Consider the following 55,495-nt stretch of genomic DNA (forward strand, 5'->3'; position numbering starts at 1 on the left):
GCTACAATCAATCCAACAACATCAAAACCACCTGTTGAAGAAGCAAATCGAAATATGATTCCGGAAGCTGCTCCGCAGATTACACCGCCGAATACAGAAGATAGTAAAATATCGTCTGAAACTTGGTGTACAGGGATAATGTTCATCGCTAACGATGATACAGCTACAAAGTACGCTGTTAAAAAGGTTGTCTTCTTGCCTAAGTAAAAGTGACTTAAAATAAGAAGAGGAATGTTTAGTAAAAAGATAAGTGCACCGATATTGTAATGCATTAAATAACCGATAATCATCCCTACACCAGCGAATCCACCGCTAATCATGTTATGCGGGATAAAGAACATATTCATAGAAATTGCATACAAAATAGAGGCTACGAAAATAACAACCAACTGTATGATAAATTCTAAGTGAAATGTTTTAGCTGCTGGGAAGGATAAAAAGGCGGTGTCGGGAACGTAATCGGCGTCTCCTAGTTGACCCATAGTATGTTTCATCTCCATATTCATTTTTGATTACAAGAAGAGAATAAAGGTTTTTTCAAAAACTGGCAATAGTTTTATTATAATGCAAAAATTTTATAAATTTCTAATAAATCAAGCCTATTCATTGATGTGTGTGAATATACTAAAGAAAGCGAATACAATGTTTCTTAATTATTGTTTTCTTGAGAAAATATGCAAAATACTTTTTTTGAAAATAAAAGGAAATAGAGAATGTTTGTTGAATGTGCTAAAATGATCTTATTAAGGATGTGAAGCGATGGAATTTTTATTGCAGGATGCAATTCTATATATATCGTTTGTAACGACGGCGCTTTGTTTGTTAGAAGTTTTCTTCCTTGCTAACGTTTCTCGTTTTGTGCGTCAGCAAGCATCAAGCGGTAGACAAAGAGCTTTTAAACTAGTTAATACGTGTGAAGAGGGTACTGGTAATGTACCGCTTTTCTCTATTTTTTATAAATATGGAATGATTCGATCTGTGCGCAGACAAGAATCAAGTGAAGAGAATGACGAGGTAGGTCCGTATACACCAATGTTTCGCTAAATAATTACGAAACATTGGAGGAATGAACATGTTAAAATCATACCGAGCTGTGCTCGTTAGTTTATCATTATTACTTGTTTTTGTTTTATCTGGTTGCAGTAATGCAGCCCCAATTGATGCACATAGTGCGGGAATTTGGGATCATTATTTCGTGTATCCAATCTCGTTTATGATTCAATTTGTTGCTCATCATATACCAGGAGCTAGCTTCGGGATTGCTATCATTATTATGACGCTCGTTATTCGTTCAGCAATGATTCCATTAGCTATTTCGCAATATCGTAGCCAAGCGAAAATGAAAAAAATGCAACCTGAATTGCAGAAGCTCAAGAAAAAATACGGTGATGTAGGCAAAGATCTTGAAAAACAAAAGCAGTATCAAAAAGAAATGTCAGAACTAATGAAATCAGGGGGTTGGAATCCACTTGCTGGTTGCTGGCCACTATTAATACAAATGCCGATTTTCTCTGCTTTGTATTATGCGATTAGCCGAACAGAAGAGATTCGCACATCTTCATTTTTATGGGTGAACTTAGGACATGCAGATCCGTATCACATATTACCAATTCTTGCAGCGCTAACGACATTTATTCAGATGAAAGTTTTCCAATCTAATATTACACCTGGAGAACAAGTACAGATGCTGAAAATGCAGCAAATTATGATGCCGGCAATGATTCTATTTATGGGATTTGCGGCGCCATCAGGACTTGTGTTGTACTGGATAACGGGTAATTTATTTACAATGACACAAACAATTGTATTAAGAAGAATAATGGAACGTGAAGAATTACAATTACAAAAAGCTTAGAAAAACGCCGCTCGGGATGAGCGGCGTTTTTTTTTGTTAAGTCGTTAAGGAAATGTTAAGAAACCAACATTACTATAGGCATTGTATACGAAAGTGTACATGCTTTAGAACTATGAAGGAGGAAATTTCCTATGAAGAAGAAAACAGTTGGGTATTTAGCGATTGCAGGTGCTTTATCATTCGGAATTATTGGAGGAGTCGGTATTCCGGCATTTGCGGCAACGAATACTCCAGCAGCTGAGCAGTCTACAAAAACGGCGAAAAAAGATTTAGATGACGCCACAAAACAAAAAGTAAAAACGATTATGGACGATACAAAGAAACAGTTAGAGGAACTAGGTGTAAAGCTTCCGGAGAAAGAGAAACGTAAAGACATGTTCGCAGGATTAGATGAGCAAACGAAAGAAAAAGCGAAGTCAATTTTAGAGCAAGAGAAATCTGGTAAATTAACACGTGAACAAGCAAAAGAAGAATTAACGAAGTTAGGCGTGAAAATGCCAGAGAAGGGTAAGCATGGTGATATGTTTGCTAACTTGGATGAGGCAACAAAAGAAAAAGCGAAATCAATTTTAGAGCAAGAGAAATCTGGGAAACTAACACGTGAACAAGCAAAAGAAGAATTAACAAAACTAGGTGTGAAATTCCCTGAGAAAGGTAAGCGTAAAGACATGCTTGCTGACTTAGATGAAACAACAAAAGAAAAGGCAAAGTCTATTTTTGAACAAGAAAAATCCGGGAAATTAACTCGTGAACAAGCAAAAGAAGAATTAGCAAAGCTAGGTGTGAAATTCCCTGAGAAAGGTAAGCGTAAAGACATGCTTGCTGACTTAGATGAAGCAACAAAAGAAAAAGCAAAGTCTATTTTTGAACAAGAAAAATCCGGGAAATTAACTCATGAGCAAGCAAAAGAAGAATTAACGAAGCTAGGTGTGAAACTTCCAGAGAAAGAGAAACATGAAGACATTTTTGCGGGATTAGATGAGGAAACGAAAGAAAAAGCGAAATCAATTTTAGAGAATGAAAAGAAACAATTAGAGGCATTGAATGTGGATCTTCCGCATCATAAAGTGAAACTTTAATCAGTGATGCATTTCCACTGATTATTAGCCCTCACCAATCGGGCTTTTACGGGCAGTTAATATTCCAACTTCATCCTTGTATTCGCTGGATTTTAAGGTGGAAGTTTTACTGCCCGTTAATGAGGGGTAAATTTTTTATGAAAAATGAAGATAAATAATTGAACTATGTCGTATCTTTCGTGTGGGCAACCGAAAGGTACGTGCGAGGACCGATTTCTGTCAGCAGAAATCGGTCCCTTTTAATGATTCGTTGAAATTTTTTTCATTGTTAGTATGTATCCAAAGACACAGTAGAAGATTGCAAAACCGATAAACACCTCTGTGTATTGATACTTACCTAACACGTAGAAGGAAACAGCTGGTATAATAGCTACCGTTAAAATGCTATAACTAGGATACTTGTGCCTGTACATGATAGCGAATAGAACAGAAAGAAATGTAGCGATGATACAAAAAACAGCAATCATTATTCGTGCACCTCCTAGATGGATCATACCATTTTTAGGGAATTAGAGAAGTGTCGTATCTTCTGTTATAATATAAGAAGAGAAATATTTCTTATGTTATATAAAAAAATATATTGATTTTTTCTAACAATTCAATATAATGAACAATAACTACAAAATTCGACATCAAGAAGTGATGATGAGGACACGATCGATTTTTTACGATTCTCAGAGAGGGAAGCCCTTGGCTGTGAGCTTCCTAATACGGAAAAATGGATTACCACCTCTGAACTGCAGCAGTGAACGGATACCTAGTAATTGCTTGCCGGCAAAAACCGTTATTTAGACTTGAGAAATTGGTGAAGTGTGTTACTTTACGAATTGAAACAAGGGTGGAACCACGAATACAACACTCGTCCCTTTTTTAGGGAGGAGTGTTTTTTTATTTCATTTTTGCATCACACTAGAATTGGAAGGAGGATACGCAGCATGCATCATGATGAGAAGAATAAAATTGGTTTAACAGTAGCACTTTCTATCGTAGTAGGAACGATTATAGGATCTGGTGTGTTTATGAAACCAGGGAGCGTATTAGATTACTCGGGGAGTTCTAATATGGCTATTCTTGCTTGGGTAATTGGTGGTCTGTTGACGCTAGCGAGTGGTTTAACAGTAGCTGAAATTGGAGCGCAAATCCCGAAAAATGGTGGGTTGTATACGTATTTAGAGGAGATCTACGGAAGTTTTTGGGGATATTTATCAGGCTGGATGCAAACGATTGTTTATGGACCAGCTATTATTGGAACATTAGGCTTGTACTTTAGTTCTTTAATGATTAATTTTTTCTATTTAGATAAAGTATGGAATTTACCAATCGCAATTGGAACAGTTGTGTTCCTTGGCGTTGTAAATAGTATGGGAACAAAATATGGAGGTATCGTCCAAACGGTTACGACAATTGGGAAGATGATTCCAATCGTTTTAATTGTTGTGTTAGGTTTTTGGAAAGGGAATAGTGATATCTTTAACGTAGTTGTGCCGATATCAGAAAATCAAAGTATCGGTATGGCAATTTTAGCAACGTTATTTGCTTATGACGGCTGGATTCTACTTGCTTCGATTGGTGGAGAGATGAAAAATCCAACAAAGTTATTACCGAAAGCGATGACGGTTGGTATTTTAATTGTAACGGCTGCTTACGTATCAATTAACTTAGCGTTACTAAATGTATTACCAGCAACACAAATTGTAGACCTTGGAGAAAATGCTACAGCGACAGCTGCGGGCATGTTACTTGGAGAATATGGCGGAAAAATTATTAGTATCGGTATTATCGTTTCTATTTTCGGTTGTTTAAATGGAAAGATTTTAACGTTCCCACGTATCCCGATGTCGATGGCAGAACGTGGACAACTGCCATTTTCTAAGTTTATCGCAAAGGAAAGTCCAAGATTTAAAACACCCGCAAATGCAATAACTGTTGAAATCATTTTAGGAATTATTTTAATGATTATTAGTGATCCGAATAAGCTATCTGAGATTTCCGTATTCATTATTTATATTTTCTATGTAATGACGTTTATTGGTGTCTTCATTTTAAGAAAGCGTAATAAGAATAAAGAGCGTGCATACAGTGTACCGTTATTTCCAATCGTACCAATCGTTGCGATTTTAGGTTCGTTCTTTGTAATCGGTAGTGCGATTATTAATGATCCGGTAAGTTGTTTCTTATCAATTGGAATTGTCTTTACTGGACTTCCGGTGTATTGGTATTTAAATAAGAAGAACAAAACGGAAGTGTCATGATTGAAGGGTAGGCGTATAATACGCCTACCTTTTTTACTGTAAAAAAATTGTACTTGCATCCACTTTCTATTTTGGTTACTATAATAGTAGTAACCAAAATAGAAAGCGTGGGGAAAGACTTGAATTTTCGTGTGTATATTTTAGCTATCGCGGCTTTCGTAGTCGGAACGGTTGAGCTAATTATAGGAGGAACGCTCGATTTAGTTGCCAATGATTTAGGCGTATCTATTAGTGCAGCTGGTCAGCTGATAACAATATTTTCAGTAGTATTTGCTTTATCGGGTCCGGTTTTATTAGCTTTAACCGGGAAGTTTGAAAGAAAGAAATTGTATATTGGGGCATTATCGATTTTCTTAATCGGAAATATCATTTCAGCATGTAGTGTGAATTACGGGATGTTAATGTTCTCAAGGGTTATTTGTGCAGCGAGTGGCTCGCTTATTATTGCACTGTCAGTAACACTTGCTTCTAGCGTTGTAGAACCACATTTTCGTGCGCGTGCAATTGGAATCATTTTCATGGGGATTAGTGGGTCACTTGTACTTGGGGTACCACTTGGTCTTGTACTTGGAAATGCATATGGATGGCGTGCACCATTTGTATTAATTTCGGTATTAACAGTTATGGCAATTGCTTGTATTTCATTATTTTTAACGAAAGTACCACCGACATCAGTGTTATCGATAAGAGAGCAAATCGCTACGTTAAAAGATAAAAAAATCGTCAGTGCACAGTTAACGTCATTTTTATTTTTAACGGGTCATTTAACACTATATGCATATTTAACACCTTTCTTAAAAGATATCATGCATGTTGAAGCGAATTGGATTAGTGTATTTTACTTCATTTTCGGAATCGCAGCAGTAATTGGAGGCGGCTTCGGAGGCTGGCTTGCGGATAAATGGGGATCAAAGAAAAGCATTATCTCAATTATTATCATATTTGCGTTTGCGATCTTCCTATTGCCAATGATGACATTCTCATTCCCACTGTTCATTATTATGATGGGACTTTGGAGTATGCTGAGCTGGGCTATTTCGCCAGCACAACAAAATTATTTAATTGAAATTGCACCAGAATCGGCTGGTATTCAGCAAAGTTTAAATAATTCTGCCCTTCACTTAGGAATTGCGCTCGGTTCAACAGTAGGCGGAGTTGTTATTGAAAAATCATCTGTTATATATAATGCTTGGGTAGGAGGCGGCTTTATTATACTAGCGCTGCTTTGTGCGATTTTCTCGATTACGAGAGGACGTTCTACTCAGTTCGCGAAAGAAGAATCTATCGTTTGATAGGTTCTTTTTTTATTTGTAAAATTTTGCAGGTTTTAGTGGGTATATGGAGAAAGTTGTATGTAGCGAGGTGATGGAGAAATGATGTTTAACTTCTCGATATTCGGTGTAATACTTGCACTATTACCGATAGTTGTAGTTGTTTTTGTATTAGGATGGATTCGTTGCATCTATCAAAACTCTGAGAAGCAAGTGGAGCAAAATGAGAAAATCATTGAGCTGTTGATGGAGATAAAGGAAAAAGATAAGTAATATGTATTCGTTTGAAATTTGTTTCTCGTAAGTTAAAAAGGCACTTATAAAGTGTCTTTTTTATTATGTTTGAAAATTGAAAACATGTAATATTTATTTGTCAATAGTAGCAGGAGAGCAAACAATTTTAAAGTTGCTTATTACTGTGAAACTTTCTCAACAATTCGACAAGATACTACAAAAAAACCACCTATTCTCTTTTTTTTACTATAAGTACAATGAAACAGTAAGATTGCTTCATGTAGAAATTTATATATGGTGGTGGAGAGAATGAAACGAAAGATGGTAGGAAAATGGTTTAGTTTTTTAAGTGCTCTTATTATTTTGTTAGGAATTGCAATGCCACAAGTAAAGGCAGAAGTAATGAACAGAGAAACATATAAAATGGATTGGAGCTATAGTAATTCGAAACAGCGTGAAATAAAGACAGAAATAATTAAAACGGCTTCGGGTAGTATTGCGTATTGTTTAACGCCTGATTTACGTTCACCCAATGGGGACGATTTGCCTGAGATGGGGAAAACATCTGATGCCGTATATCGTATTTTATTAAATGGATATCCTCAAAAAAGCCCATCTGAATTAGGTGTAGCGACAACGGAAGAAGCGCATTATGCTACACAATTAGCAGTATGGATTGCAGCAAATGAATTAACGGAAGAAGATTTAGTTGCAAAAAATGAACGTGTACATAATCTTATGAAGCGTTTAGTAGAGGCTTCAAAAAAAGAAACTGGATCACAAGATGTATTCTTTAAAGTTAATCTTGTAGATCCACAAACTGCTACACAAAAAGGAGATTATTTAGAAACAGGATTTTATGCAGTACAAACAAATGCGGTATCTGGCTCTTATACAATTCTTCCTGAAAATGCTCCTAAAGGGCTTCGAATTGTAAATGAAAATGGAGAAGAGAAAAGCATATTATCAATTAACGAAAAATTCAAAATCTTAATCCCGAAAGATACGAGTAGTGGTAATTTTAAAATGAAAGTGAAGTCTACGTTAACAAATTTACAAGCGATAGCTTTTAAAGGGTCAGAAAAAGTTCAAAATACAACGGTATTGTTACAAAGAAATAGTGAGAAAATCAGTACAGATTTAGTTGTAAATTGGGAATCAGTAGGCTCTTTAAAGATTATGAAATTAGGAGAAAAAAAGGAATTATTAAAAGGAGCGGTGTTTGAAGTTTCTAATGAAAACTTTAAACAAAATGTTACCACTAATGATAAGGGGATTGCGGAGTTAGGTAATCTTCCAATCGGTATATATAGTGTCAAAGAAATTCAAGCGCCAGCTGGATATGTGTTAGACGGAAGTGTTAAAAAAATTGAAGTGAAAACTGGTGAAACAGCTGTATTAGAGCTGAAAAATGAAAATGTAAAAGGTGAATTAGAAATAACGAAAGTAGATGTAGCGGATGGAAATACGAAGTTACCGAATACAGAATTTACAATCTACAACGAACAAGGGAAAGAAGTAGTAAAAGGGAAAACGGATGAAAAAGGTGTAGCGAAATTTAAATTACCATATGGAAAGTACACGTATAAAGAAACAATCGCGCCAAATGGATATGTAATAAATGAAGAGACATTCGTATTTGAAATAAAAGAGAATGGAGAAATTATTAAACATATCGTTCAAGATAAGAAGGTAGAAGGCGAGTTAGAAATAACGAAAGTAGATGTAGCGGATGGAAATACGAAGTTACCGAATACAGAATTTACAATCTACAACGAACAAGGGAAAGAAGTAGTAAAAGGGAAAACGGATGAAAAAGGTGTAGCGAAATTTAAATTACCATACGGAAAGTACACGTATAAAGAAACAATCGCGCCAAATGGATATGTAATAAATGAAGAGACATTCGTATTTGAAATAAAAGAGAATGGAGAAATTATTAAACATATCGTTCAAGATAAGAAGGTAGAAGGCGAGTTAGAAATAACGAAAGTAGATGTAGCGGATGGAAATACGAAGTTACCGAATGCAGAATTTACAATCTACAACGAACAAGGGAAAGAAGTAGTAAAAGGGAAAACGGATGAAAAAGGTGTAGCGAAATTTAAACTACCATACGGAAAGTACACGTATAAAGAAACAATCGCGCCAAATGGATATGTAATAAATGAAGAGACGTTCGCATTTGAAATAAAAGAGGACGGAGAAATTATTAAACATATTGTGAAAAATAAGAAAGAAGAAAAGGCATCGCTTCCTTCTAAGCCAAATAAGCCAACACCGAATGGGGAAGTGAAACCTTCTGCTGATGTGAAGCCGGTACAACAAGCTAATATTCATAATGAAGTGAGTTTGCCAGCTACTGGCGGCGTCGGCAATGAATTTACGGCTTTATTCGTTTTAGGAATTGGTTTTATTATTGCTGGTACTTATGTGTTAAGGATGAAAAATAGAAAAGAAATGTAGAAAAAAAACGCCTTGTAATAAGGGCGTTTTTTTAGTATCTCAACTTCATCAACAAACTCTTAATTTCCTCATCTTCCATAAATAGATCATGGTGTTTCTGGGTAATCTTTGCAAGTGCAACGTCATGATAGAAAAATTCTGTAAAGAACTTCACGAAAGGTTGTGACATTGTTTTCATTGCTTGCCATGACTCTTGCTCTACACCAGCAAATAAAATTTCACGGTCGTCAACGATGAGCAGTAAGTATCGCTCTAGCGCGTTAGGCTCTTCGGCTGGGATTAGAAAATGCATGTTTTCTAAGTCTGTTTCTACTTTTCCAACGATAAGGGACTCGGTTTTGACGCCTTGTTTTGCCTTTTCTTCTAATAAAGGAAGATATTCTAAAAGGGTATCATTCCAAGCTGAAATGCGAATTGATTCTTTTGCACTTTCGATGAGTTCTTTACTTTGAACTCGAATAGAAGATTGCATTTTTAAGCTCCACACACGGTCATCTGTAAATGATTTTTTTGATATATTCGTTTCCAATTCTTCAATATTTGATTGAAACTCTGTCGTTAATTTTTCAATTGCTAGCTTGAGTGGTAATGCTGTATACAGCTTTTTCTTTTCTGAAACAGAATCCATTACCATTCCTTTATCGATTAGGCGTGCAAGCACTTCATATATTTTGGCTTTTGGAACACCAGAATGCTTCACAATCGTTGTAGCATCTAATGGTTCGTTGCTCGATACGACAACTTCGTAAGCTTGGCTTTCATATTGTGAGAAACCGAATTTTTGTAACATAGTTCCCTCCGAACGAATGAGATTGTATAGCTTAAGGATAATGAACTATTTGTTTTTACACAAGTGGTTGTAAGTTTTCTACTCAGATTGGGAGGAGAATTAATTTCAATTTTTTAATTTTATCCATTATACTTAATATAGTGATTAATACGATTACAATACAACATGAAGGGGATGCTTGGGGGAAGATGTTGAGAAGTTTACGTTTAAAAATTGCGGTAGTATTTTCGGTTCTTATTTCTATGATGTTTGTAATATTAGGTACAGCTATGTATCAATTACAGAAAGAGAAGGAAGTGCGCTCCTTAGACCAGTATTCTCAAAATACGATGGATCTTGTGACAGAGCAACTTACGACATTTGTTCAAAGAACGGATGAAGATATGGGGTATTATGCGAGCAGTGAGATGATTCGTAATATGCTTCAAGATGGAGTCACTCCAGAAGAGGAAGCATTTTTGACGAAAGAGTTTTCGGAGTATAAAAAGAATCATCCTGGCATTTTAGACTTATATATTGGTACGAAAGATAAAAAAACATTAAGTGCCAATCTTGCTGAAGGTGGACAAGTGCCAGAAGGATATGACCCAACGACAAGACCTTGGTATAAAGACTCAGAAGCTGATGTGAAAAAGGTTCACTGGGGACAACCTATGTATGAAATTGCTACAGGTAAGCTAAGTGTGGGAGTGTCTAAAGCAATTACAGCTCAAGATGGATCTGTATTAGGTGTTGTAGCGATGGATGTATCACTTGGAACAATTCAGAAGTTACTTCATAATATTCAATACAATAACGGCGGAGAAATGTTTATTATAAATGATAAAAATATGGCTCTTGTTTACCCAGAGAAAATCGGGAAAGATGTTTCGAAAGAGCCACTTGTGAAGAGTTTAAATAAAGAGGTAACAAAATATGCTGTCACTACATTAAAAGGTGAAGATGTAGTTGTTTATAGTCAGTCATTTGATTTGATGAAATGGAAGATAGGAATTTTTTATCCGAAAGAAACGATTGATGAGCTATTAAATAGTACGAGAAATACAGTCATTATAATGGCATGTATTAGCTTATTAGTTGGGATCGTAGCTTCATACTTGTTCTCAAGAAGATTAGCAAGACCACTGCAACTATTAACGAATCACGTTCAAAAAGTAGCAGAAGGTGATTTAACGTTACGAATGAAAGTGACAAGTAAGGACGAAGTTGGAGAACTGACGAACCATTTTAATCATATGGTTGAGCAAATGAATGAGATGGTAAGTAAAATTAAAAATAGTGTATCAACAGTGCAACAATCAACGAGCAATCTACATTATTTAACGAATGAAACTGTAGCAGCTAGTAGAGAAGTATCAGGTGCAATGGATGATGTGAGCGGAGGAGCTTCTACGCTTGCTAATAGTGTAGATGAAGTTTCAGAGCAGCTCGAGAATATGGCGCAGTCAGTGGAACAAATGAATAACTCTGTTGGTGAAATAAAAGGAGTGGCTGGCAAAGCTGAAGAGGCATCTAAGCAAGGATTAAATACGATGCGGAATTTAGTTCGTACAAGGGGCCAATCATCTTCGATTGTTGTTCATACAGAGGAAGCATCCGGAAAGTTAGAGCAAAGAGTTGGATCGATTCAAAATGTTGTAGAGCTTATAAAGGGTATTTCGGATCAAACGAATTTACTTGCTTTAAATGCTTCGATTGAAGCGGCGCGTGCAGGTGAACAAGGTAAAGGGTTTGCTGTTGTTGCTGAAGAAGTTCGAAAGTTAGCAGAACAATCGAAAGAGGCGACAGGAGAAATCGCAACAATGATTGGTGATGTACAAGTAGAGGTAAAACGAGTTGTAGAAGTTGTAAGTAAATTAAAAGATATTGCGGATGTGCAAAATAACGTTACGACAGAGGCAGAGGCGGAATTCCGCACAATTATGTCAGTTGTAAATACGATTAGTACTTCAGTGGAACAAATTGTCGAAGAGGTACATAATATTGGTCACGAGCAAGGAGAAATTACAACGGTAATGCATACAATTGCTAGTACGAGTCAAGAAAGCGCAGCTGTTTCTGAAGAAGTAAATGCTGCAACTGAATCTCAAGTGGATCATCTAGAAAAGGTAGCTCATACGATGGAAAGTTTGACGGAGCATATGAGAGACTTAGAAAGATTAGTTGAGCAGTTTAAAATAGAGGAATAACAAATTAGTAAAATGACGAGTATTTCGGTAAAATAGAGAATGGATATATAAGAAGCAAGTATAGGAGGAAGACTACTATGGCAATTGTTGACGTATCGATTATTCCAGTAGGAACGGGTAATCCAAGTGTTAGTGAATATGTAGCAGAAGTACAAAAGGTGCTAGAGAAAAATGCAGATCGCGTGAAGTATCAATTAACACCAATGAATACAGTTATTGAAGGAGATCTTCCTGTCATTCTAGAAGTAATTCAACAAATGCATGAAGTTCCATATACGAAAGGTGCACAGCGCGTTGCAACAACAATTCGTATCGATGATCGTCGTGATAAAGTAAGCACAATGGAGAAAAAATTAAACTCTGTTCGATCAAAATTATAAGAAAAAGCAGCGATTTCCGCTGCTTTTTTCATATAGGAGGTAAATAAGATGAATGAAAAGTTTAACGAACAATTTGACGGGTTGTTAGAGAAATACACGGAACTATTACTGGGAGAGAGCAATGAAGAGAGAAAAGAACAGGTGCAGAAGTGGGCACTTTATTCTTATATTGCCAAGACGATGCCAGCTTTAGTGAAGCATTGGAATGAGACGTATCCAGATGCGAAAGAAGAGATGGTGAAGCTAATTACGGACATTAAAAAAATGAATGAAGAGAAGAGAAATGAGCAGTGAGAAAACTTGAGGTGAATGTTACATCAAGTTTTCTTTATTAATATCCTCATATAATTTACATGGAATATAAAGGGTTTTATAAGCATGTCGAATATTTTCGACATGCTTATTTTGTGCCTAGTAAACTCGTTTTTTCTAAATGTCGAAAAATATTTCCTGCATATTTATAAGCGAGAATATAGGGTTTTAAATGTTTTTATAGTATTTTATAAATTATCTAAATAATTATTTGTATCCAATAATTTTAAACAATGATATAATTTTGAAGAGGGGTAAAAAACAGATAAATCAAGTCATAGGGGTGAATTACATGGAACAATTAATGCGAAATTCGTTTCTTTTCTTATCTAAAAATAAAGCGCTAACAAAACTGGCTAAAAAGTACGGTTTACGCTTTGGTGCAGGTCGCTTCGTCGCAGGGGAGACGATTGAATTAGCGACAGCAGCTATTCAGGCATTAAACAAGCAAGGTCTTTGTGTAACAATCGATTATTTAGGGGAATTCGTTGATAATGAAGCGGAAGCAAATGAAATGGCTACCCAATCGATTGAAGCAATCCGTGCAATTGGAAGAGAAGGTCTTGATTCGCAGCTTTCTTTAAAAATGACTTCTATGGGATTAGACATCTCTGATGAAATCGTAATGAACAATATGCGCCGCATTTTAGAAGCTGCAAAAGAAAATGGTGTGTTTGTTACAATTGATATGGAAGACTATACACGCTGTGGAAAAACAATTGATATCTTTAAACAGTTAAAATCTGAATACGATAATATTGGTACTGTTATTCAAGCTTACCTATATCGTACAGAAAAAGATATTGAGGACTTAAATGCTTACAATCCTAATTTACGTCTTGTAAAAGGTGCTTATAAAGAACCCGAAGAAGTGGCGTTCCCGGACAAGAAAGATGTAGATGACAATTATAAAAAAATTATTAAAATGCACTTATTAAATGGAAATTATACTGCAATTGCTTCACATGACGAAGCGATTATTGAATATACGAAAAAACTTGCCGAAGAACACAACATTCCAAGAGACCAATTTGAATTCCAAATGTTATATGGTATTCGTAATGAGCGTCAACTTGAGCTAGTAAAAGAAGGTTACAAAATGCGTGTTTATGTACCTTATGGAAACGACTGGTATGGCTACTTCATGCGTCGTCTAGCAGAGCGTCCAGCAAACGTTGCGTTCGTATTAAAAGGTATGGTTAAAAAATAACCAAGGAGAAAATACTCCTTGGTTATTTTAATTGCTGAAAGGCGTAATGTGCCATTTTCTTCGTATCAGGATATAGTTGCGCGCGAGTAGAAGATAATACAACATTAATGACGCGTTTACCGTCTTTTTCATCCACTGTTACGACCGTATATTTTCCGAGTGCTGATAGACCACTTTTACTTCCAATTGCATATGGATCGTCATATAGTTCTTCTCGTCCATAGTTTGCGATTTTTGGAGAGCGTTCTGAAGTATGTAGAGTTGTACGTGTTGAATTCATATATTCTAGAACAACAGGGTACTTTAATGCTTCTTTCGTAATCATAGCAATGTCATAAGGTGATACTTTATTTCCGAGTGCATCAGCACCACTTGCATTTTTGAAAGTCGCATGCTTTGTACCAAGTTCCTTCGCTCTAGCATTCATCATTTTTACAAATTCATTTTTTGATCCTGCGATATGTTCTGCGATGGATTCAGCTATTGGATCTGCACTAATGATAAGCATCAGTTTTAATGCCTCATCTCGTTTTAACTTTTCCCCAGCACGAAGTTTAATTTTTTTACTTTGACTCTCTGTTTTAATTGCGTTCTCTGTAATAGTAATTTCTTCATCTTCTTTTACGTTCTCTAGTAAGAGAAGGGTTGTCATCATTTTGGCTATACTAGCCGGATAAGACCGCTCGTCTTCACGTTTCCCATACAAAATTTCACCTGTGTCTGCATCGATTGTAATTCCGTATTGCCCAGTAATGCTAGGTTGATCGGCTCTTACAGCTTGTTGTCTTTGTGCGTAAGAGAAAAAAATCATCCCTGTAAATAGTGTGGCAATCATTACAATCATAACTATTGTTCGTTTCATCATCGTTCCCTCTTTTGTTTTCCATATGTACAAATAAATTGGGCAGAAAAAGCAGCCATTACCCATTATGCCACGTTTTCTGCCCAAAAATATACCGTTATTTTTCGCCCATATTATGCTTCTTATACTGTTGGTTATTACCTTGGCGTCCTTTTTCCACACCGTGATTATGAGGACCTGCATTTCCAGTTACGCTTGCTGCGCTAATTCCAGCTTTTGAAGGGTTCTTCTTAAGTTTTGCCATATATATTCCTCCAGTTTCGTCAGATTATAAAAAGGAAAAGTGTATTTAAGTGAAGAAAATACATATATATAGCATGGGCAAATAAAAGAAAAATATTTATTTCTGAAAATTTTATCAATAAATATATTGCGAAAATTCAAACTGTATCATATATTTATTAGTAGAGGCTCACTCATTGATTGCGACTTATGTCGAAAAATTGAATGAGCATTCATTCAAGAATAGGGGGAGAATTGGATGTTCCAAATTAAAAAGGCTGCTGTTCTAGGTTCAGGCGTAATGGGTTCAGGGATTGCGGCACACTTAGCTAATATTGGTATTCCGACATTATTGCTTGATATTGTACCACCTGCGCTAACAAAAGAAGAGGAAGCGAAGGGACTTACATTAGAACATAAAAGTGTGAGAAATCGTTTTAGTAATACGGCTGTGCAAAAACTATTAAAGCAAAAACCAGCTCCTCTGACAGTGAAAGGAAATCTAGCACTGATTGAAGCAGGTAACTTAGAAGATGATCTTGAGCGTCTAGCTGATGTAGATTGGATTATTGAAGTAGTAGTTGAAAACTTAGATATTAAAAAGAAACTATTTGAAAAAGTAGATGCTGTTCGTAAACCGGGTTCTATTGTAAGCTCGAATACGTCAGGCATTTCAGTAGAAAAAATGGCAGAAGGTCGTTCAGACGACTTCCAGAAGCACTTCTTAGGCACACACTTTTTTAACCCACCACGATATTTAAAACTTCTAGAGGTAATACCGACGAAAGAAACAGATCCACAAGTATTAAGCTTCATGAAACTATTTGGCGAAGACGTTCTTGGAAAAGGCGTTGTTATCGCAAAAGACACACCAAACTTTATTGGAAACCGCATCGGTACGTACGGTTTATTAGTAACTCTTCAAGAGATGATAAAACGCGGCTATAGCATTGGGGAAGTTGATTCTGTAACAGGCCCACTTATTGGCCGTCCGAAGAGCGCAACGTTCCGTACATTAGATGTTGTCGGTTTAGATACATTCGTACACGTTGCAAATAACGTATATGAAAACGTACAAGAAGAAGAGCGTGATGTATTTAAAGTACCAGCTTTCATGCATGACATGCTTGATAAAAAATGGCTTGGAAGTAAAACAGGTCAAGGCTTCTTCTTAAAACAAGGAAAAGAAATTTTAGAATTGAATCCTGAAACGATGGAATACGAAGCTCGCAAAAAATTAAAAGCTGCATCTATCGAGTTAAGTAAACAAGAAAAAGGTTTATCGAATAAATTGAAAGCGCTTGTATACGCGAAAGACCGCGCAGGAGAGTTGTTATGGAACATCATCACACCGACTCTTTTATACTCTGCAAAACTTCATAAAGAAATTGCTGACGATATCGTTGCAATTGACCAAGCGATGAAGTGGGGCTTCGGCTGGGAGCAAGGACCATTTGAAGTTTGGGATGCAATTGGCGTTGAAAAGTCCGTTCAAAAGATGGAAGAAAACGGCGTAGTTGTTCCGACTTGGGTGAAAGAAATGTTAGAGAAAGGTTTCACTACTTTCTACAAACATGATAACGGAGATAGCTACTATTACGATAATGGCGAATATAAGCGAATCGAACGTAATAAAAAGGCAATTTCCCTTAAACAATTAAAAGCGAAAAATGGCGTATTAAAGAAAAATAGCGGAGCGAGCTTAATCGATTTAGGTGACGGCATCCTTTGCTTAGAATTCCATTCGAAGAGCAATGCAATCGGTATGGATATTACGCAAATGATTAACTACGCTGTTGATGAAGTAGAGAAGAATTATAAAGGTCTTGTTATCGGTAACCAATCGAAGAACTTCTGCGTTGGTGCGAACCTAGCGATGATCTTAATGGAAGCACAAGATGACAACTACTTTGAAATCGAGTTAGTTGTTAAAAACTTCCAAGATGCGATGACGAAAATTAAGTACTCTTCTAAGCCAGTTGTAGCAGCACCATACGGTATGACGCTTGGCGGAGGTACAGAAGTTTGCTTACCAGCAGCTAGCATTCAAGCTTCTAGCGAAACGTATATGGGCTTAGTAGAAGTTGGGGTTGGCTTAATCCCTGGCGGAGGCGGTAATAAAGAGCTATACATTAAACACTTAAATAAAATGCCAAACGGTGTAGAGTTTGATCTGCAAAAAGTTGCGAATAAAGTATTCGAATCTGTAGCGATGGCGAAAGTTTCTACATCAGCACAAGAAGCTGTATCGAACAACTTCTTAGGCGATAAAGACGGTATTAGTGTGAATGGTGATCATTTACTATATGATGCGAAACAAAAAGCACTTGCTTTATATGAAGCTGGCTATAAAGCACCGATCCGTAAAAAGATACCAGTTGTTGGTGAAACAGGATATGCAACTCTTGTACTTGGTGCAGAAGCAATGCATTTATCAGGTTACATTTCTGAACATGATCTTCACATTGCGAAGAAACTTGCATATGTCATTGCGGGCGGAAAAGTGCCGTACGGAACAGAAGTTGATGAGCAGTATTTATTAGATGTAGAACGTGAAGCATTTATTAGCTTAGTAAGTGAGATGAAATCACAAGCAAGAATGCAGCACATGCTTGTAAAAGGAAAGCCATTACGTAACTAATAACGAGGGGAGATATCGTTCATGAGAGAAGCTGTCATTGTTGCGGGAGCAAGAACACCAATTGGAAAAGCAAAGAGGGGTTCATTAAAAACAGTTCGTCCTGACGATCTAGGGGCATTAGTAGTAAAGGAAACGTTAAAGCGTGCGAATTATGAAGGACCAATCGACGATTTAATTTTCGGTTGTGCGATGCCAGAAGCAGAGCAAGGCTTGAACATGGCTCGTAATATCGGCGGACTAGCAGGACTTTCTTACGATGTTCCAGCTATTACGATTAACCGTTACTGTTCTTCAGGTTTACAAAGTATCGCTTACGGAGCAGAGCGCATTATGCTTGGTCACTCGGAAGCTGTATTATCAGGCGGAGCGGAATCAATGAGTTTAGTTCCGATGATGGGACACGTTGTTCGTCCGAATAGTCGCCTTGTAGAAGCAGCTCCAGAATATTATATGGGTATGGGACATACAGCAGAGCAAGTTGCTGTGAAATATGGGATTTCTCGTGAAGAGCAAGATGCATTTGCAGTAAGAAGTCATCAACGTGCTGCGAAAGCATTAGCTGCAGGGAACTTTGCTGATGAAACAGTATCTGTAGATGTAACGTTACGTACTGTTGGATCAAATAACAAGCTGCAAGAAGAAACAATCATTTTCGCACAAGACGAAGGTGTAAGAGCAGAAACGTCGCTAGACATTTTAGGTAAATTACGTCCAGCATTTAACGTTCGCGGTTCTGTAACAGCTGGTAACTCTTCACAAATGAGTGACGGTGCAGCATCTGTACTATTAATGGATCGTGAAAAAGCAGTGAGTGATGGTATGAAGCCACTTGCGAAATTCCGTTCATTTGCAGTAGCTGGCGTACCACCAGAAGTAATGGGAATCGGTCCAATCGCTGCAATTCCAAAGGCGTTAAAATTAGCTGGTTTAGAGCTATCTGATATTGGCCTATTCGAACTAAATGAAGCATTCGCTTCTCAATCAATCCAAGTTATTCGTGAACTTGGTTTAGATGAAGAAAAAGTAAACGTAAACGGCGGTGCAATCGCACTTGGACATCCACTTGGCTGTACAGGAGCCAAACTAACACTATCTCTTATTCACGAAATGAAACGCCGCAACCAACAATTCGGTATCGTAACAATGTGTATCGGCGGCGGAATGGGAGCAGCGGGAGTGTTTGAATTACTATAAAAAAAGTGGAAGCGGCTCGCTCAGAATGTGAGGGGGATGGAGCTTCAGACGTAGAGGCGCTCTTTGCCTCGCAGGAAGAAGCGAAGCCACCGAACATTCTAGCCGCTGGAACTGGATTGAAAAAAGTGCAGGTGGCTTGCTCAGAACAAGAGGGCGTTGGAAGCCCTGACGAAGAGGCGCTTTTTGCCTCACAGGAAGGGGTGAAACGATCGACTGTTCTAGCCACCGGAACTGGATTGAAAAAAAGTGCAGGTGGCTCGCTCAGAACGAGACGACGCTAAAGAAAAGAATGGAAGCGACAAAGGTTTATAAAAAATAAAATTGAGAGCCAGCTTCTTTCAAAATGAGAGAAGCGGCTTATGAAAATATGAAGGAGGAAATTTTCATGGAAAAAACAGTAGGAAATGCGGTTAAAGGCGGTAGCTTTTTAGTTGATGAGATTACGATTGATCAAGTGTTTACGCCAGAGGATTTTTCATCTGAGCATAAAATGATTGCAAAAACGACAGAGGACTTTATTGTGAATGAAGTTCTTCCAGAGCTTGAATATTTAGAGCAACACGAGTTTGATCGTTCTGTTCGTCTTTTAAAAGAAGCTGGGGAACTTGGTTTATTAGGCGCTGACGTACCAGAAGAGTACGGCGGAATTGGTCTTGATAAAGTAAGCTCAGCGTTAATCGCAGAGAAATTCTCTCGCGCTGGTGGCTTTGCAATTACTCACGGTGCTCACGTAGGTATCGGATCTTTACCAATCGTGTTATTCGGTAACGAAGAGCAAAAGAAAAAGTATTTACCATTACTTGCAACTGGTGAAAAATTAGCTGCATACGCATTAACAGAGCCAGGTTCAGGATCTGACGCATTAGGCGCAAAAACAACTGCACGTTTAAATGCAGAAGGTACACATTACGTATTAAACGGTGAAAAACAATGGATTACAAACTCTGCATTTGCTGATGTATTTATCGTATACGCAAAAATTGATGGAGAGCACTTCTCAGCATTTATCGTAGAGAAAGAGTATGCTGGCGTATCTACAAGCCCAGAAGAAAAGAAAATGGGTATTAAATGTTCATCAACTCGTACTTTAATTTTAGAAGATGCATTAGTACCGAAAGAAAACTTACTTGGTGAAATCGGTAAAGGTCATATTATCGCGTTCAACATTTTAAATATCGGCCGTTATAAATTAGGTGTTGGTACAGTTGGATCTGCGAAACGTGCAGTAGAAATTTCAGCACAATATGCAAACCAACGTCAACAGTTCAAACAACCAATCGCTCGATTCCCATTAATTCAAGAGAAACTTGCGAATATGGCAGCGAAAACATATGCAGCTGAAAGCTCTGTATATCGTACAGTAGGTCTATTCGAAAGCCGCATGAGCACATTATCTGAAGAAGAAGTAAAAGACGGTAAAGCAGTAGCAGCTTCTATCGCTGAATATGCAATCGAGTGTTCTTTAAATAAAGTATTCGGTTCTGAAGTACTAGATTATACAGTAGATGAAGGTGTTCAAATTCATGGTGGTTACGGATTTATGGCAGAGTACGAGATTGAAAGAATGTACCGTGACTCTCGTATTAACCGTATTTTCGAAGGAACGAACGAAATTAACCGCCTAATCGTACCAGGTACGTTCTTACGTAAAGCGATGAAAGGTGAATTACCGCTTCTTCAAAAAGCACAAAAATTACAAGAAGAGTTAATGATGATGATGCCAGAAGAAGTAGGCGATGAGCCATTAGCACTTCAAAAATATTTAGTAACTAACGCGAAAAAAATCGGCTTAATGGTAGCTGGATTAGCAGCTCAAAAATACGGTAAAGCACTAGATAAAGAGCAAGAAATTCTTGTGAATATCGCTGACATCGTAAGCAACCTATACGCAATGGAGTCTGCTGTTCTTCGTACAGAAAAAGCAATTAAAACAACTGGCCTTGAAAAGAATAAACAAAAAGTGTTATACACTGAAGTATTCTGCCAAGAAGCATTCAACGAAATCGAAGCAGATGCGAAAGAAACACTTATCGCAGTTGAAAACGGCGACATGCTGCGCATGATGTTATCATCATTACGTAAATTAACTCGCCACACACCACTTAACGTAATTCCGAAGAAACGTGAGATCGCTGCGAAAATTTTAGAAGATGAGCGTTACACAGTTTAATACCTTTAAATAACAGTAGTCGTATAAACGACTACTGTTATTTTTTTTGAAAAAAAGAAATTTTTAGTGACATAAAACTAATGACATTAGTATAATAAAACTAATGGTATTAGTTTTCGTGAAAAGGGAGATGGAAATATGAGAATGATACATGAAAAAACGGTATATCAATTGTCATTTTTGCCAAGAGTGTTTCCTGTAAATTGTTACTTTTTGGAGGAAGAAGATGGTTTAACTTTAATTGATGCTGCTTTGCCATATAGCGCAAAAGGGATCTTGCAGGCGGCTGAGAAAATAGGGAAACCAATTACTAAGATTGTATTAACACATGCGCATGATGATCACATCGGTGCATTAGACGCATTAAAGGAAGTAATTCCTCATGTTCCAGTCTATATTTCTAAGAGGGACGCAAAGCTGTTAGAAGGAGATACGACGTTACAAAAGGATGAACCAAATACGCCAATAAAAGGCGGTGTACCTAAAAAGATAAAAACGGTACCTGATGTTTTATTAGAAGATGGCGACCGAGTTGGATCGCTTCTTGCGATTATAACACCGGGACATACACCAGGCTCCATGTCGTTTCTTGATGTAAGAAATAAAGCTCTGATTGTCGGGGATGCATTCCAAACAAGAGGAGGTATGGCTGTTTCAGGACAAATGAAATTTTGGTTTCCGTTTCCGGCGATGGCAACGTGGAGCAAAGACATATCATTACAAAGTGCAGAGAAGTTAAGAGAATATGAGCCTTCCTTGCTTGCGGCAGGGCACGGAAAAATGATAAAGGATCCAGGGGTTGTCATAGAGCTTGCTATTAAGGAAGCGAAGCGGAATATAGAAAGTAAGAAAGAGGGTTAATTTATGTCACCGAGAATCGGACTTACATTACAGAAAATTATAGAAACAGCTGCAGAAATAGCAGATGCAAATGGAATACAAGAAGTAACGTTAGCTTCATTAGCGCAAACGTTAGGGATACGTTCTCCCTCACTATATAATCATGTGAAAGGGTTACAAGATGTACGGAAACATCTTGGTATTTACGGAATACAACAGCTGCATAACAAGCTGGAAGAAGCGACCGAGAATAAACGTATGGATGAAGCAATTCATGCATTAGGAGAAGCGTATGTAGCATTCGTACGCAAACATCCTGGACTGTATGAAGCAACCTTTTTACGAGATGAAGAAGTAAGAAAAGCAGGAGACGGAATTGTGAAGCTTTGTCTTCATGTTTTACAACAATACGGCTTAGAAGGAGAGAATGCACTTCATGCGACACGTGGATTCAGAAGTATTTGTCATGGATTTGCGTCGATTGAACAGCAGGGTGGATTTGGTTTGCCGCTAGATTTAGATACAAGTTTACATGTATTATTGGAAACGTTTATTAAAGGATTACATGGAATGAGAAATTAAATAAGAAGCGAGGCAACTAAAAACCTTAGAAGCGATTCTAAGGTTTTTTTAGTGCATATGATTCCAAAAGAATGGTAGGTGGGAGGATTAAAGTTTCACTTTATTTATGTTAAAAATAGTTTACATGATGTTAAAAATAAATTACAATCAAAATATAGAAAATAATGTAAAACAAGGAGAGGTTATGAAACAAAGTGGGAATTTACAAAATAATCTCGTTGTACTCAGAGCAGAAAAGCGCTGGTCACAAACAGATTTAGCGAACAAAGCTGGGGTAAGTAGACAAACAATCGCCTCAATTGAAGCGAATCGTTATAATCCATCTTTAATTTTAGCTTTTGAAATTGCACATATTTTAGGTAAGGAGTTTCATGAAGTTTTTCAATATAAGATAGAGGGGGAAACGGAATGAGTATTGTAATAGGGATAATAATCTCAGTAGCAGGGCTAATAGGTGTTTTATATTCAACACGTTTTCAGAAGAATGAAGGGGAAGATGAAAGAGGCGAGCATATTACAGGGAATGCAGCTAAAATTTCATTGTTTGTATTTTTATTTCTATATTTAGTTATCTTTTTAATTGGGAATCTATATTCATTGACAGGTGAACAGTATAAATTAGCAAATGCATTTTTATTAGCAGGGGTACTTTGTTCTTATGCTTTAACTATCGTAGTTTTAAAAAGAAGATATTAACTGGAAAAGAGTCTCTAATGGTTTAGAGGCTCTTTCTTGTTAAATGATATTATTTAGCTGGTTTGAAAAATGTGTATATGGCTAAGGAAAGGCAAACGAAAATAAATGCGATAGGATCTTGATATGGACTAGGCTCAGAACCTTTCTGGATTTCTGTAAGGAAGTCATGTGTTTTCATGTTCATTGCTCCTTTAACTAATAAGTTTTATATGATGCGAGGGTTATGGTGGATAGGAAGTGTTTTTTGAAATTTCATATAATAATTATTGCATAGCAATCCTATTCCTAAAACTATAAAATATAAAGTTTTCATAATATGTAAAATTGCATATTATTCTTTTTGGAAATTTTGTTATATTATCTTTATATTTCAATTAAAGGGTTTTATTAAGATAAATGAGAATAACTGGAGGGATACTGTGAGTAAAACAGTGTTAGAAGCGTATAGTGTGGAAAGAAAAATAGAGAATATAACATATAAAAATCTATTTGTAACGATAGCAATGATTATAGGGAGTTCACTCCTAGGAGGATTATTCCTTGGTTTAGCCTTTGAGATTTATGGAGAAGAAGTATTAAGTACTAATTTAGAAGGATATTATTTACTCTTATTTGATGCAGCTGTTGTTGCTATCGTTTTATTAGCTTATAAACCAGTTCTTCATTTTATTAAATCTATTTGGGATGTATCCGTTTTGAAGAATGGGAAGACATATTTATATCTATTAATTGGTTTTATAGTCATTGCGTTATCACAATATTTAACGTTACATGTGTTTAGTTTTGAAAGTGCAGCAGAACAGAAGGAACAATTAGGGAGCTTCGGGATTCAAAATAGCATACAAAGTATTATATATGTGTTAAGTGTTGCTATAATTACACCGGTTAAAGAAGAAATTCTATTTCGAGGTATTTTATATCGATTTTTAGAAAAGAAATATAATTTTTTAGTTGGTATCATTATTTCTTCCTTCATTTTTGGAATTCTTCATGGAGGTCTTCTAATTACGGCAACGATTATGGGAATGGTATTTGCAATGTTATACAAAAAGACGCAATCTATTATACCTAGTATTATTTTACACATTGTATGGAACTTACTTGTGAGTATAAGTATGATTGTGTCTCTATAAAAATAAATACATAACCAGTATAAAAGATGAATGGCTTAGCTATTCATCTTTTATTTTGTATGCACGTGAAAAAGCTAATTCATGTATACAATCAAAAAAGAGCTAAATACTAACAGTGAACGAATAAAGAAAGGTAGGAGTATTCTATGCAAAACTTAACAGAGCTTGAAGTAGAAAACTTACGTCATTTAATTGGTGGACACGCAACAATTATTAACAAGTTGGAGCAGTATGCACAGACGTGTACAGATCCACAACTGAAACAAATGCTACAAAAGGATGCGCAAGATGCACGAAATACGAAACAGCAATTAATGACTTTTCTAGGATAGGAGGAAGCAGAACATGAATGAAAAAGATATGGTAAATGATTATTTAGCAGGGTTAAATGCAAGTTTAACAAGTTATGCAAATTATATTTCTCAGTCTGATAATGAACAGTTACATCAAACGTTAATCCAAATTCGTAATCAAGATGAGATGCGTCAACGTAATATGTATGAGTACGCAAAGCAAAAGAGTTATTATAAGCCAGCTGCACCTGCTAACCCAATGATTGTACAGCAATTAAAAGGTCAATTAAGTGCGGAATAAGGGGATAAAAAAACGAGCGAATGAAGTCGCTCGTTTTTTTGTTTTGGGCATGTCAATAAATATATAATAAATATTTTTCCAGTTGTAACAAATATGACGAAAATGGAATATAACAATTCACAAAAAGGACAAAAGTTTGCTCAACATTTCACAAAGTATCCATGGTTTCTATCGTGGGAATCTCTATAATTAGGAGTGTAAAGAACAAAAGAAATAGATTATATGATCAATTAGGAGAGATTGCTATGAAAAGAAATACAAGAAAAATTGCAATTATCGGTACTGGATTAGTTGGATCAAGTTGTGCATATTCCATTGTAAATCAAGGCATTTGCGAAGAACTATTATTAATTGATATAAATCATGAACGTGCAGTTGGGGAAGCAATGGATTTATCACACTGCATTAACTTTACAAATACAAGAACAAAAGTATATGCAGGAAGCTATGAAGACTGCAAAGATATGGATATCGTTATTATTACAGCAGGACCAGCACCAAAACCTGGACAAAGTCGCTTAGATACTTTAGGAGCGAGCGCTAAGATTATGGAAAGTATTGTTGGCGGCGTAATGGAAAGTGGATTTGATGGTATTTTCTTACTTGCATCGAACCCAGTTGATATTATTACATATCAAGTGTGGAAATTATCTGGATTACCTAGAAATCGTGTGATCGGTACTGGTACATCACTAGATTCTTCTCGCTTACGAACAATTTTATCTGAAATGTTACATGTAGATCCTCGTAGTATTCATGGGTATTCTCTAGGAGAACATGGTGATTCTCAAATGGTTGCTTGGTCTCACGTAACTGTTGGTGGAAAGCCGATTCTACAAATTTTAGAGGAGAAAAAAGACCAATTTGGTGAAATAGATTTAGATGAAATTGTTGAGAAGACTGCAAAAGCTGGATGGGAAATTTATAAACGAAAAGGTACTACTTATTACGGAATCGGAAATTCTCTAGCGTATATTGCGAGCTCAATCTTTAATGATGATCACCGTGTAATTGCTGTATCAGCCATTTTAGATGGTGAGTACGGTGAATATGATATTTGTACAGGAGTACCAGCTATTATTACTAGAGATGGTATGAAAGAAATTGTAGAACTAAATTTAACAGAGGATGAAGAATCTCGATTCGCAAAATCAAACGATATGTTACGTGATTATATGAAAACAATTGGTTACTAACTTATAGGAGAAGGTGAAACAAATGAAGGAATATATAATGTCTCGTGTATTTAAAGCATCAGCTGGAATCGCACAAGGTATTTTCGTATCCCTTGGAATTGGTTTACTAATCGAAAATATAGGAAGAATTGTTGATATTCCATTGCTTATTACAATCGGAGTTGTTGCAAAATCACTTATGGCACCAGCCATTGGTGCCGGAATTGCTTTTATGCTCGGTGCAAACGGTCTTGTAATCTTCTCGGCTATGGTAGCTGGAGCAATTGGTGCCGGATCCATTTCAATTACTGAAGCAGGCCTAATCATTAAAACAGGTGAGCCAATCGGTGCATTATTAACAGCGACTTTAGCTGTATATATTGGTAAACGTTTAAGTGGAAAAACTGCGTTAGATATGATGCTCGTTCCATTTGCGGCCATATTAGGTTCTGGTTTAGTCGGTATTTGGTTGTCTCATAATATTACTCCTGTGTTAAACACAGTTGGAGCGTTTATTAAAGATAGTTCAGCTGGTAGCCCGTTTATCGCTTCTATCGTCATTGCAGTCGTTTGGGGACTATTACTCATCTCTCCAGCTTCATCAGCTGCGTTAGCGATCGCACTTAGCTTAGACGGTGTTGCAGGCGGTGCTGCTCTTGCTGGATGTGTAGCTCAGTTTATCGGATTCTCTGTCATCTCAGCGAAAGAAAATAATTTAGGTGGTATATTAGCTCAAGCTCTTTGTACTCCGAAAGTACAGTTGCCAAATATCACTAAAAATCCAATGATTCTCGTCCCAACAGTCGTCGCCAGTGCTATAGTTGGTCCTGTATCAGCATTAATTTTCCAACTGGAAGCAGGAAAAGAAATTGCAGGTCTTGGATTAAGTTCTCTTATCGCACCAATTAATTTAATTTCCAGCGAAGGATGGGAAGTTGTCCCAGCGATGGTAATCACTTATATCATCATTCCAGTAGCTGTTTCTTATATACTTTACATTGCTCTTAAAAAAGCAGGTCGTATTCACTCTGGTGATATGACTGTACCGCAATCTTAAATTGAAAATCTCCTTTTATATAGAGAAAAGCAGACTGGAAGCCACAGTCTGCTTTTTACATTTTTTGATTTTGTTTTACTGGAACACGTACGGTTTCTTTTGCTAATAAAAGCTGAACGCCGAAGTAAAGTATGCTTGCAAGCGTCATTCCAGAAATGGCGTCTACAAATGCGTGTTGCTTCGTAAATAGCGTTGATAAAATAATAAGCGTACCGAAGAACGTAAGGATATAATATTCAAAAGCATGTTGTTCTCTACGTTTAAAGGCAGCTAGCATAATGACAAAAGTAGTAAGAACATGAATGCTAGGGAAACAGTTTACTGGTTGATCGATACTATAAATATAGCGAACTAGTTCGGAAAATACGTCTGATCCAACGACTGTTGGACGTGGTACAGTTGTCTGCCAAAAATAATAAATAGAAAAACAAGCAAGTTTTCCAAGAATGATACTACTTAAAGTGACATAATATTGTTTTCGATTCGCAAAGCAGTAATAAATAAGTGCGCCGTATAAGTAAGGAAACCAAAGTAAATAAGGAATAATAAATGCTTTCACAAATGGAATCCAATCATCTACTACAGTTGTGACATCTACTGCGTGTACAGTCGATTTATTTAATACATCGTAAAGGGGACTTACGAGTACGAGTAGAAGTATATAACTTAACGGAAGAAAAGATGAAAGTTTAAATTTCTTCATGATAATCTCCTATGTTTAGTAATGTAAGTAAATTCAATTGATTATAATATAGAAACGTAATTTGAGCTATCGATTTTACTTACATTTTCTTGAATTCGCCTTACGTTTTTGTCACTTGACTGAAAAGAAGGGGAGGGTGCTAAATGAAGCGTTTATCGTATTTCTTATTTTTTATATTGATATGCCTAGTAGGTGCTGGGTGTGCAAAGGATAAAGAAGGAGAGAAATTAGAATATAACGGAAGAGCACTCGTAATTGGAGTTATTGGAGAAAAGCCGAAAGATACGTTTAGGAATATAAAGTTTGAGGAAATGAAGTTAGAGGAACTGGAAAAGGAATCTAAGGAAGTGGATGGTTTTCTAATAATGAAAGATCACTTTCAAGAAGCCTCAACAGATCAGTATAAAAATGTATTTTCATCGCTAAAGAAACCAGTGTTTTTTATCGGTTTACAAGATAAATCATATTCAATTTTTACTACAAAAGGGATAGAGTATAACAGTGCAAGAAAAGATGTAAATGCTATGTATACGCAAGGGTTTGCAAACATTGGAAGTGGTGAGGGGCAACAATGGGCAGTTGGTTTGTCCAATGGTGGAAATACTGAAGAAAGTATTCATAATATGTATACCGTAGTATTTCAAACAATTGCAGATTATTTGAATAGATGATGAAGGAGCCTGTAAACGAGGCTTCTTATTTTTTAAATAAACGTTTGTTTAAGATGTATGTTCGGTAGGAAGAAATCGATGTAGCACAAGGGTTAACAAAGAAAAAATGAGAATTAATCAAACGTTTGTTTAAGATGTATGTTCGGTAGGAAGAAAGCAATGCAGCTCAAGGGCTAACAAAGAAAAATGGGAATTAATCAAACGTTTGTTTAAGATGTATGTTCGGTAGGAAGAAACTGATACAGCTCAAGGGCTAACAAAGAAATATAAGGAGTTAATCAAACGTTAGTTTAAGATATATGTTCGGCGAAGGATGAGGGAAGAATCTAAAAAAATTATATATTTATTTTTTTCTTAACAAATGGCGGAAAAATAAGAAAAATTTGCAGGATTATTAAAAATTATCACGAAATAAGTAAAAGTTTAGCGAATAATCGTTTGAAATAATAAAACGTTTTCTATATGATAAAGGTAAAGGTTAGTAAAAAAGTAGGTGAATTTATGACAGTAACATTTTATTCATATCCAAAGTGTGGCACATGTCAAAAAGCAAAGAAATGGTTTGAGGCAAACGATGTAGCATATGAGATGATTCATATTGTTGAAAATCCACCATCAAAAGAAGATTTACGTAATTTACATGAAAAAAGTGAATTACCATTGAAAAAATTCTTTAATACAAGTGGAATGCGTTACCGTGAACTTGGTCTGAAAGATAAGTTAAAAGATGCGAGCGAAGACGAAATGTATGAGCTTTTAGCATCTGATGGCATGTTGATTAAGCGTCCAATTGTAACAGATGGAACGAATGTAACACTTGGTTTTAACGAAGAGCAGTTTGAAAGTGTGTGGAAAAAGTACCAATAAGGTATTTTTACATAATTAATACATTCACTGGAGGTACAGTCATGAGCATTCCAAATAATTTACGTTACTCTGAAGAACACGAATGGGTAAAAACTGAAGGTAATGAAGTTGTTATCGGTATTACTCACTTTGCACAAGGTGAGCTAGGCGATATCGTATTCGTTGAACTTCCTGAAGTAGGTGCAACAATCGAAGCTGACGAGCCATTCGGAAGCGTAGAATCTGTTAAAACAGTTTCTGAGTTATACGCTCCTGTAAGCGGTAAAGTTGTAGCAGTAAACGAAGAATTAAGTGACCAACCAGAACTTGTTAACGAATCTCCATACGAGGGTGCATGGATGGTTAAAGTTGAACTTTCTGATGCAAGCCAAGTTGAGAAGTTATTAACTGCAGAAAAATATGCAGAAATGACAAACCAAGACTAATTATAGTCGACTAAAGGACAGCCTTTGTGCTGTCCTTTTTTATTTTGGGTTAAATAATGAATGTAGAATCATATACTAATTATTGTGTAGGAGAACGTTTTCTGAAAAAACTTTTTCGCTTGTGCTTTTCATTATGATCCAGCTCCAGCGGCTAGATTGTTTGGTGGCTTCACTTCTTCCTGCAAGGCAAAAAGCGCCTTTACGTCAGAAGCTCCATCCCCCTCACAATCTGAACGAGCCGCTTGTGCTTTTCTTTGTCTAGCTCCACCTCCTAGCCCTTCATGTCTAAGAACCTCCCGCACGAGAAGACAAAAAGCGTCTTCTGTACGAAAGAACCTTAGCCAACAGGGCTGAACAGTCGGCTCCGCTTTTCTTTTGCAAAAATAAACAGGAAACAACATGAAAATAACGAATATACTATATACTAAGTTAAAGGTTGTATAGTATATGGTGATCGGGTGATGACATATGATTTATGTGGAAAAAGTCATTATTGTAGAAGGTAAATCAGATAGGAGAAAGATTGAATCTATTATTCGTGAACCGGTGGAAATTGTTTGTACAAATGGTACAATTGGTTTGTCGAAAATGGATGAGCTCATTGATCAGCTTTTTGATAAGGAAGTATATGTGCTAGTGGATGCTGATGATGCTGGAGAAAAGTTAAGGAAACAATTTCGAAAAGAATTTCCGCAAGCAGAGCATATTTATATTGATCGCTCGTACCGGGAAGTGGCAACCGCGCCATCTTCACACTTAGCAAATGTATTATGGGGAGCTGACATTGACGTTTATACAGAATATTTACGGTAAGGAATGATAGAAGTGATTGACTGGACAGGAGCCGAAGCAACAGCCCTAATAGAGAATGAAGAAAAAACAGTGTTATATGTATATACTCCAATGTGTGGAACATGCCAATTAGCAAAAAAGATGTTAACAGTCGTTGAGATGACAATTGAAGACTTGAAAATTGGAATGTTAGATTTAAATTATGCTCCGCATTTAGCGAAAGAGTATGGAATCGAAAGTGTACCGTGTTTACTTGTTTTTGAAAATGGGACACTCATGAAGAAGATATATGCATTTCATTCGGTTGAATATTTATATACGGAATTAAAGTAGGCGGCAAAGTTTTTGCCGCCTCGACATATTTCTTGGGAAATATGTCGAGATGCAGGGTGGTTACAGTATTTGTCGAGCGAAAGTAACAGGATTGCTCTTTAGTGAGAGGGAATGGTATGTGTAATAGAAAGTGATATGAAGGATGTGATTTAGGGTGAAATTATATTCTTTGCTGCAATCATTTGTAAATTACGCTAATGGTCAATATCATTTAGAGCCGCTTTTAAGACAAGGAGAAAAAACTGTTAATTTTCGCTTTGGAGATGAAAGTTGTTCGTTACAAATTTCAAGAGATTATATAGAGCTGCTACATGAGGAAAGAGGAACGGAGCAAATCGTTTGTGTTGATGAAGAAGATGTAAAACAATTGGTGAACGGCAATGTACGATTGCAAATGTTAATGAACGATGGACGTGTACAATATTCGGGAACGTATCGAACGATGCTATTAGTTGAATCGATGTTTCATATATGTAAACCGATGTCAGTAGGTGCTTAAAATTCTGAAGTTTCATTTTTTGCGAAAATTTCTGTTGACATGGTGTATGGATATTGATACAATTCAATTCATAAAATATAGACAATTTCATAAATTACAAATCAGACGAAAATGTAATCTGATTTCTCTTATCAAGAGAGGTGGAGGGACTGTGCCCTGTGAAGCCCGGCAACCGTCAACTTATGTTGAAATGGTGCCAATTCCTGCAAAGCAAATGCTTTGAGAGATGAGAGAGAGGGATAATGTTGTTATATACGCATATAAACCTTTCTGCTTCTCTAAAGCGGAAAGGTTTTTTTGTTGTTTGAATGTGGAGGACATTCAAATAATAAAAGTAATGATAACGGTGGACTACACGCATTAAACATAAAAAATTGCGGAGTCGATCCAAATAAAAAAGGGGTGATACACCATGATTCTATTAGAGAATGTAAAGAAAATATATAAAGCAAAAAGCGGTGATGTCACTGCTGTAGATAACGCCAATTTAAAAATAGAGAAAGGCGAAATATTTGGTGTTATCGGATATAGTGGTGCTGGGAAAAGTTCGTTAATCAGATTATTCAATCAGCTAGAGAAACCAACTTCAGGACAAATTACAATTGCAAATCGTGTCATTTCAGCCATTACAGGAAGCGAACTTCGTAAGGCAAGGCAAGAGATCGGAATGATTTTTCAGCACTTCAACTTACTTTGGTCACGAACCGTACGTGAAAATATCGAGTTCCCACTTGAAATTGCAGGAGTCGATAAGGCGGTGAGAAGAAAACGTGTTGACGAGTTAATTCACCTTGTTGGATTAGAAGGAAGAGGAGACGCGTATCCATCCCAGCTAAGCGGAGGACAAAAGCAACGCGTTGGGATTGCAAGAGCGTTAGCTAATAACCCACAAGTACTTTTATGTGATGAAGCAACGTCAGCTCTTGATCCAGAAACGACAGATCAAATTTTAGATTTATTATTAGATATTAATAAGCGTCTCGGTTTAACAATTGTACTCATTACACACGAGATGCACGTGATTCGAAAGATTTGTAATCGTGTTGCGGTAATGGAGAAAGGAAAGATTGTAGAAACAGGTCCAGTACTTGATGTATTCCGTAATCCACAGAAAGATATTACAAAACGATTTGTACAGCAGTTAACGGATTCTGAAGATACAAATGAAACGATTGAAAGTTTAATTGAAAAGTATCCAGATGGTAAAGTAATTCGTTTGCAGTTTATCGGTGAGGCTGTAGAAAGACCAGTACTTCAAAGATTGATGCAACGCAGTGATATAGAAGTTAGCATTTTGCAAGGGAATATCGCACAAACGAATAATGGTTCTTACGGTAGTTTAGTTGTTCATTTAAATGGTGAGGAAACAGCGATTCAGCAAGCAATAGAGGGAATACATCAAGATCAAGTAGAGCTGGAGGTGATTGCACATGGATAAGTTACTCACAAATGTTGATTGGAATCAAATGTTAGAAGCAACTGGTGAAACGTTATATATGACGGCAATCGCCGCTCTTGCAACATTTGTTTTAGGACTAATTTTAGGATTGTTACTCTTTATGACAGCGAAAGATAATATATGGGAAAACAAAGCGGTTAACACGGCAATTGGAGCGTTCGTAAACATTTTCCGCTCGATACCGTTCATTATTTTAATCATTTTATTAATCCCATTCACAAAGATTCTGCTTGGAACAATTCTTGGAGCGAGTGCAGCACTTCCAGCTTTAATTATTGGAGCGGCACCATTTTACGCGAGAATGGTTGAAATCGCACTTCGTGAAATTGATAAAGGTGTAATTGAAGCTTCGAAAGCGATGGGAGCAAAAACAAGCACAATTATTTTGAAAGTGTTAATTCCAGAATCGTTACCAGCGTTAGTATCTGGTATTACGGTTACGACAATTGCGTTAGTAGGCTATACAGCAATGGCGGGAGTTGTTGGTGCTGGTGGTCTTGGAACACTTGCTTATTTAGAAGGATTCCAACGAGGAAATAACGATGTAACAATCGTTGCGACAATTTGTGTATTACTAGTTGTATTTTTCATTCAGTGGATTGGTGATCGTGTAACGACTCGAATAGATAAACGATAATAAAAAACGGGAGGATGTTTCAAATGAAAAAATTATTACTTACAGCACTTATTTCAACTTCAATTTTTGGGTTAGCTGCTTGTGGCGGGAAAGATAAAGATGAAAAGAAACTAGTTGTGGGGGCTTCTAATGTGCCGCATGCGGTTATTTTAGAAAAGGCTAAACCTTTATTAGAGAAAAAAGGAATTGAGTTAGAAATTAAAAAATTCCAAGACTACGTATTACCAAATAAATCGTTAGCGGATAAGGATTTAGATGCAAACTACTTCCAGCACATTCCGTATTTGGAAAAAGAAATTAAGGATAAAAAATATGATTTTGAAATAGCAGGGAAAATTCATTTAGAGCCAATTGGTGTATATTCTCAAAAATATAAGAGCTTAAAAGAACTTCCAGACGGGGCGACAATTATTATGAGTAATTCCGTTACTGACCATGGACGTGGTTTAGCAATTTTACAAAAAGAAGGCATTTTAAAAATTAAAGACGGAGTAGATCCAGTTAGTGCAACTCCAAAAGATATTGCAGATAATCCGAAAAACTTAAAGTTCAAAACGGATATTGAGCCTGGTTTGTTACCACAAGTGTATAACAATAAAGAAGGAGACGCTGTTTTAATTAACTCGAACTATGCAATTGATGCGAAATTAAACCCAGAAAAAGATGCGATTGCAATTGAAGGTGATGATTCTCCATACGCAAACGTATTAGTAGTTCGTAAAGGTGATAAAGATAAAAAAGCGATTAAAGAACTTGTAGAAGTATTGCATTCTAAAGAAATCGAAGACTTTATTACTAAAGAATATAAAGGAGCGGTTGTTCCTGTAAAAGAATAATTGCTGAAAAGGGCTGGTGTATGCCGGCCCTTTTTTCTAACTACATAACTATTGGGGAGAAGGGGACATCATATGAAAAAGATTCTACTGTCAGTTGTTACAGCGCTATCTGTATTTACATTAGCTGCTTGCGGGGGGAAAGATGAGAATAAGCTTGTTGTTGGAGCTTCTAACGTGCCGCACGCTGTTATTTTAGAAAAAGCACAGCCAATATTAGAGAAAAAGGGTATTAAATTAGAAATTAAAAAATTCCAAGACTATGTGTTACCGAATAAAGCGTTAGCGGATAAAGAAATTGATGCGAACTATTTTCAGCACATTCCGTATTTAAATAAAGAAATTCAAGAAAAAGGATATAAAATTGTAAACGCAGGAAAAATCCATTTAGAGCCAATGGGTATCTATTCTAAGAAATATAAAAGCTTAAAAGACTTGCCAGATGGCGGGACAGTTATTATGAGTAATAACGTAGCGGAGCGTGGCCGTATGTTAGCACTGTTACAAAAAGGCGGCGTGATTAAATTAAAAGACGGTGTAGATGTTGTTAAAGCAACAGTAAAAGATGTTGTAGAAAATCCGAAAAACTTAAAATTTAAAACAGATGTAGAGCCTGGATTGTCACCAAAGCTGTATGAAAATAATGAAGGTGATGCTCTATTTATTAATTCAAACTACGCAATTGACGCGAAATTAAATCCAACAAAAGATGCAATTGCGATTGAAGGATCAGATTCTCCGTATGCAAATATTATTGCAGTTCGTAAAGGTGACGAGAAGAAAAAAGAAATTAAAGAGCTAGTAGAAGTACTGCATTCAAAAGAAATTCAAGATTTTATTACTAAAGAATATAAAGGTGCTGTACTTCCGGTAAGTGAATAAGTATAAGGAAAGGACTGGAAAATTCCCAGTCCTTTTTTCTTTATATAAATAAGAAGAAAGGTGTATCATATAAGGATGCAAGGGAAATACTTATATACATTTGTGAAAAAATTGTTACATTTTTTCATCGTTTGCGATATCATTTTATTTGATATAAGATTAGAATGAGAATAAAATGAGAATATGAACGTTTTAGTAATTTTTAAAATGTATATATAGGATTAATGGAGGTATTGAGATGGCTGGTTCTACATTAACGGTTAAAGACTTACACGTATCAATTGATGGCAAAGAAATTTTAAAAGGTGTAAACCTTGAAGTAAAGGGTGGAGAAATCCACGCAATTATGGGACCTAACGGAACAGGTAAATCAACTTTATCTTCTGCGATTATGGGTCACCCAAAGTATGAAGTAACAGAAGGTAGCATCATCATCGACGGTGAAGATGTATTAGAAATGGAAGTAGATGAGCGCGCACAAGCCGGTCTATTCCTAGCAATGCAATATCCAAGTGAAATTAGCGGAGTAACAAACGCTGACTTCTTACGTTCTGCAATTAACGCACGTCGTGAAGAAGGCGATGAAATTTCTCTTATGAAATTTATCCGTACATTAGATAAAAACATGGAATTCCTAGAAATGGATCCAGAAATGGCACAACGTTACTTAAACGAAGGTTTCTCTGGCGGTGAGAAAAAACGTAACGAAATTCTTCAATTAATGATGATTGAGCCAAAAATCGCAATCTTAGACGAAATCGACTCTGGTCTTGATATCGATGCATTAAAAGTTGTATCTAAAGGTATTAACCAAATGCGCGGCGAAGAGTTCGGTTGCCTAATGATTACGCATTACCAACGCTTATTAAACTACATCACTCCAGACTTCGTTCACGTTATGATGAACGGTCGTATCGTTAAATCTGGTGGTCCTGAGCTTGCACAACGTCTAGAAGCTGAAGGTTACGACTGGATTAAAAAAGAATTAGGTATTGAAGACGAAACAACAGAGCAAGAAGCGTAAGAGAGGAGCATAAACATGACAATCGGTACATTACCTTTCGATCAAGAAACAATCCGTCAACGCGCAAGCGAAGTAAACGAAGCTGCTTGGTTGACTGAGTTCCGCTTACAAGCTCTTGCACAAGCAACTGAACTTCCAATGCCAACGCCTGATAAAACGAAAATTGAAAAATGGGACTTTATCGGAAAAGGCGACGCTGCTAAGCAAGAGCCTGTAAGTTCTTTAACAGAGCTTCCAGAAGCAGTGAAAAACTTAATCGATGAAAATAACAGCGTATTAGTACAACGCACTGGTACAACTGCATTCGTTTCTTTAGCAGACGAAGCAAAAGAAAAAGGTGTTATTTTTACAGACATCGTAACAGCTGCAACAGAGCATGCTGAACTATTACAAAAGTATTTAATGAAAGACGGCGTGAAGGTAGACGAGCATCGTTTAACTGCACTTCATGCTGCATTAATCAACGGCGGTGCATTTGTATATGTTCCGAAAAACGTTGTTCTTGAAACTCCACTTCAAGCTGTATTCTTAGTAGACGGCGAAGAAGCTAACGTATATAACCACGTATTATTCGTAGCTGATGCGAACAGTACTGCAACTTATGTAGAAAACTACGTTGCAAATGAAAATGCTAAAGGTATTGCAAATATCGTAGCAGAAGTAATCGTGGAACAAGGCGCACAAGTGAAATTCGGTGCGGTTGATCTATTAGCAAAAGACGTAACAACTTACGTTAACCGCCGCGGTGTTGTTGGACGCGACGGCCGCATTGATTGGGCTCTAGGTCTTATGAATGACGGAAACACAATTTCAGAGAACGTTACGAACTTAATGGGCGACGGATCATATGCTGATACGAAAACAGTAACAATTGGCCGTGGTAACCAAACACAAAACTTTACAACTAAAGTTGTTCACTTCGGTAAACACTCTGAAGGTTGGATCTTAAAGCACGGTGTACAAAAAGATAGTGCAACATCTATCTTTAACGGAATTGGTAAGATTGAACACGGTGCATCTAAATCAAATGCACAACAATCTTCTCGCGTTCTTATGTTAGACGAGAAAGCTCGCGGTGACGCAAACCCAATTCTTCTAATTGATGAAGATGATGTAATGGCAGGTCACGCAGCTTCAGTAGGCCGCGTAGATCCGTACCAATTATACTACTTGATGAGCCGTGGTATTCCAAAACGCGAAGCAGAACGTTTAGTCATCCATGGATTCTTAGCACCTGTAGTAAATGAGCTTCCAATTGAAGGAGTAAAAGCACAGCTTGTTGAGGTAATTGAAAGGAAAGTTCGCTAATGAATATTCATGAAATACGCAAACAGTTTCCAATTCTTGATCAAAAAGTGAACGGCAAACAACTTGTTTATTTCGATAGTGCAGCAACTTCTCAAAAACCAATTCAAGTCATTGAAACGTTAGAACGTTACTATAAAGAATATAATTCTAACGTGCATCGCGGTGTTCATACGCTCGGTACGAAAGCTACCGACGCGTATGAAGGTGCACGTGAGAAAGTTCGCAAGTTTATTAACGCGAAATCAATGGAAGAGATTATTTTCACGCGCGGAACGACAACTGCATTAAATACAGTAGCGGCTAGCTATGGTCTTGAAAATGTAAAAGAAGGCGATGAAATCGTTATTTCTTACATGGAGCACCATAGTAACATCATTCCGTGGCAGCAAGTTGCGAAGAAAACGGGTGCAACTTTAAAATACCTTCCGCTTCAACCAGACGGTACAATTTCTTTAGAAGATGTTCGTCAAACAGTTACACCGAATACAAAAATCGTTTCTATTATGCAAGTATCAAACGTACTTGGAACGATTAACCCTGTAAAAGAAATCGGAGCAATCGCACACGAAAACGGTGCAATTATGGTCGTTGACGGTGCACAAAGTACACCTCATATGAAAGTAGATGTACAAGATTTAAACTGTGATTTCTACGCATTATCTGCTCATAAGATGTGCGGACCTACAGGTATCGGCGTATTATATGGCAAGAAAGAATTGCTAAACAATATGGAGCCAATTGAATTTGGTGGTGAAATGATCGATTTCGTAGATTTACAAGAATCTACGTGGAAAGAGCTTCCGTGGAAGTTTGAAGCGGGTACACCGATTATCGGTAATGCAATCGGACTTGGTGCGGCAATTGATTTCCTAGAAGAAATCGGTCTTCATAATATTGAAAAGCATGAGCATGAATTAGCGCAATACGCTTTAGAAAGACTATCAGAAGTAGATGGCGTTACAATTTATGGTCCAAAGCATCGCGCTGGTCTTGTTACATTTAATATTGAAGACGTACATCCTCACGATGTAGCAACTGTATTAGATGTAGAAGGCATTGCAGTTCGCGCAGGACACCACTGTGCACAACCGCTTATGAAGTGGCTAAAAGCTTCTTCAACAGCACGTGCGAGCTTCTATTTATATAATACAAAAGAAGAAATTGATACATTTGTTGAATCGCTAATCAAGACAAAGGAGTATTTCACAAATGTCATTTAATAATTTAGATACGTTATACCGTCAAGTTATTATGGATCATTATAAGAATCCTCGTAACCATGGCGTGTTAGAAGATAGTGTTACCGTTAACTTGAACAATCCAACTTGCGGCGATCGTATTCAACTTACGATGAAAGTAGAAGAGGGGATTGTACAAGAGGCGAAGTTTGAAGGCGAAGGATGTTCTATCTCAATGTCTTCAGCTTCAATGATGACACAAGCAGTAAAAGGAAAGAAAATTGAAGAAGCACTTCAGCTTTCGAAAATTTTCTCTGACATGATGCTAGGAAAAGAGTACGATGACAGCATCGATTTAGGAGATATTGAAGCATTACAAGGCGTATGCAAGTTCCCTGCACGTATTAAATGTGCAACATTAGCGTGGAAAGCGTTAGAAAAGGGCTTAAACGAAGATAAGTAATGTTAAAGGTTCCTAAAAACGAGGTTATCTAAGGAGGGACACACCAACATGGCGAAGCAACTGCCAGATATCGGCGATTATAAATATGGTTTCAAAGACAAAGACGTTTCGATTTTCCGTGCTGGACGCGGTTTAACAAAAGAGATCGTTGAAGAGATTTCACGTATGAAAGAAGAACCACAGTGGATGTTAGACTTCCGTTTAAAATCACTGGATAAGTTCTATGAAATGCCAATGCCACAATGGGGCGGCGACTTAAACGACTTAGATTTCGATGAAATTACGTACTACGTAAAACCATCTGAGAAATCTGAGAAGTCTTGGGATGAAGTACCTGATGAAATTAAAGCGACATTTGATAAATTAGGTATTCCAGAAGCTGAGCAAAAATATTTAGCTGGTGTATCTGCACAGTACGAATCTGAAGTTGTATACCACAACATGAAAGAAGACCTAGAAGCTCTAGGAATCGTCTTCAAAGATACAGATAGCGCATTAAAAGAGAACGAAGATATTTTCCGTGAGCATTTCGGAAAAGTAATCCCACCAACAGACAACAAATTCTCTGCATTAAACTCTGCAGTTTGGTCTGGTGGATCATTCATCTACGTTCCAAAAGGTATTAAAGTGGATACACCACTTCAAGCGTATTTCCGTATTAACTCTGAAAATATGGGACAATTCGAGCGTACGCTTATCATCGTAGACGAAGGCGCACACGTACACTACGTAGAAGGTTGTACAGCACCTGTTTACACAACTAACTCACTTCATAGTGCGGTAGTAGAAATCATCATTAAGAAAGATGCTTATTGCCGTTACACTACAATCCAAAACTGGGCGAACAACGTATACAACCTAGTTACAAAACGTGCGGTTTGTGAAGAAAACGCAACGATGGAATGGATTGACGGTAACATCGGATCTAAATTAACGATGAAATACCCAGCAGTTATCTTAAAAGGCGAAGGCGCTCGTGGTTTAACATTATCTATCGCGATTGCTGGTAAAGGCCAACACCAAGATGCTGGTGCGAAAATGATTCACTTAGCACCAAACACGTCTTCAACAATCGTTTCTAAATCGATTGCGAAGCATGGTGGTAAAGTAACTTACCGTGGTATCGTACACTTCGGACCAAAAGCGAAAAACTCTCGCTCTAACATCGAGTGCGACACGTTAATCATGGATAACCAATCTACATCTGATACAATTCCTTATAACGAAATCAAAAACGATTACGTTTCACTTGAGCATGAAGCGAAAGTATCGAAAGTATCAGAAGAACAATTATTCTACCTAATGAGCCGCGGTATTTCTGAGCAAGAAGCTACAGAAATGATCGTAATGGGCTTCATCGAGCCATTCACTCGCGAACTTCCAATGGAATACGCAGTTGAAATGAACCGCCTAATCAAGTTTGAGATGGAAGGTTCTATTGGTTAAATAGAAATGAGGAAGCGTCCTGCTATGCAGGGCGCTTTTTTTATGTTGTGTGGGTTCGGATTGGATCGGGAGGGCGGATACCCAGGTGGGTGTTCAGCTAAATATATCAACGATTTTTCAAATATATCGATCATAAACGGGAATATATCAACGATTATTTCAATATATCAACGCTTCGACAAGGGATATCGATTTACCAACAAATTACGACAAAAGAAACACCTCATATACCCCTCAACATGCGAAAATAGGAGAGGAGCACCTATATGACTAGAAGCAAGGCAAAGATACTGACAAATCCACAGAAGAATCCACAGAAGAATCTCCCAACAAACTCCCTGAAAAATCTCCCTCAAACTAATCAACAGATTAGAAAAAGTAATATAAGATTTCTCACATTAAAAGGACAATCTTTTGCTTTTTCTCATAATGCGAGTACAATGTAAAATAGCAAGAAAAGACGAAAAGTATTTACAGGATTATTGCGTACGTGTAGCGTAAATGGCAGTAAGGAACTGAGAGGAGGTTTTTTCTCTGAATATAAATAAAGAAACAATCATCCACCTTTATCATACAAACGATATACATAGTCATTTTGAAAATTGGCCGCAAATTTCTCGGTTTGTACAAGGAGAGAAAAAGCGTAGACAGGAAGCGGGAGAGACCGTTTTGACGGTTGATATCGGCGATCATGTGGATCGTTTTCATAGTATTTCGGAAGCAACAAATGGGCTTGGCAATACGAAGCTTTTAAATGAGGCGTTATATGATTATGTAACAATCGGAAATAATGAAGGAATTACGTTAGCGAAGGAGCATTTGAATCGTCTATATGATGATGCTGGGTTTGAGGTGCTCGTCGCGAATTTATTTGAAAAAGAAGGTGTGCGTCCAGATTGGGCAAAGCCTTATAAATTACATACAACGACAGATGGGATTACGATTGCCTTTATCGGGTTAACGGTTGCGTATCCAGAGTTTTATCATATGCTTGATTGGCATATTGAAGATCCGCTTATCCATTTAGAGTCTATTTTAGAAGAAGTGCGAGATGAGGCTCATATTACGGTTGTCCTTTCTCACCTTGGAAAAAGTATGGATGAGTATATGGCGGAGCATTATGATATAGATGTTATTTTAGGGGCACATACGCATCATTTATTTGAGCGAGGTGTTCTTATGAATAATACGTTACTTTGTTGTTGTGAAAAGTGGGGACGTTACGTTGGGCACGTTCAGCTTACTGTGGATAAAGAGACGAAGAAGCTGTTGAAAAAGGACGGTAGAGCGATTAAGACAGAACGTTTAGGTGCTTATAGCAAAACGTTATCCACAATTGAAGTGCTGCAGGAAGAAAGTAAACATATTATGGAAGAGCCTGTCGTTCATTTAAAGGAATCATTACCGATCGATTGGTTTCATGAGACTTCATTTTCGCACATGTTAGCAAATGCACTGAAAACGTGGTGCAGTGCTGAGATTGGAATGGTGAACGCTGGTGTACTTCTTGAAGGATTAGAAGAAGGTGTTGTGACGCGCGGAGATATTCACAGAATTTGTCCACATCCAATTAATCCATGTCTATTAAAAGTACCTGGGAAAACGTTAAGAGAAGTTATTTTGAAAGCACGTCGTCCGAATATGGAGAACCTTGAGGTAAAAGGATTCGGATTTCGGGGAAAAGTGATGGGGAAAATGATTTACGCTGGTGTAGAAGTCATTCCAGATACGATTCCTGGGAACAAAATTTTACTGGAAGATGTATTGATTAATGGGGAATCGCTGGAATTAGATCGCATATATACGGTAGGAACGATTGATATGTTTACATTTGGATACTTATACCCAGAGCTATCCACACTTTCTGACAAACAATATTATATGCCAGAACTACTTAGAGATGTGTTAACAGACATGTTGATAACTCATACATCTTCCGTCAAACTATAGGCTAGTTAACTTGTAACACTCATTTTTCTCTTGTCATACAGATAAGAAAGAGAGGAGTGTGAACTATGGTTAATGTGGAGCCAATTATAATCGATAATTATACGTTTATTGCGGTTAGTGTTAAACTTCCAAAGACAAATTTGCTAGCTGTAATGAGCGATAAAGGATATATTATGTGCGGTGCATTAGATGTAGGTCTTTTAAATGAGAAGTTAGGTGATCGAGGAATTATTGCTGGCCGTGCGGTTGGTGTAAGAACGATTGAACAACTTCTTGAAGCACCGCTAGAATCAGTAACGATTGAAGCTGAAGCTTTAGGTATTACGGCCGGCACAATCGGAAAAGAAGCACTATTAAAAATGAGATAAGCATATATCGTCCCTCCTTCTTGCATAGAAATAATATAAGAAGGAGGGTTTTTTATGAGTATATTTCGTTCGAAAAAATCGCGGTTTCGAAGGGGGCCCATTTCCTTTCGGTACATACTGCTTATGTCGTTTATTCTTTTTATCATATTACTAGTACAAGGATTATGGATTGTGAATAGCAGCATTCAGCCGACATTAATTAAATATGGGGAAGTAGAGACGCAAAAAATGGCGACAGCAGTTATGACGAAGGCGGTAAAAGACAGAATTGATGAAGGGTTCGATGTCGATTCATTAATGAAAGTACAAAATGATAAAAACGGGAAAGTATCCACAATTAATTTAAATACGAAGCAAGTAAATGAAATCGTAACGTCAACGACCACATACATAGAAAAATATTTACAGCAAGTAGAACAAGGTAATTTGAAGGGGCTAGGTATTTCTGAAAAAAATGGGGCAACGATGGTAGTTCCTTTTGGTCGTGTGACGGATAATGCGCTTCTTGGAAATATAGGACCCGATATTCCAATTGATTTCACGACGATTGGTCATGTGAATACGGATATTAAACAAAAAATTGAACCGCACGGAATCAATACGACAGCGATTCAAATTATTATGGAGATGGAAGTCACGTTGCAAGTCATTATTCCATTTCATACGAAAGAAATAACAGTAAAACAAGATGTTCCGATTGCGACGCGCATTGTTCAAGGGGAAGTGCCTACTTATTATGGGAGTGGGAGTGTTGTTGTACCTGATAAAAAGAAAACGGATAGTTAGATGTATATAAAAAATAACCGTAGCAATATGCTACGGTTATCGTTTTGTATTCGCGCGTTCTTTTCGCTCCCAAAGACTTAAATGCATGTATGGATCGAAAGCCCATTCTGTATAACCATTGTCTTTATACATACCAAAATGTAGGTGGGGCGGGAATTTTCCAGCTGTGCCAGGAGGGCCGTAACCGGTGCTACCAACAAATCCGATTACTTTTCCAGGCTCGACAATTTGTCCAAGCTGTATTTCTTTTGAGAATCCGCCTAAATGAGCGTAATAATGATAATTATTATGAAGGTCGCGAATCCCGATGCGCCATCCGCCAAGACGGTTCCAGCCTTTTGTTTCAATAATGCCATAGCAAGTAGATCTTACTGGTACGCCATAGCCTGCAAAAATATCGGTTCCTTCATGAATTCGTCTTCCCCCAAAACTTCTTCCAGCGCCGAAAGTACTACGGTAGCTATGGTCACTGCGAATAGGAAGAGGAAAAGCATTTCCTTCTAAATTAATACGTCCATAATGTTTATAAATACGGGCGTATTCGGTAATTAAATCAACTGTTTTCGCACGTCTATAATATTCCCAAAGCATAATGTGAATGCGGTCTTCGGACGTTCCTTGTTTCTTTAAAATCGTTGCTGCTGTATGCAGAAGGTCACGGTCGTTATTTGCATTTGCAAATCCATCTTTGTCACCATCTAAACCCATCCCGCCAAATAGAGAAATTGTATGGGGGAGAGTGTCGTTACCATTAACGGGTCCAGCCCATATTTCTGGTTTGAAATAAAGGGAAATGATGGCATCTGGTTTTTTTGGAATATCTTTTCTTACGCTCCGTATATTTCTTTCATATTGATCCATTGCAGCTAAGTAATACCACGGAATGCCTGAAGATTGCTCGGTTTCTTTATATAGTGCCATGCGCTTTTCGTATATGCTTTGCTGATTATCTTCACCGTAAGCGATGTTTTGGTGAAGAAGAAAGCAAATCGAAAGCAAAAGAGAAATTTTTCGAAGCATGAAATAGACTCCTTTCACAACATCACTCTTTTTAGTGTGGGATATACGGAGTATTTCATTATAGGGAACGATTGGAAAAAATCTTAGAATCTTCATTTGAGCAAATCGCTTTCATACGTTAGAATAGATATGTTACATTGAAAGAAGCGAACACGGTAAACTATTTCATATTGTGCGGAGTTGATAACCATGACAAAACAAACAGAATATAAGCGCAAGCCCGAATGGTTGAAAATTAAGTTAAACACGAATGAAAACTATACAGGCTTAAAGAAAATGATGCGTTCTAAGAATCTTCATACAGTTTGTGAAGAGGCGAAATGTCCGAATATTCATGAATGCTGGGCTGTAAGAAAAACAGCAACATTTATGATTTTAGGTGCGGTTTGTACACGTGCTTGTCGTTTTTGTGCGGTTAAAACAGGCTTACCAACTGAGCTTGATTTACAAGAGCCAGAACGCGTAGCAGATTCTGTAGTACAAATGGGCTTAAAGCACGTTGTTATAACAGCGGTTGCACGTGATGATTTAAAAGACGGCGGAGCAGCTGTTTTTGCTGAAACAGTACGCGCTGTTCGTCGTAAAAATCCATTTACGTCAATAGAAGTATTACCATCTGATATGGGTGGAGTAGAAGAAAACTTAAAAATGTTAATGGATGCAAAACCAGATATTTTAAACCATAACATTGAAACAGTACGTCGATTATCTAACCGAGTTCGCGCTAGAGCAAAATATGACCGTTCATTAGAGTTTTTACGTCGAGCGAAAGAAATGCAGCCTGATATTCCAACTAAATCGAGCATTATGGTGGGCTTAGGTGAAACGAGAGAAGATTTAATTGAAGCAATGGATGACTTACGTGCAAACAATGTGGATATTTTAACTCTTGGACAATACCTACAACCATCTAAGAAGCATTTACCAGTTCTTAAATATTACCCACCAGCAGAATTTGCAGAGCTTAAAGAAATTGCACTTAGCAAAGGCTTTAGCCACTGTGAAGCTGGTCCACTTGTGCGTTCTTCTTACCATGCGGACGAGCAAGTTCGTTCTGCGAAAGAAAAAACAGCAGAAGCAAAATAATGAAAAAAGAGAGCTAATTATTAGCTCTCTTTTTGTTTGAACTCTAAAACAGTATTTGTGCACGTGAATAAAATCTTTTTTAATTCCTCTGTGGATAATTCAATTGTAAATTCAGGTACACCAGGTGTAATTAAAATTTTATCGTACGTATAAATAGCACTATCCACAATAATTGTTACACTTTGTGAATAACCGAAAGGAGCTACACATCCTGGTGCGCAACCAGTTTTGTCTCGCAGTTCATCAGGAGAACAGAGAGATAAGCTTTCTCCAGTTATTTCTTTCATCTCTCCCCGGTTTAGCCTTGTGCCCTCTAACGTGAAAAATACGTAATAATCTCCAGACTTTGATTTTAAAAATAAGCTTTTACTTGGAGTGCCTTGTAAGCCAAGCCTTTCACGTACGATACGATCTGTTTCATAATCGAGTACTGGTTCGTGTTCAAACTTTTCGTAAGAAGCATTTGTTTTATGTAGTAAAGCAAGTACATCTTCGTACATATGGAGTGATACCCCTTTCTATTGTTAGTACAGTTTCTTCTCGTGGCGTCAACTGAATATGTTGGAAAGAGATATTACTTGGACGGTGCTTCCCATAATCGTTTTAGGACACATTGTTCATCGATTGTAATTTCGTAAATATCAGGATTCGTTAGAGCTCGCCATTTATTAAAGCCAATCGTCTGATCAAAGTGCCTTAAAATGAGCGTAAGTAAGTTTCCATGTGTAACAAGTAGCGTTGTAGTATGGTTTAATTTTAAAACGTCTTGGATAAGCGATATAGCACGGTCCGTTGCTTGTTTTGTTGACTCTCCGCCTGAAAAGGCAATATCTATATTTGTAAAAGTAGACTCTAGTTTCTGCATCCAATCATCCATTGGAACGTCGCTTAATATGCGTTCAGCTAATCTTTCATCTTCTTGAATAGACAAGTTAGCTTGGAGCGCATAGGGCCGTATAGAATCGATAGCTCGCACAAATGGGCTTGAAATAATATGATCTATTTGTGGTTGGTCTTCTAAGAGGAATGTAGCAAGGGTGTTTGCTTGATTTTTTCCTGCAATTGTTAACTCGGCATCACGTTCTTGTCCAGCGGCTGAACAATGTCGTATTACAATTATTTTCTTCATAATTCATCCCCATCTTTCAAGTTGACGCTATATACTTCGACAAAAGTGGAAATAATTCCTTTTTATTGGAAACGGCATATTGATTTGAATAGGTGGAAAAGTAATGTGGATAATAGAAAATCGAGGTACAATGATGAAAAAAATGATATGTATCGTATTCATGATTTGTTTTCTTACGCAATTGTCCACAACATATGCACAATCCAATCAAAAGTTAGATTATCCAAGTAATCGAAATAAGCCATTTGTTAGTGAGGATGTGTTTTACGAACAATTAGATAAGAAAATTTATAAAGAATATGAAAATGCAGCATACAGTGTTCGAAAAAAAGTCTTATTTAAAGAAGTGCCCGATGAAGAATCTTCTTTTAGGCAAAAAACAGCCGTGGGTTGTCGGAGTGAAGTGGTGCTTCAAGATTCTTTTGTTCACCCTGATCGCCAAGTTTATTTTTTCGCTTCCTTTTCTCAAAATGAAGTAGAAGAGTTTCATAAGTACATTGTTATAGATGCAGAAACAAAGAGGGAGTTACAAGCGGGAAAAAGCTATCGTCATTATGATAATCCATATAGAGTAAAACCGTAATCAGTGAGGTTTGTCCACTGATTATTAGTCTTACTGTCCGTAATAACAGGTAAAAAATAAACCACCAATTTTGGTGGTTTATTTTTTACTCCGGCACACTCATTAATTTCGCTTTCATTTTACGAATAAGAATGACAGCACCGATTGTGAAGAGAAGGGTAATTCCTTCTGCAACAAAGATGTTGATTGTTTTTGTTTGATAAAGTGCCGCAAAAAAGTCTACAAATGCGTGGAATAATACAGCGTACACAAGGAAGATATATTTCTTCTGTTTTACTGCGTATAAGACAAGCATTGTAAAGGCGATTTGCAGCACGAGTGCCATAATTCTTTCGAAGCTACCAAGGAAGTATAAGTAGGCAGGTTGCTGAATTAACATGTCCTGTAGGCGGCTTAGCTCTGGCATTTTTTCAACCATTTGAGCGAAGCTACCGCTGTTAATTGAATTCGCAAATATAAGTGCTTGGAATGCAGAGAATCCGCCAACTAAAATGGATTCTATCCCGCCGTGACCAATTCCATAAGCAAAACCATCTTTATATTCTTGATATTTTTTTAGTAGGAAAAAGAAGGCAACGAAGCGTCCTAATTCTTCAAAAATACCAGCAGTTAGTCCACCATACAGTGCGAAGACAAATGGATTTTCTAAAATTGGAGCGATTGCTGGATTACCGCGCATAAATAGGTGGAATGGTGTTTCGAGAATTTGGGTAAATCCGATAAAGATAAGAACACCAACACCGACCACTTTCCAATTAATATTATATTTTTTACGGAAATAAACGAGTACAATAATTGGGACCAGAATCGAGACAATGAGTTGAAAGATGATGCTGGCAATTACAGTATTTGAAACCATATTTTCACCGCTTTCTAATATATGTACATATCTATTATGCATGAAATATTTTATAAAGAAAATGAATTTACTTATTGACTCTAACGTTGCGTCATACTTTATCGTATGTACTAAGGGGGAGATACACATGACAATGAAGGTAAAAGAAGTAGCTAATTTAGTTGGAATTAGTGTGCGCACACTGCATCATTATGATGAAATCGGGTTGTTAACCCCAGACGAGACGACAGAGTCTGGATATCGTCTGTATTCCAATGAAAATTTAGAGACATTGCAGCAAATTTTATTTTTTAAAGAGCTAGGCTTCCCTTTGAAGAAAATTAAAGAAATTATCATGAGTCCGTCATTTGATCGAGAAGAAGCACTACAGCTTCATAAGAAAATGCTTCTTGAAAAGCGTGTAAGGTTAGATAAAGTGATTGCGACGATTGATAAAACAATTCAGCATACAAAAGGAGAGATTGAAATGACGAATAAAGAGAAATTTGAAGGATTCGATTTCAGCCATAACCCATATGAAGAAGAGGCACGTGAAAAATGGGGAGATGTAGCTGTAGATAAAGCGAACGAATATGCAAAAGGTATGTCAAAAGATAATCAAGAAGAGTTTAATACGATTTACAGAAATTTAGCGGCGCTTAGACACGGCGCACCTGATTCTAAAGAGGCGCAGGAAGCAATTGGAGTATGGTACGATTACTTGCAAAACTTCGGTGAATATTCATTAGATGCTTTTAAGGGCCTCGGCCAAATGTACGTCGCTGATGGGCGCTTTACAAAAAATATCGATAAGTTTGGCGAAGGGTTAGCGCAGTTTATGTGTGATGCGATGGAGGTTTATGCAGATCGTAAGAAATAGTAAAAAAATAAAGAAGGTGGAGGTTTTCTCCACCTTCTTTATTTTTTTATCATATCATTCAAAGTCTGATCCCCTGTATTGTTCAAATGAGGGTTTTTACTCATTTCACGCTTTAACATATCGAGGCTTTGCGTATATTCTGTATCATTTAATGCACCAGATTGAAGGCCTTGAATTTGAGAAATCAACTTTTGGTCTGTTGATACATATGCTTTATAATAGCGAGGGACGATGGACAAAGCAGTTTTATATACTTGATCCGCTACAAGTTTCGGATCCGTTGTGTTTGCACGGTATACAACAAATACTTCATCATCGGTAACGAGCGTAGCAGCGTTTGTAACGTCAGGAAGTTTGACTGCCATGCTTGTAATCATTTCAGCGACTTTCTCACGGTTAATGGCTCCTACTTGTTTGTTAGATACTTCATGCTTTTGTTTAGATGAATAGCCGACCCTTGTAAGCCGTGTATTTGTATTTTCCGTATGATACATGTCGTTTTTATTGGAAACAAGAACACGGCTTCCTTCTTCACGTTCCATTTCGGCTTTATTATTTGTTTGACAGCCTGCAAATAAGGAAAGAGTGAGAAGAGAGAGTATAATTTGTTTTTTCACGATGTATCACCTCCTTCTCCATAGCATGCACTAATTTTCAATTTTTTGTATTTGAAATTGTTGGTTGGTATGCTTTGTGATACGATAAAAAGAAGAATGCTTAGAGAGGAAGTTAATGATGGAGCAAAAGCAAGAGATTCATGCTACGGTGAGCATTAATAATGTTCAGTACGAAGTAATTAAAAACTTTCGTGACGGTTTTAGTGAAGAAGCATTTAAAGAGCGCTATGCAGAAATTTTAAATAAATATGATTACATCGTTGGAGACTGGGGTTATGAGCAACTTAGATTGCGCGGATTCTTTGATGATAGTAACCAGCGTGCGACATATGATACGAAAATTAGTACGTTAACGGAGTATTTATACGAGTACTGTAACTTCGGTTGTGCACACTTCGTATTACGAAAAGTGAAGAAATAAAAAAATCCTCTTACGATTGTAAGAGGATTTTTTCATAGCAGTTATACCAATTATGAGGAGGCTGTTTACTGGAAAAATAAACAGCACCTCGGCAAATATAATTGTTCTTTTCGTATAGGTTTAATGAAATCGGATTTCCTGTAAAGCAATCTAGGCGTATTCCTTTGTAGCCAATCCGTCTTGCTTCATTTTCCCAAAAGGATAAAAGTAATTTGCTATATCCTTTTCCTTGTGTAAGTGGATGGATGACGAAAGAATGGACGATAAGAAAGCGACCGTCTGTTTCTGACCAGTCAATAAGTGCGTATTCAGGAGATTGCCATTCATTTAATACAACAGCGCCAACGAGTGAATCATGCTCAAATAGGCAGTAAAGTTCATCTTGCACTAAGTGATAGGAAATATGCTCTCGCGTAGGGTAAGAATCGTCCCATTGATAAATCTGATTTTGTAAGAGTACTTTTTTACATTCCGTATACATTGCATCTAATTCGTCTAATAAATCAATCGTTCCTTTTCTCACATTTAACATGAGATTCCCCCTCATAAACAAATCGAAATAGAATCGCCTTCAGAAAGTATGGTATTTGGCTTCATTTGTTGTCCGTTTAATTGAATATCCCCATTTTTAATTTTATCCACAATGAGTGTACGGCTCCATTCGGAAATATATGTGGATAAGGCTTTATCCATTCGGTGGGAACCGAAGACAATGTCTAATACAACAGTGATTTCCGCTATGCCACTTTCTTTATGCTTTGTAATGGAAATGGTAGTAGTTGTTTCTATTTGATCTTGCTGCTTTATATCGACTGTCTCTACATGATCGGTAAAAGCTTTATAAATACGAAGTTTTTGGTTCCAAGTATGATCTTTGGGGCATTTATAAATGGCAAAGCGGTATATATTTTTTCCATTGGCGTTATGCCTACGAATATTCGTATCAGTAAATAGGGTAGTGCGTCTGCAATTTTTACAATACTTTTCGATTGTGTTTTGCTCGTTTTCATATAAACTCCAAGAAAGTTGTACTTTCTGCATGTTCCTTCACCTCTTATAGTAGTGGTAAAGGAACGTAATACAGCTATTTGGATGTCTTGTAGTATGAAGACATGAGAAAAAGACAAAAATAAAAGGAGGTTCCCCAAAGAGGAACCTCCGTAAACATCATACTACAGATGCATTACGTTCCTTTGTAATGGGAATGGGCAGACTACTCCCTTGAAAAAGCGTGGTGCTTTTTTGAGAGTAATGCTATCCAATTGCTGGTCCATTACAAAGTAAATGTTGGCATACGTAGATAACGTCCTTTCTATCCAAATAGATTTATTCTTAATTATAACACAGAAGATTGAAAATTCAAAACTTTTGTGATGAAAAAACACCAGCTAAAATAGCTGGTGCCTACGATAAATTATATAAGTTCAAATAAAAATGAGCGTAATTCTTCTGCAATTTCTTCAGTCATAGAAAATGCGTGCTCTAAGTAGCCTGGTTCGTTTAAATCGTCAGGACCGATGATTGCAAATTTATTACTTTGCATATCAAGTACAATTGTTTTACCGTAATGACGATCGGAGTATAGTAGCGCTAAATCATGACGCTCATTTTCTCCCATAAAGCTAACGAAACGAGTTTTTGTAGCGACTGTATCGTCGTACAGAAAGAAACGTTCTTCCATACACATGGCTCCTTTATTAAATATCTAAGTTTAAGTGTGGTTTATGATCTAAATGGTGATGCGTTTTAATGAATCGTACCGTTCTTGTTTTGTAACGCATTACGATAGAGTATGTTTCAGCTAAATCTCCGCCAAGGAATTTAACACCGTCTAATAACTCACCAGCAGATACACCAGTTGCTGAGAAGATTGCATCATCCCCAGATACTAAGTCATCTAACATAAGAAGTTGACGAGGGTCTTCTAATCCCATTTCACGACAACGAGCTTCTTCTTCTTCGTTCATTGGAACTAAGCGAGCTTGCATTTCACCTTCAAGGCACTTTAATGCTGCTGCAGAAATAACACCTTCTGGAGCTCCGCCAATACCTACGAATAAGTCGATACCTGTTCCAGGTAGTGCTGTTGCAATTGACGCACCAACATCACCATCACCAAATAATTTTACGCGTGCACCTTTTGCACGAACACGGTCAATAATATCTTGATGACGTTCACGTTCTTGAATGATAACTGTTAGATCGCGAATCTTTTTATTGTTAGCTTCTGCTACAATTTCGATTGTTTTTTCAATTGGATCATCTAAGCTAATTTTGCCAGCTGCTTTTGGACCAACCGCGATTTTTTCCATGTACATATCAGGAGCATGAAGAAGGTTTCCTTTATCTGCGATTGCGATAACTGCCATTGCATTTGCAAGACCTTTTGCAACGATGTTTGTACCTTCTAATGGATCAACGGCGATATCTACTTCTGGACCGTTACCTGTTCCTAGTTCTTCACCAATATATAACATCGGTGCTTCATCAAGTTCTCCTTCACCAATTACAACTGTACCTGCCATGTTTACTGAATCGAACATATCACGCATTGCTGTAGTTGCTGCATCATCTGCTTCGTTTTTCTTTCCGCGGCCCATCCACTGTGCGGATGCTAATGCTGCTGCTTCTGTTACACGGACAATTTCTAGTGCGAGTTCACGTTCCAAGATTCCATTCCTCCAATTTCAAAAATCATACAAATATAACTATAACAAATAACGGAGAAAAGGTGAATTCGAAAAATTGTCGATTTTTTCAGAAGAAAGCGTTACAATTAAAATGTAAATGCTTTAATTTCCAGGTAGGTGACATTCATGTATTTTGTAGACAGAAAGAAAATAGAACAAATGCTAGTATGTTTAGAACGAGCAACAAGTACATTTCAAGAGAAAAAGATATATGAAACCGAGTTTGAATTTTACGCATTAGAACGTATAGCTCATCTAATTATTGATTGTGTATTAGATGTAGGGAATGCGATGATTGATGGATTTATTATGCGCGATCCGGGAAGCTATGAAGATATTATTGATATTTTAATGGACGAGCGAGTGATAAGTGCAGAAGATGGACAAGGGATGAAAGAAATTATCCTTCTTCGAAAAATGCTTACGCAAGATTATATTCAAATGAATCATGATGAATTATATAAGACGATTCAAAAATATATTGCAGTGGTAGAAAAATACCCAGCAAATATTCGCAGTTATTTAGAGAAGGAATTAGGACCTGTATCTGCATTTGTACCAGAATAATTATGCTTATAAGATCCCCAGGACTACTTTTTGGGGGTCTTATATTGTATGTGAGAAAGAAAAGGGAGAAGGGTGAAGCATGGGGGAAGCACGTACGACGAAAGATGAAATTGTGCAATTGTTGAAAGTAAAGGGAGAGCACACGGTAGCAGAACTAGCTGACGTTTTAGAGATTACAGAAATGGCGATCCGAAGACATTTAAGTAATCTTGAGAAAGATGGTTTCATTTATTCCAAGATGGTAAGGCAACATGTCGGAAGACCTACTTATTTGTATGGATTAAGCGAAAAGGGAGAAGATACATTCCCGAAGGAGTATAAGCAATTCGCGATTGATATGCTAGAAGATTTAGCTCGAATGGGCGATGAAAAAATACTTCGTCACGTTTTAAAAGAGAGAACGAAGCGAATGGAAGAACAGTTGCAAAAGCGAGTGAGTAATCAAAAGAATTTAGCATATAAAGTGCAAGAGATAGCGGCTATGCAAGAGAAAAATGGTTATATGGTTCAAATCAAGAGAGATGGAGAGAATTCTTTCGTAATTGAAAAACAAAACTGTCCGTTAAAGGAAATTGCAGAGAGATTCTCGCAAGTATGTGAAGATGAAAAAGAGATGTATGAGCGTTTATTTGCAGGTGCAGATGTGAAAGCGTTAGCAAACATGTGCGAGGGCGATTGTAGTTGTTCTTACCAAGTAAAAGAGAAAAAATGAACGTTATGGGGCGCTTTAAGGTAAAGCGTTTTTTTCTTTGGAAAAAGCGGGTAATATAAGAGTGGTATGATAGATGAGAACGTTAGCATAGAAGGAGAGACATAATCGATGTATAAAGGTTACTTAATTGACTTAGACGGTACGATGTATCGCGGAGAAGAACAAATTGAAGAAGCGAGTGACTTCGTAAAAGCATTAGGAGAGCGCGGTATTCCTTATTTATTCGTTACGAATAATTCAACACGTAAACCAGAACAGGTGGCAGAAAAACTTGTTCGTTTCGATATTCCAGCGGAAGCAGAGCAAGTATTCACAACGAGTATGGCAACAGCGAACTTCATTTATGAACGTAAACAAGACGCAACTGTATATATGATTGGTGAAGAAGGGTTACATGAGGCACTTGTGGAAAAAGGATTTGAACTTGTGGATGAAAATCCTGATTTCGTTGTTGTTGGTTTAGATCGTGATATCACATATGAAAAATTAGCAAAAGCTTGTCTTGCTGTGCGTAACGGCGCAACGTTTATTTCCACAAATGGAGACATTGCCATTCCGACTGAGCGCGGATTATTACCAGGTAACGGTTCATTAACATCAGTTGTAGCAGTATCAACAGGTGTGGATCCAATCTTTATCGGAAAACCAGAATCAATCATTATGGAACAAGCTTTGAAAGTGCTTGGCATAGAAAAGAATGAAGCATTAATGGTTGGGGATAACTACGATACAGACATTTTAGCAGGAATAAATGCTGGTATGCATACGCTTCTTGTCCACACTGGAGTCACAACTGTGGAGAAGTTAACAGAATACGAAGTTCAACCAACGCAAGTTGTGCATAACTTGACGGAGTGGATTGAGAAGATGTAATGAAATGCAGGTAACCGGAAGAGGTTACCTGTTTTTTTATGCATAATTGCATATGTACTATAAGTATATAAAATGTAAAATTTAAATGTAATGATGTAAGGGGGAGAATAAGAATGTACTGGATGTCATGTATTATGTTTGTTTTTACATTATGTGTTTTGTTTTTTGTTCTACGGAAGATATATAAAATAAATGAAATGAAAAAAAGCGCAGGAAAACTCATTGCAATGTATCCTCGGGTGAAAAGACGT

66 protein-coding genes, 1 riboswitch and 1 other annotated feature (2 of these 68 cut by a window edge) are annotated in these 55,495 nt (G+C 37.1%); of the genes, 49 read left to right on the top strand and 17 right to left on the bottom strand.

Annotated features, from left to right (window positions below; genetic code table 11):
• Positions 1 to 482 carry the 5' portion of a YitT family protein gene (locus tag ACUN28_RS03835; protein WP_016085667.1) on the bottom strand. Its footprint begins 412 nt before the window's first position, so only the first 482 of its 894 coding nucleotides appear in the window; its start codon is at positions 480 to 482; its stop codon lies off the left edge, out of view.
• A gap of 277 nt (positions 483 to 759) precedes the next feature.
• Here ACUN28_RS03835 and ACUN28_RS03840 point away from each other — a divergent pair, with 277 nt between their 5' ends.
• The 3 genes from ACUN28_RS03840 (at position 760) to ACUN28_RS03850 (ending at position 2,934) form a co-directional block, all read left to right on the top strand.
• Entirely contained in the window at positions 760 to 1,044 is a 285-nt protein-coding gene (locus ACUN28_RS03840) for a hypothetical protein (protein WP_016085668.1), read from the top strand.
• Between the two features lie 28 nt (positions 1,045 to 1,072).
• Positions 1,073 to 1,855, top strand: coding sequence for a membrane protein insertase YidC (gene yidC / locus ACUN28_RS03845; RefSeq protein ID WP_016085669.1), 783 nt, complete (start codon positions 1,073 to 1,075; stop codon positions 1,853 to 1,855).
• Between the two features lie 131 nt (positions 1,856 to 1,986).
• The gene (locus tag ACUN28_RS03850) at positions 1,987 to 2,934 is read left to right on the top strand and encodes a hypothetical protein (protein WP_016085670.1); all 948 of its coding nucleotides are present in this window, start codon (positions 1,987 to 1,989) and stop codon (positions 2,932 to 2,934) included.
• Between the two features lie 239 nt (positions 2,935 to 3,173).
• On the opposite strand, the gene ACUN28_RS03855 is transcribed toward ACUN28_RS03850, so the two are convergent.
• Positions 3,174 to 3,401 (bottom strand): hypothetical protein, encoded by a 228-nt coding sequence (locus tag ACUN28_RS03855; protein WP_016135963.1) that lies wholly within the window; start codon positions 3,399 to 3,401, stop codon positions 3,174 to 3,176.
• Positions 3,402 to 3,567: 166 nt separating this feature from the next.
• Positions 3,568 to 3,804 (top strand) — a binding site (T-box leader).
• A gap of 65 nt (positions 3,805 to 3,869) precedes the next feature.
• Between ACUN28_RS03855 and ACUN28_RS03860 the strand changes: the two genes are divergently transcribed.
• The 4 genes from ACUN28_RS03860 (at position 3,870) to ACUN28_RS03875 (ending at position 9,157) form a co-directional block, all read left to right on the top strand.
• Positions 3,870 to 5,186: an APC family permease gene (locus ACUN28_RS03860; protein WP_016085672.1), complete on the top strand. Its 1,317-nt coding sequence runs from the start codon at positions 3,870 to 3,872 to the stop codon at positions 5,184 to 5,186.
• Between the two features lie 47 nt (positions 5,187 to 5,233).
• Positions 5,234 to 6,478, top strand: a complete 1,245-nt coding sequence (locus ACUN28_RS03865; RefSeq protein WP_098405043.1) for an MFS transporter — start codon at positions 5,234 to 5,236, stop codon at positions 6,476 to 6,478.
• Positions 6,479 to 6,559: 81 nt separating this feature from the next.
• Positions 6,560 to 6,730 (top strand): hypothetical protein, encoded by a 171-nt coding sequence (locus tag ACUN28_RS03870; RefSeq protein WP_016085674.1) that lies wholly within the window; start codon positions 6,560 to 6,562, stop codon positions 6,728 to 6,730.
• Positions 6,731 to 7,000: 270 nt separating this feature from the next.
• Positions 7,001 to 9,157 carry a SpaA isopeptide-forming pilin-related protein gene (locus ACUN28_RS03875; protein WP_445423351.1) on the top strand — a complete coding sequence of 719 codons (2,157 nt, stop codon included), beginning with the start codon at positions 7,001 to 7,003 and terminating at the stop codon, positions 9,155 to 9,157.
• A gap of 31 nt (positions 9,158 to 9,188) precedes the next feature.
• On the opposite strand, the gene ACUN28_RS03880 is transcribed toward ACUN28_RS03875, so the two are convergent.
• Complete coding sequence (locus ACUN28_RS03880; RefSeq protein WP_016085676.1) at positions 9,189 to 9,947, bottom strand: TrmB family transcriptional regulator; 759 nt, start codon at positions 9,945 to 9,947, stop codon at positions 9,189 to 9,191.
• A 188-nt stretch (positions 9,948 to 10,135) separates the two neighbouring features.
• On the opposite strand from ACUN28_RS03880, the gene ACUN28_RS03885 reads away from it, so the two are divergent.
• The 4 genes from ACUN28_RS03885 to ACUN28_RS03900 all read left to right on the top strand — a co-directional run bounded on the left by ACUN28_RS03885 (position 10,136) and on the right by ACUN28_RS03900 (position 14,038).
• On the top strand, positions 10,136 to 12,136 hold the full coding sequence (locus ACUN28_RS03885) for a methyl-accepting chemotaxis protein (protein ID WP_033660216.1): 2,001 nt from the start codon (positions 10,136 to 10,138) through the stop codon (positions 12,134 to 12,136).
• Between the two features lie 77 nt (positions 12,137 to 12,213).
• Positions 12,214 to 12,516 (top strand): MTH1187 family thiamine-binding protein, encoded by a 303-nt coding sequence (locus ACUN28_RS03890; RefSeq protein ID WP_001018862.1) that lies wholly within the window; start codon positions 12,214 to 12,216, stop codon positions 12,514 to 12,516.
• 48 nt (positions 12,517 to 12,564) lie between these two features.
• On the top strand, positions 12,565 to 12,810 hold the full coding sequence (locus ACUN28_RS03895) for a YusU family protein (RefSeq protein ID WP_016085678.1): 246 nt from the start codon (positions 12,565 to 12,567) through the stop codon (positions 12,808 to 12,810).
• Positions 12,811 to 13,120: 310 nt separating this feature from the next.
• Positions 13,121 to 14,038, top strand: coding sequence for a proline dehydrogenase family protein (locus ACUN28_RS03900; RefSeq protein WP_016085679.1), 918 nt, complete (start codon positions 13,121 to 13,123; stop codon positions 14,036 to 14,038).
• 22 nt (positions 14,039 to 14,060) lie between these two features.
• Here the strand turns inward: ACUN28_RS03900 and ACUN28_RS03905 are convergent, their stop codons facing one another.
• Both ACUN28_RS03905 and ACUN28_RS03910 read right to left on the bottom strand, forming a co-directional pair.
• Complete coding sequence (locus tag ACUN28_RS03905; protein WP_033659965.1) at positions 14,061 to 14,900, bottom strand: D-alanyl-D-alanine carboxypeptidase family protein; 840 nt, start codon at positions 14,898 to 14,900, stop codon at positions 14,061 to 14,063.
• Between the two features lie 97 nt (positions 14,901 to 14,997).
• Positions 14,998 to 15,144, bottom strand: a complete 147-nt coding sequence (locus tag ACUN28_RS03910) for a YuzL family protein (RefSeq protein ID WP_001096344.1) — start codon at positions 15,142 to 15,144, stop codon at positions 14,998 to 15,000.
• A gap of 237 nt (positions 15,145 to 15,381) precedes the next feature.
• Here ACUN28_RS03910 and ACUN28_RS03915 point away from each other — a divergent pair, with 237 nt between their 5' ends.
• The 7 genes from ACUN28_RS03915 (at position 15,382) to ACUN28_RS03945 (ending at position 23,245) form a co-directional block, all read left to right on the top strand.
• A complete protein-coding gene (locus ACUN28_RS03915) occupies positions 15,382 to 17,763 on the top strand; it encodes a 3-hydroxyacyl-CoA dehydrogenase/enoyl-CoA hydratase family protein (protein WP_016085681.1) in 2,382 nt (793 codons plus the stop codon).
• Positions 17,764 to 17,784: 21 nt separating this feature from the next.
• Positions 17,785 to 18,957, top strand: a complete 1,173-nt coding sequence (locus tag ACUN28_RS03920) for an acetyl-CoA C-acetyltransferase (protein ID WP_001206340.1) — start codon at positions 17,785 to 17,787, stop codon at positions 18,955 to 18,957.
• A gap of 385 nt (positions 18,958 to 19,342) precedes the next feature.
• Entirely contained in the window at positions 19,343 to 21,127 is a 1,785-nt protein-coding gene (locus ACUN28_RS03925) for an acyl-CoA dehydrogenase family protein (protein WP_000416287.1), read from the top strand.
• 138 nt (positions 21,128 to 21,265) lie between these two features.
• Positions 21,266 to 21,988 carry an MBL fold metallo-hydrolase gene (locus ACUN28_RS03930; RefSeq protein WP_445423352.1) on the top strand — a complete coding sequence of 241 codons (723 nt, stop codon included), beginning with the start codon at positions 21,266 to 21,268 and terminating at the stop codon, positions 21,986 to 21,988.
• 3 nt (positions 21,989 to 21,991) lie between these two features.
• Positions 21,992 to 22,549 carry a TetR/AcrR family transcriptional regulator gene (locus ACUN28_RS03935; protein WP_016085684.1) on the top strand — a complete coding sequence of 186 codons (558 nt, stop codon included), beginning with the start codon at positions 21,992 to 21,994 and terminating at the stop codon, positions 22,547 to 22,549.
• 184 nt (positions 22,550 to 22,733) lie between these two features.
• Positions 22,734 to 22,961 carry a helix-turn-helix transcriptional regulator gene (locus ACUN28_RS03940; protein ID WP_000813830.1) on the top strand — a complete coding sequence of 76 codons (228 nt, stop codon included), beginning with the start codon at positions 22,734 to 22,736 and terminating at the stop codon, positions 22,959 to 22,961.
• A complete protein-coding gene (locus tag ACUN28_RS03945; protein WP_016085685.1) occupies positions 22,958 to 23,245 on the top strand; it encodes a DUF2178 domain-containing protein in 288 nt (95 codons plus the stop codon). The genes ACUN28_RS03940 and ACUN28_RS03945 overlap by 4 nt, the downstream gene beginning before the upstream one ends.
• 49 nt (positions 23,246 to 23,294) lie before the next feature.
• On the opposite strand, the gene ACUN28_RS03950 is transcribed toward ACUN28_RS03945, so the two are convergent.
• Positions 23,295 to 23,423 (bottom strand): hypothetical protein, encoded by a 129-nt coding sequence (locus ACUN28_RS03950; protein WP_000848031.1) that lies wholly within the window; start codon positions 23,421 to 23,423, stop codon positions 23,295 to 23,297.
• A gap of 241 nt (positions 23,424 to 23,664) precedes the next feature.
• Between ACUN28_RS03950 and ACUN28_RS03955 the strand changes: the two genes are divergently transcribed.
• From ACUN28_RS03955 to ACUN28_RS03975, 5 genes are all read left to right on the top strand, one after another.
• On the top strand, positions 23,665 to 24,378 hold the full coding sequence (locus ACUN28_RS03955; protein WP_016085686.1) for a CPBP family intramembrane glutamic endopeptidase: 714 nt from the start codon (positions 23,665 to 23,667) through the stop codon (positions 24,376 to 24,378).
• A 146-nt stretch (positions 24,379 to 24,524) separates the two neighbouring features.
• On the top strand, positions 24,525 to 24,710 hold the full coding sequence (locus ACUN28_RS03960) for a hypothetical protein (RefSeq protein WP_001180555.1): 186 nt from the start codon (positions 24,525 to 24,527) through the stop codon (positions 24,708 to 24,710).
• Between the two features lie 13 nt (positions 24,711 to 24,723).
• The gene (locus ACUN28_RS03965) at positions 24,724 to 24,972 is read left to right on the top strand and encodes a spore coat protein (RefSeq protein ID WP_001002991.1); all 249 of its coding nucleotides are present in this window, start codon (positions 24,724 to 24,726) and stop codon (positions 24,970 to 24,972) included.
• A 245-nt stretch (positions 24,973 to 25,217) separates the two neighbouring features.
• A complete protein-coding gene (locus ACUN28_RS03970) occupies positions 25,218 to 26,168 on the top strand; it encodes an L-lactate dehydrogenase (protein WP_016085687.1) in 951 nt (316 codons plus the stop codon).
• Positions 26,169 to 26,190: 22 nt separating this feature from the next.
• Positions 26,191 to 27,204: a PTS transporter subunit IIC gene (locus tag ACUN28_RS03975; protein ID WP_000666176.1), complete on the top strand. Its 1,014-nt coding sequence runs from the start codon at positions 26,191 to 26,193 to the stop codon at positions 27,202 to 27,204.
• A 55-nt stretch (positions 27,205 to 27,259) separates the two neighbouring features.
• Here ACUN28_RS03975 and ACUN28_RS03980 read toward each other — a convergent pair whose 3' ends face one another.
• The gene (locus tag ACUN28_RS03980) at positions 27,260 to 27,907 is read right to left on the bottom strand and encodes a phosphatase PAP2 family protein (protein ID WP_016085688.1); all 648 of its coding nucleotides are present in this window, start codon (positions 27,905 to 27,907) and stop codon (positions 27,260 to 27,262) included.
• A gap of 143 nt (positions 27,908 to 28,050) precedes the next feature.
• On the opposite strand from ACUN28_RS03980, the gene ACUN28_RS03985 reads away from it, so the two are divergent.
• The 3 genes from ACUN28_RS03985 (at position 28,051) to gcvH (ending at position 29,870) form a co-directional block, all read left to right on the top strand.
• On the top strand, positions 28,051 to 28,578 hold the full coding sequence (locus ACUN28_RS03985; protein ID WP_098405046.1) for a hypothetical protein: 528 nt from the start codon (positions 28,051 to 28,053) through the stop codon (positions 28,576 to 28,578).
• A 501-nt stretch (positions 28,579 to 29,079) separates the two neighbouring features.
• On the top strand, positions 29,080 to 29,445 hold the full coding sequence (locus ACUN28_RS03990) for an arsenate reductase family protein (protein WP_000218968.1): 366 nt from the start codon (positions 29,080 to 29,082) through the stop codon (positions 29,443 to 29,445).
• 41 nt (positions 29,446 to 29,486) lie between these two features.
• Positions 29,487 to 29,870, top strand: a complete 384-nt coding sequence (gene gcvH, locus ACUN28_RS03995) for a glycine cleavage system protein GcvH (protein WP_000026896.1) — start codon at positions 29,487 to 29,489, stop codon at positions 29,868 to 29,870.
• A 131-nt stretch (positions 29,871 to 30,001) separates the two neighbouring features.
• Here the strand turns inward: gcvH and ACUN28_RS04000 are convergent, their stop codons facing one another.
• Entirely contained in the window at positions 30,002 to 30,172 is a 171-nt protein-coding gene (locus ACUN28_RS04000) for a hypothetical protein (protein WP_176539381.1), read from the bottom strand.
• A 166-nt stretch (positions 30,173 to 30,338) separates the two neighbouring features.
• Between ACUN28_RS04000 and ACUN28_RS04005 the strand changes: the two genes are divergently transcribed.
• The 15 genes from ACUN28_RS04005 (at position 30,339) to yunB (ending at position 43,828) form a co-directional block, all read left to right on the top strand.
• The gene (locus tag ACUN28_RS04005) at positions 30,339 to 30,683 is read left to right on the top strand and encodes a toprim domain-containing protein (RefSeq protein ID WP_016085690.1); all 345 of its coding nucleotides are present in this window, start codon (positions 30,339 to 30,341) and stop codon (positions 30,681 to 30,683) included.
• 3 nt (positions 30,684 to 30,686) lie between these two features.
• A complete protein-coding gene (locus tag ACUN28_RS04010) occupies positions 30,687 to 30,995 on the top strand; it encodes a thioredoxin family protein (protein WP_002008881.1) in 309 nt (102 codons plus the stop codon).
• A 154-nt stretch (positions 30,996 to 31,149) separates the two neighbouring features.
• The gene (locus tag ACUN28_RS04015) at positions 31,150 to 31,494 is read left to right on the top strand and encodes a hypothetical protein (protein WP_000781217.1); all 345 of its coding nucleotides are present in this window, start codon (positions 31,150 to 31,152) and stop codon (positions 31,492 to 31,494) included.
• 125 nt (positions 31,495 to 31,619) lie between these two features.
• A riboswitch (SAM riboswitch) is annotated at positions 31,620 to 31,727 on the top strand.
• A 179-nt stretch (positions 31,728 to 31,906) separates the two neighbouring features.
• On the top strand, positions 31,907 to 32,932 hold the full coding sequence (locus ACUN28_RS04020) for a methionine ABC transporter ATP-binding protein (protein WP_016135954.1): 1,026 nt from the start codon (positions 31,907 to 31,909) through the stop codon (positions 32,930 to 32,932).
• Entirely contained in the window at positions 32,925 to 33,590 is a 666-nt protein-coding gene (locus tag ACUN28_RS04025) for a methionine ABC transporter permease (RefSeq protein ID WP_016085692.1), read from the top strand. The genes ACUN28_RS04020 and ACUN28_RS04025 overlap by 8 nt, the downstream gene beginning before the upstream one ends.
• A gap of 23 nt (positions 33,591 to 33,613) precedes the next feature.
• Entirely contained in the window at positions 33,614 to 34,426 is an 813-nt protein-coding gene (metQ, locus tag ACUN28_RS04030) for a methionine ABC transporter substrate-binding lipoprotein MetQ (protein WP_016085693.1), read from the top strand.
• Positions 34,427 to 34,498: 72 nt separating this feature from the next.
• The gene (metQ, locus tag ACUN28_RS04035) at positions 34,499 to 35,305 is read left to right on the top strand and encodes a methionine ABC transporter substrate-binding lipoprotein MetQ (RefSeq protein ID WP_016085694.1); all 807 of its coding nucleotides are present in this window, start codon (positions 34,499 to 34,501) and stop codon (positions 35,303 to 35,305) included.
• A 238-nt stretch (positions 35,306 to 35,543) separates the two neighbouring features.
• Positions 35,544 to 36,329 carry a Fe-S cluster assembly ATPase SufC gene (sufC, locus tag ACUN28_RS04040; RefSeq protein ID WP_000929163.1) on the top strand — a complete coding sequence of 262 codons (786 nt, stop codon included), beginning with the start codon at positions 35,544 to 35,546 and terminating at the stop codon, positions 36,327 to 36,329.
• Between the two features lie 15 nt (positions 36,330 to 36,344).
• Complete coding sequence (sufD, locus tag ACUN28_RS04045; protein ID WP_000152177.1) at positions 36,345 to 37,637, top strand: Fe-S cluster assembly protein SufD; 1,293 nt, start codon at positions 36,345 to 36,347, stop codon at positions 37,635 to 37,637.
• Positions 37,637 to 38,857: a cysteine desulfurase SufS gene (sufS, locus tag ACUN28_RS04050; RefSeq protein WP_001020769.1), complete on the top strand. Its 1,221-nt coding sequence runs from the start codon at positions 37,637 to 37,639 to the stop codon at positions 38,855 to 38,857. Before sufD ends, sufS begins: the two co-directional genes overlap by 1 nt.
• A complete protein-coding gene (gene sufU / locus ACUN28_RS04055) occupies positions 38,847 to 39,278 on the top strand; it encodes a Fe-S cluster assembly sulfur transfer protein SufU (RefSeq protein ID WP_000009523.1) in 432 nt (143 codons plus the stop codon). Before sufS ends, sufU begins: the two co-directional genes overlap by 11 nt.
• Before the next feature lie 48 nt (positions 39,279 to 39,326).
• The gene (gene sufB, locus ACUN28_RS04060; RefSeq protein ID WP_001118824.1) at positions 39,327 to 40,724 is read left to right on the top strand and encodes a Fe-S cluster assembly protein SufB; all 1,398 of its coding nucleotides are present in this window, start codon (positions 39,327 to 39,329) and stop codon (positions 40,722 to 40,724) included.
• Between the two features lie 558 nt (positions 40,725 to 41,282).
• A complete protein-coding gene (locus ACUN28_RS04065; RefSeq protein ID WP_080117812.1) occupies positions 41,283 to 42,674 on the top strand; it encodes a bifunctional metallophosphatase/5'-nucleotidase in 1,392 nt (463 codons plus the stop codon).
• A gap of 65 nt (positions 42,675 to 42,739) precedes the next feature.
• On the top strand, positions 42,740 to 43,042 hold the full coding sequence (locus ACUN28_RS04070; protein WP_000248463.1) for a YunC family protein: 303 nt from the start codon (positions 42,740 to 42,742) through the stop codon (positions 43,040 to 43,042).
• A gap of 54 nt (positions 43,043 to 43,096) precedes the next feature.
• Complete coding sequence (gene yunB, locus ACUN28_RS04075; RefSeq protein WP_016085696.1) at positions 43,097 to 43,828, top strand: sporulation protein YunB; 732 nt, start codon at positions 43,097 to 43,099, stop codon at positions 43,826 to 43,828.
• A gap of 36 nt (positions 43,829 to 43,864) precedes the next feature.
• On the opposite strand, the gene ACUN28_RS04080 is transcribed toward yunB, so the two are convergent.
• On the bottom strand, positions 43,865 to 44,848 hold the full coding sequence (locus ACUN28_RS04080; RefSeq protein ID WP_016085697.1) for a M23 family metallopeptidase: 984 nt from the start codon (positions 44,846 to 44,848) through the stop codon (positions 43,865 to 43,867).
• 189 nt (positions 44,849 to 45,037) lie between these two features.
• Here ACUN28_RS04080 and lipA point away from each other — a divergent pair, with 189 nt between their 5' ends.
• Entirely contained in the window at positions 45,038 to 45,934 is an 897-nt protein-coding gene (gene lipA / locus ACUN28_RS04085) for a lipoyl synthase (RefSeq protein WP_000166375.1), read from the top strand.
• Between the two features lie 20 nt (positions 45,935 to 45,954).
• Here the strand turns inward: lipA and ACUN28_RS04090 are convergent, their stop codons facing one another.
• Positions 45,955 to 46,434, bottom strand: coding sequence for a YbaK/EbsC family protein (locus tag ACUN28_RS04090; protein ID WP_016085698.1), 480 nt, complete (start codon positions 46,432 to 46,434; stop codon positions 45,955 to 45,957).
• Positions 46,435 to 46,508: 74 nt separating this feature from the next.
• Positions 46,509 to 47,063, bottom strand: a complete 555-nt coding sequence (locus tag ACUN28_RS04095) for a histidine phosphatase family protein (protein ID WP_016085699.1) — start codon at positions 47,061 to 47,063, stop codon at positions 46,509 to 46,511.
• A 103-nt stretch (positions 47,064 to 47,166) separates the two neighbouring features.
• On the opposite strand from ACUN28_RS04095, the gene ACUN28_RS04100 reads away from it, so the two are divergent.
• Entirely contained in the window at positions 47,167 to 47,646 is a 480-nt protein-coding gene (locus ACUN28_RS04100; protein WP_016085700.1) for a hypothetical protein, read from the top strand.
• An 85-nt stretch (positions 47,647 to 47,731) separates the two neighbouring features.
• On the opposite strand, the gene ACUN28_RS04105 is transcribed toward ACUN28_RS04100, so the two are convergent.
• Positions 47,732 to 48,547, bottom strand: a complete 816-nt coding sequence (locus tag ACUN28_RS04105; RefSeq protein WP_016085701.1) for a YhfC family intramembrane metalloprotease — start codon at positions 48,545 to 48,547, stop codon at positions 47,732 to 47,734.
• An 85-nt stretch (positions 48,548 to 48,632) separates the two neighbouring features.
• Here ACUN28_RS04105 and ACUN28_RS04110 point away from each other — a divergent pair, with 85 nt between their 5' ends.
• Positions 48,633 to 49,364 (top strand): MerR family transcriptional regulator, encoded by a 732-nt coding sequence (locus ACUN28_RS04110; RefSeq protein WP_016085702.1) that lies wholly within the window; start codon positions 48,633 to 48,635, stop codon positions 49,362 to 49,364.
• A gap of 38 nt (positions 49,365 to 49,402) precedes the next feature.
• Here ACUN28_RS04110 and ACUN28_RS04115 read toward each other — a convergent pair whose 3' ends face one another.
• A complete protein-coding gene (locus ACUN28_RS04115; RefSeq protein WP_016085703.1) occupies positions 49,403 to 49,981 on the bottom strand; it encodes a YhcN/YlaJ family sporulation lipoprotein in 579 nt (192 codons plus the stop codon).
• 118 nt (positions 49,982 to 50,099) lie between these two features.
• Here ACUN28_RS04115 and ACUN28_RS04120 point away from each other — a divergent pair, with 118 nt between their 5' ends.
• Positions 50,100 to 50,402, top strand: a complete 303-nt coding sequence (locus ACUN28_RS04120) for a YutD family protein (RefSeq protein ID WP_000435943.1) — start codon at positions 50,100 to 50,102, stop codon at positions 50,400 to 50,402.
• A 10-nt stretch (positions 50,403 to 50,412) separates the two neighbouring features.
• Here the strand turns inward: ACUN28_RS04120 and ACUN28_RS04125 are convergent, their stop codons facing one another.
• From ACUN28_RS04125 to glpX, 4 genes are all read right to left on the bottom strand, one after another.
• On the bottom strand, positions 50,413 to 50,934 hold the full coding sequence (locus ACUN28_RS04125; protein ID WP_016085704.1) for a GNAT family N-acetyltransferase: 522 nt from the start codon (positions 50,932 to 50,934) through the stop codon (positions 50,413 to 50,415).
• Positions 50,935 to 50,945: 11 nt separating this feature from the next.
• On the bottom strand, positions 50,946 to 51,443 hold the full coding sequence (locus ACUN28_RS04130) for a cytoplasmic protein (RefSeq protein ID WP_016085705.1): 498 nt from the start codon (positions 51,441 to 51,443) through the stop codon (positions 50,946 to 50,948).
• A 373-nt stretch (positions 51,444 to 51,816) separates the two neighbouring features.
• The gene (locus ACUN28_RS04135; RefSeq protein ID WP_000392613.1) at positions 51,817 to 52,083 is read right to left on the bottom strand and encodes a DUF3055 domain-containing protein; all 267 of its coding nucleotides are present in this window, start codon (positions 52,081 to 52,083) and stop codon (positions 51,817 to 51,819) included.
• Between the two features lie 16 nt (positions 52,084 to 52,099).
• Positions 52,100 to 53,071, bottom strand: coding sequence for a class II fructose-bisphosphatase (glpX, locus tag ACUN28_RS04140; RefSeq protein WP_016085706.1), 972 nt, complete (start codon positions 53,069 to 53,071; stop codon positions 52,100 to 52,102).
• Between the two features lie 147 nt (positions 53,072 to 53,218).
• Here glpX and ACUN28_RS04145 point away from each other — a divergent pair, with 147 nt between their 5' ends.
• The 4 genes from ACUN28_RS04145 to ACUN28_RS04160 form a co-directional block, all read left to right on the top strand.
• Entirely contained in the window at positions 53,219 to 53,659 is a 441-nt protein-coding gene (locus ACUN28_RS04145) for a DUF86 domain-containing protein (protein ID WP_016085707.1), read from the top strand.
• A 79-nt stretch (positions 53,660 to 53,738) separates the two neighbouring features.
• Positions 53,739 to 54,371, top strand: coding sequence for a helix-turn-helix transcriptional regulator (locus ACUN28_RS04150; protein WP_016085708.1), 633 nt, complete (start codon positions 53,739 to 53,741; stop codon positions 54,369 to 54,371).
• 108 nt (positions 54,372 to 54,479) lie between these two features.
• Positions 54,480 to 55,244: a TIGR01457 family HAD-type hydrolase gene (locus ACUN28_RS04155; protein WP_016085709.1), complete on the top strand. Its 765-nt coding sequence runs from the start codon at positions 54,480 to 54,482 to the stop codon at positions 55,242 to 55,244.
• Positions 55,245 to 55,357: 113 nt separating this feature from the next.
• Positions 55,358 to 55,495: the 5' portion of a hypothetical protein gene (locus ACUN28_RS04160; protein ID WP_016085710.1), read on the top strand. It continues 393 nt past the right edge of the window; 138 of the gene's 531 nt are visible here — the first part of the coding sequence; the start codon lies at positions 55,358 to 55,360; its stop codon lies beyond the right edge, outside the window.

This window comes from Bacillus sp. WC2507 (assembly GCF_052656125.1).

Bases quoted from the DNA above. Each gene is read 5' to 3' on its own strand.
- ACUN28_RS03840 (WP_016085668.1), top strand. From the start codon at position 760: ATGGAATTTTTATTGCAGGATGCAATTCTATATATATCGTTTGTAACG.
- yidC (WP_016085669.1), top strand. From the start codon at position 1,073: ATGTTAAAATCATACCGAGCTGTGCTCGTTAGTTTATCATTATTACTT.
- ACUN28_RS03850 (WP_016085670.1), top strand. From the start codon at position 1,987: ATGAAGAAGAAAACAGTTGGGTATTTAGCGATTGCAGGTGCTTTATCA.
- ACUN28_RS03855 (WP_016135963.1), bottom strand. From the start codon at position 3,401: ATGATTGCTGTTTTTTGTATCATCGCTACATTTCTTTCTGTTCTATTC.
- ACUN28_RS03860 (WP_016085672.1), top strand. From the start codon at position 3,870: ATGCATCATGATGAGAAGAATAAAATTGGTTTAACAGTAGCACTTTCT.
- ACUN28_RS03870 (WP_016085674.1), top strand. From the start codon at position 6,560: ATGATGTTTAACTTCTCGATATTCGGTGTAATACTTGCACTATTACCG.
- ACUN28_RS03875 (WP_445423351.1), top strand. From the start codon at position 7,001: ATGAAACGAAAGATGGTAGGAAAATGGTTTAGTTTTTTAAGTGCTCTT.
- ACUN28_RS03880 (WP_016085676.1), bottom strand. From the start codon at position 9,947: ATGTTACAAAAATTCGGTTTCTCACAATATGAAAGCCAAGCTTACGAA.
- ACUN28_RS03885 (WP_033660216.1), top strand. From the start codon at position 10,136: ATGTTGAGAAGTTTACGTTTAAAAATTGCGGTAGTATTTTCGGTTCTT.
- ACUN28_RS03890 (WP_001018862.1), top strand. From the start codon at position 12,214: ATGGCAATTGTTGACGTATCGATTATTCCAGTAGGAACGGGTAATCCA.
- ACUN28_RS03895 (WP_016085678.1), top strand. From the start codon at position 12,565: ATGAATGAAAAGTTTAACGAACAATTTGACGGGTTGTTAGAGAAATAC.
- ACUN28_RS03900 (WP_016085679.1), top strand. From the start codon at position 13,121: ATGGAACAATTAATGCGAAATTCGTTTCTTTTCTTATCTAAAAATAAA.
- ACUN28_RS03905 (WP_033659965.1), bottom strand. From the start codon at position 14,900: ATGAAACGAACAATAGTTATGATTGTAATGATTGCCACACTATTTACA.
- ACUN28_RS03910 (WP_001096344.1), bottom strand. From the start codon at position 15,144: ATGGCAAAACTTAAGAAGAACCCTTCAAAAGCTGGAATTAGCGCAGCA.
- ACUN28_RS03915 (WP_016085681.1), top strand. From the start codon at position 15,382: ATGTTCCAAATTAAAAAGGCTGCTGTTCTAGGTTCAGGCGTAATGGGT.
- ACUN28_RS03920 (WP_001206340.1), top strand. From the start codon at position 17,785: ATGAGAGAAGCTGTCATTGTTGCGGGAGCAAGAACACCAATTGGAAAA.
- ACUN28_RS03925 (WP_000416287.1), top strand. From the start codon at position 19,343: ATGGAAAAAACAGTAGGAAATGCGGTTAAAGGCGGTAGCTTTTTAGTT.
- ACUN28_RS03930 (WP_445423352.1), top strand. From the start codon at position 21,266: ATGAGAATGATACATGAAAAAACGGTATATCAATTGTCATTTTTGCCA.
- ACUN28_RS03935 (WP_016085684.1), top strand. From the start codon at position 21,992: ATGTCACCGAGAATCGGACTTACATTACAGAAAATTATAGAAACAGCT.
- ACUN28_RS03940 (WP_000813830.1), top strand. From the start codon at position 22,734: ATGAAACAAAGTGGGAATTTACAAAATAATCTCGTTGTACTCAGAGCA.
- ACUN28_RS03945 (WP_016085685.1), top strand. From the start codon at position 22,958: ATGAGTATTGTAATAGGGATAATAATCTCAGTAGCAGGGCTAATAGGT.
- ACUN28_RS03950 (WP_000848031.1), bottom strand. From the start codon at position 23,423: ATGAAAACACATGACTTCCTTACAGAAATCCAGAAAGGTTCTGAGCCT.
- ACUN28_RS03960 (WP_001180555.1), top strand. From the start codon at position 24,525: ATGCAAAACTTAACAGAGCTTGAAGTAGAAAACTTACGTCATTTAATT.
- ACUN28_RS03965 (WP_001002991.1), top strand. From the start codon at position 24,724: ATGAATGAAAAAGATATGGTAAATGATTATTTAGCAGGGTTAAATGCA.
- ACUN28_RS03970 (WP_016085687.1), top strand. From the start codon at position 25,218: ATGAAAAGAAATACAAGAAAAATTGCAATTATCGGTACTGGATTAGTT.
- ACUN28_RS03975 (WP_000666176.1), top strand. From the start codon at position 26,191: ATGAAGGAATATATAATGTCTCGTGTATTTAAAGCATCAGCTGGAATC.
- ACUN28_RS03980 (WP_016085688.1), bottom strand. From the start codon at position 27,907: ATGAAGAAATTTAAACTTTCATCTTTTCTTCCGTTAAGTTATATACTT.
- ACUN28_RS03985 (WP_098405046.1), top strand. From the start codon at position 28,051: ATGAAGCGTTTATCGTATTTCTTATTTTTTATATTGATATGCCTAGTA.
- ACUN28_RS03990 (WP_000218968.1), top strand. From the start codon at position 29,080: ATGACAGTAACATTTTATTCATATCCAAAGTGTGGCACATGTCAAAAA.
- gcvH (WP_000026896.1), top strand. From the start codon at position 29,487: ATGAGCATTCCAAATAATTTACGTTACTCTGAAGAACACGAATGGGTA.
- ACUN28_RS04005 (WP_016085690.1), top strand. From the start codon at position 30,339: ATGATTTATGTGGAAAAAGTCATTATTGTAGAAGGTAAATCAGATAGG.
- ACUN28_RS04010 (WP_002008881.1), top strand. From the start codon at position 30,687: ATGATAGAAGTGATTGACTGGACAGGAGCCGAAGCAACAGCCCTAATA.
- ACUN28_RS04020 (WP_016135954.1), top strand. From the start codon at position 31,907: ATGATTCTATTAGAGAATGTAAAGAAAATATATAAAGCAAAAAGCGGT.
- ACUN28_RS04025 (WP_016085692.1), top strand. From the start codon at position 32,925: ATGGATAAGTTACTCACAAATGTTGATTGGAATCAAATGTTAGAAGCA.
- metQ (WP_016085693.1), top strand. From the start codon at position 33,614: ATGAAAAAATTATTACTTACAGCACTTATTTCAACTTCAATTTTTGGG.
- metQ (WP_016085694.1), top strand. From the start codon at position 34,499: ATGAAAAAGATTCTACTGTCAGTTGTTACAGCGCTATCTGTATTTACA.
- sufC (WP_000929163.1), top strand. From the start codon at position 35,544: ATGGCTGGTTCTACATTAACGGTTAAAGACTTACACGTATCAATTGAT.
- sufD (WP_000152177.1), top strand. From the start codon at position 36,345: ATGACAATCGGTACATTACCTTTCGATCAAGAAACAATCCGTCAACGC.
- sufS (WP_001020769.1), top strand. From the start codon at position 37,637: ATGAATATTCATGAAATACGCAAACAGTTTCCAATTCTTGATCAAAAA.
- sufU (WP_000009523.1), top strand. From the start codon at position 38,847: ATGTCATTTAATAATTTAGATACGTTATACCGTCAAGTTATTATGGAT.
- sufB (WP_001118824.1), top strand. From the start codon at position 39,327: ATGGCGAAGCAACTGCCAGATATCGGCGATTATAAATATGGTTTCAAA.
- ACUN28_RS04070 (WP_000248463.1), top strand. From the start codon at position 42,740: ATGGTTAATGTGGAGCCAATTATAATCGATAATTATACGTTTATTGCG.
- yunB (WP_016085696.1), top strand. From the start codon at position 43,097: ATGAGTATATTTCGTTCGAAAAAATCGCGGTTTCGAAGGGGGCCCATT.
- ACUN28_RS04080 (WP_016085697.1), bottom strand. From the start codon at position 44,848: ATGCTTCGAAAAATTTCTCTTTTGCTTTCGATTTGCTTTCTTCTTCAC.
- lipA (WP_000166375.1), top strand. From the start codon at position 45,038: ATGACAAAACAAACAGAATATAAGCGCAAGCCCGAATGGTTGAAAATT.
- ACUN28_RS04090 (WP_016085698.1), bottom strand. From the start codon at position 46,434: ATGTACGAAGATGTACTTGCTTTACTACATAAAACAAATGCTTCTTAC.
- ACUN28_RS04095 (WP_016085699.1), bottom strand. From the start codon at position 47,063: ATGAAGAAAATAATTGTAATACGACATTGTTCAGCCGCTGGACAAGAA.
- ACUN28_RS04100 (WP_016085700.1), top strand. From the start codon at position 47,167: ATGTGGATAATAGAAAATCGAGGTACAATGATGAAAAAAATGATATGT.
- ACUN28_RS04105 (WP_016085701.1), bottom strand. From the start codon at position 48,547: ATGCATAATAGATATGTACATATATTAGAAAGCGGTGAAAATATGGTT.
- ACUN28_RS04110 (WP_016085702.1), top strand. From the start codon at position 48,633: ATGACAATGAAGGTAAAAGAAGTAGCTAATTTAGTTGGAATTAGTGTG.
- ACUN28_RS04120 (WP_000435943.1), top strand. From the start codon at position 50,100: ATGGAGCAAAAGCAAGAGATTCATGCTACGGTGAGCATTAATAATGTT.
- ACUN28_RS04125 (WP_016085704.1), bottom strand. From the start codon at position 50,934: ATGTTAAATGTGAGAAAAGGAACGATTGATTTATTAGACGAATTAGAT.
- ACUN28_RS04130 (WP_016085705.1), bottom strand. From the start codon at position 51,443: ATGCAGAAAGTACAACTTTCTTGGAGTTTATATGAAAACGAGCAAAAC.
- ACUN28_RS04135 (WP_000392613.1), bottom strand. From the start codon at position 52,083: ATGGAAGAACGTTTCTTTCTGTACGACGATACAGTCGCTACAAAAACT.
- ACUN28_RS04145 (WP_016085707.1), top strand. From the start codon at position 53,219: ATGTATTTTGTAGACAGAAAGAAAATAGAACAAATGCTAGTATGTTTA.
- ACUN28_RS04150 (WP_016085708.1), top strand. From the start codon at position 53,739: ATGGGGGAAGCACGTACGACGAAAGATGAAATTGTGCAATTGTTGAAA.
- ACUN28_RS04155 (WP_016085709.1), top strand. From the start codon at position 54,480: ATGTATAAAGGTTACTTAATTGACTTAGACGGTACGATGTATCGCGGA.